The organism is Amycolatopsis sp. NPDC005232, from assembly GCF_040607795.1.
Taxonomy (GTDB): Bacteria; Actinomycetota; Actinomycetes; order Mycobacteriales; family Pseudonocardiaceae; genus Amycolatopsis.
On the sequence record NZ_JBEXHL010000021.1, the window covers coordinates 112,713 to 154,831 of the forward strand.

The 42,119-nt window shown below is 71.1% G+C and carries 40 protein-coding genes (1 of these 40 only partly in view); 29 read left to right on the forward strand and 11 right to left on the reverse strand.

Features of this window, described 5'->3' with window-relative positions; genetic code table 11:
* Both ABZU76_RS33360 and ABZU76_RS33365 read left to right on the forward strand, forming a co-directional pair.
* Positions 1-304: the 3' portion of a DUF6292 family protein gene (locus ABZU76_RS33360; RefSeq protein ID WP_354876489.1), read on the forward strand. The gene continues 155 nt to the left of window position 1, outside the view; the window shows 304 of its 459 coding nt (coding positions 156-459); its start codon lies off the left edge, out of view; its stop codon occupies positions 302-304.
* A 158-nt stretch (positions 305-462) separates the two neighbouring features.
* Positions 463-2,172: a GAF domain-containing protein gene (locus ABZU76_RS33365; RefSeq protein WP_354876491.1), complete on the forward strand. Its 1,710-nt coding sequence runs from the start codon at positions 463-465 to the stop codon at positions 2,170-2,172.
* A gap of 20 nt (positions 2,173-2,192) precedes the next feature.
* Here ABZU76_RS33365 and ABZU76_RS33370 read toward each other — a convergent pair whose 3' ends face one another.
* Positions 2,193-3,188 (reverse strand): nitroreductase family protein, encoded by a 996-nt coding sequence (locus tag ABZU76_RS33370; protein WP_354876494.1) that lies wholly within the window; start codon positions 3,186-3,188, stop codon positions 2,193-2,195.
* 138 nt (positions 3,189-3,326) lie between these two features.
* Here ABZU76_RS33370 and ABZU76_RS33375 point away from each other — a divergent pair, with 138 nt between their 5' ends.
* Positions 3,327-5,060: a GAF domain-containing sensor histidine kinase gene (locus ABZU76_RS33375; protein ID WP_354876497.1), complete on the forward strand. Its 1,734-nt coding sequence runs from the start codon at positions 3,327-3,329 to the stop codon at positions 5,058-5,060.
* A 116-nt stretch (positions 5,061-5,176) separates the two neighbouring features.
* Positions 5,177-6,163 (forward strand): hypothetical protein, encoded by a 987-nt coding sequence (locus ABZU76_RS33380; RefSeq protein ID WP_354876500.1) that lies wholly within the window; start codon positions 5,177-5,179, stop codon positions 6,161-6,163.
* Between the two features lie 197 nt (positions 6,164-6,360).
* Here ABZU76_RS33380 and ABZU76_RS33385 read toward each other — a convergent pair whose 3' ends face one another.
* Positions 6,361-7,086 (reverse strand): PIG-L deacetylase family protein, encoded by a 726-nt coding sequence (locus ABZU76_RS33385; protein ID WP_354876503.1) that lies wholly within the window; start codon positions 7,084-7,086, stop codon positions 6,361-6,363.
* A gap of 401 nt (positions 7,087-7,487) precedes the next feature.
* Between ABZU76_RS33385 and wrbA the strand changes: the two genes are divergently transcribed.
* Positions 7,488-8,099, forward strand: a complete 612-nt coding sequence (wrbA, locus tag ABZU76_RS33390) for an NAD(P)H:quinone oxidoreductase (protein WP_220242379.1) — start codon at positions 7,488-7,490, stop codon at positions 8,097-8,099.
* A 60-nt stretch (positions 8,100-8,159) separates the two neighbouring features.
* A complete protein-coding gene (locus tag ABZU76_RS33395; protein WP_354876506.1) occupies positions 8,160-8,930 on the forward strand; it encodes an IclR family transcriptional regulator in 771 nt (256 codons plus the stop codon).
* A 105-nt stretch (positions 8,931-9,035) separates the two neighbouring features.
* Here ABZU76_RS33395 and ABZU76_RS33400 read toward each other — a convergent pair whose 3' ends face one another.
* From ABZU76_RS33400 to ABZU76_RS33410, 3 genes are all read right to left on the reverse strand, one after another.
* The gene (locus tag ABZU76_RS33400; protein ID WP_354876508.1) at positions 9,036-10,367 is read right to left on the reverse strand and encodes an MFS transporter; all 1,332 of its coding nucleotides are present in this window, start codon (positions 10,365-10,367) and stop codon (positions 9,036-9,038) included.
* Between the two features lie 217 nt (positions 10,368-10,584).
* Complete coding sequence (locus ABZU76_RS33405; protein ID WP_354876511.1) at positions 10,585-11,331, reverse strand: nitroreductase; 747 nt, start codon at positions 11,329-11,331, stop codon at positions 10,585-10,587.
* An 18-nt stretch (positions 11,332-11,349) separates the two neighbouring features.
* On the reverse strand, positions 11,350-11,913 hold the full coding sequence (locus ABZU76_RS33410) for a DUF4863 family protein (RefSeq protein ID WP_354876514.1): 564 nt from the start codon (positions 11,911-11,913) through the stop codon (positions 11,350-11,352).
* A 139-nt stretch (positions 11,914-12,052) separates the two neighbouring features.
* Here ABZU76_RS33410 and ABZU76_RS33415 point away from each other — a divergent pair, with 139 nt between their 5' ends.
* Positions 12,053-12,694 carry a TetR/AcrR family transcriptional regulator gene (locus tag ABZU76_RS33415; RefSeq protein WP_220246916.1) on the forward strand — a complete coding sequence of 214 codons (642 nt, stop codon included), beginning with the start codon at positions 12,053-12,055 and terminating at the stop codon, positions 12,692-12,694.
* On the opposite strand, the gene ABZU76_RS33420 is transcribed toward ABZU76_RS33415, so the two are convergent.
* Positions 12,685-13,359 carry a TetR/AcrR family transcriptional regulator gene (locus tag ABZU76_RS33420; RefSeq protein ID WP_354876518.1) on the reverse strand — a complete coding sequence of 225 codons (675 nt, stop codon included), beginning with the start codon at positions 13,357-13,359 and terminating at the stop codon, positions 12,685-12,687. The two genes, ABZU76_RS33415 and ABZU76_RS33420, sit on opposite strands and share 10 nt — an antisense overlap.
* Before the next feature lie 107 nt (positions 13,360-13,466).
* On the opposite strand from ABZU76_RS33420, the gene ABZU76_RS33425 reads away from it, so the two are divergent.
* Both ABZU76_RS33425 and ABZU76_RS33430 read left to right on the forward strand, forming a co-directional pair.
* Positions 13,467-14,225 (forward strand): arylamine N-acetyltransferase, encoded by a 759-nt coding sequence (locus ABZU76_RS33425; protein ID WP_354876520.1) that lies wholly within the window; start codon positions 13,467-13,469, stop codon positions 14,223-14,225.
* 71 nt (positions 14,226-14,296) lie between these two features.
* Positions 14,297-14,953 (forward strand): nuclear transport factor 2 family protein, encoded by a 657-nt coding sequence (locus tag ABZU76_RS33430; RefSeq protein WP_354876523.1) that lies wholly within the window; start codon positions 14,297-14,299, stop codon positions 14,951-14,953.
* Between the two features lie 34 nt (positions 14,954-14,987).
* Here the strand turns inward: ABZU76_RS33430 and ABZU76_RS33435 are convergent, their stop codons facing one another.
* Both ABZU76_RS33435 and eboE read right to left on the reverse strand, forming a co-directional pair.
* Positions 14,988-15,680, reverse strand: a complete 693-nt coding sequence (locus tag ABZU76_RS33435) for an XRE family transcriptional regulator (protein ID WP_354876526.1) — start codon at positions 15,678-15,680, stop codon at positions 14,988-14,990.
* 68 nt (positions 15,681-15,748) lie between these two features.
* Positions 15,749-16,951, reverse strand: coding sequence for a metabolite traffic protein EboE (eboE, locus tag ABZU76_RS33440; RefSeq protein ID WP_354876529.1), 1,203 nt, complete (start codon positions 16,949-16,951; stop codon positions 15,749-15,751).
* 292 nt (positions 16,952-17,243) lie between these two features.
* On the opposite strand from eboE, the gene ABZU76_RS33445 reads away from it, so the two are divergent.
* From ABZU76_RS33445 to ABZU76_RS33465, 5 genes are all read left to right on the forward strand, one after another.
* Entirely contained in the window at positions 17,244-18,305 is a 1,062-nt protein-coding gene (locus tag ABZU76_RS33445) for a 2,3-butanediol dehydrogenase (RefSeq protein WP_354876532.1), read from the forward strand.
* A 107-nt stretch (positions 18,306-18,412) separates the two neighbouring features.
* The gene (locus ABZU76_RS33450) at positions 18,413-19,498 is read left to right on the forward strand and encodes an ABC transporter permease (protein WP_354876534.1); all 1,086 of its coding nucleotides are present in this window, start codon (positions 18,413-18,415) and stop codon (positions 19,496-19,498) included.
* A 12-nt stretch (positions 19,499-19,510) separates the two neighbouring features.
* A complete protein-coding gene (locus ABZU76_RS33455; protein ID WP_220242368.1) occupies positions 19,511-20,620 on the forward strand; it encodes a substrate-binding domain-containing protein in 1,110 nt (369 codons plus the stop codon).
* A 10-nt stretch (positions 20,621-20,630) separates the two neighbouring features.
* Entirely contained in the window at positions 20,631-23,144 is a 2,514-nt protein-coding gene (locus tag ABZU76_RS33460) for an ATP-binding cassette domain-containing protein (RefSeq protein WP_354876537.1), read from the forward strand.
* Between the two features lie 44 nt (positions 23,145-23,188).
* The gene (locus ABZU76_RS33465) at positions 23,189-24,283 is read left to right on the forward strand and encodes an SDR family oxidoreductase (protein WP_354876540.1); all 1,095 of its coding nucleotides are present in this window, start codon (positions 23,189-23,191) and stop codon (positions 24,281-24,283) included.
* Positions 24,284-24,327: 44 nt separating this feature from the next.
* Here the strand turns inward: ABZU76_RS33465 and ABZU76_RS33470 are convergent, their stop codons facing one another.
* The gene (locus tag ABZU76_RS33470; protein ID WP_354876543.1) at positions 24,328-25,026 is read right to left on the reverse strand and encodes a cupin domain-containing protein; all 699 of its coding nucleotides are present in this window, start codon (positions 25,024-25,026) and stop codon (positions 24,328-24,330) included.
* A 170-nt stretch (positions 25,027-25,196) separates the two neighbouring features.
* On the opposite strand from ABZU76_RS33470, the gene ABZU76_RS33475 reads away from it, so the two are divergent.
* Genes ABZU76_RS33475 through ABZU76_RS33495 form a run of 5 tightly spaced genes read left to right on the forward strand, consistent with a single transcriptional unit; the run spans position 25,197 to position 30,331 of the window.
* The gene (locus ABZU76_RS33475; RefSeq protein ID WP_354876546.1) at positions 25,197-25,976 is read left to right on the forward strand and encodes a glucose 1-dehydrogenase; all 780 of its coding nucleotides are present in this window, start codon (positions 25,197-25,199) and stop codon (positions 25,974-25,976) included.
* A 59-nt stretch (positions 25,977-26,035) separates the two neighbouring features.
* Positions 26,036-27,421, forward strand: coding sequence for a Xaa-Pro peptidase family protein (locus tag ABZU76_RS33480; protein WP_354876549.1), 1,386 nt, complete (start codon positions 26,036-26,038; stop codon positions 27,419-27,421).
* Between the two features lie 14 nt (positions 27,422-27,435).
* On the forward strand, positions 27,436-28,416 hold the full coding sequence (locus ABZU76_RS33485; protein WP_354876552.1) for a zinc-binding dehydrogenase: 981 nt from the start codon (positions 27,436-27,438) through the stop codon (positions 28,414-28,416).
* The gene (locus ABZU76_RS33490; protein WP_354876555.1) at positions 28,413-29,477 is read left to right on the forward strand and encodes an alcohol dehydrogenase catalytic domain-containing protein; all 1,065 of its coding nucleotides are present in this window, start codon (positions 28,413-28,415) and stop codon (positions 29,475-29,477) included. The genes ABZU76_RS33485 and ABZU76_RS33490 overlap by 4 nt, the downstream gene beginning before the upstream one ends.
* Positions 29,474-30,331: an NAD(P)-dependent oxidoreductase gene (locus tag ABZU76_RS33495; RefSeq protein ID WP_354876558.1), complete on the forward strand. Its 858-nt coding sequence runs from the start codon at positions 29,474-29,476 to the stop codon at positions 30,329-30,331. Before ABZU76_RS33490 ends, ABZU76_RS33495 begins: the two co-directional genes overlap by 4 nt.
* A 50-nt stretch (positions 30,332-30,381) precedes the next feature.
* On the opposite strand, the gene ABZU76_RS33500 is transcribed toward ABZU76_RS33495, so the two are convergent.
* A complete protein-coding gene (locus ABZU76_RS33500; protein WP_354876561.1) occupies positions 30,382-31,314 on the reverse strand; it encodes an LLM class F420-dependent oxidoreductase in 933 nt (310 codons plus the stop codon).
* Between the two features lie 88 nt (positions 31,315-31,402).
* On the opposite strand from ABZU76_RS33500, the gene ABZU76_RS33505 reads away from it, so the two are divergent.
* Positions 31,403-31,795, forward strand: coding sequence for a MerR family transcriptional regulator (locus ABZU76_RS33505; RefSeq protein ID WP_354876564.1), 393 nt, complete (start codon positions 31,403-31,405; stop codon positions 31,793-31,795).
* A gap of 212 nt (positions 31,796-32,007) precedes the next feature.
* Positions 32,008-32,337: a hypothetical protein gene (locus ABZU76_RS33510; RefSeq protein ID WP_354876566.1), complete on the forward strand. Its 330-nt coding sequence runs from the start codon at positions 32,008-32,010 to the stop codon at positions 32,335-32,337.
* Positions 32,338-32,352: 15 nt separating this feature from the next.
* Here the strand turns inward: ABZU76_RS33510 and ABZU76_RS33515 are convergent, their stop codons facing one another.
* The gene (locus ABZU76_RS33515; protein WP_354876569.1) at positions 32,353-33,150 is read right to left on the reverse strand and encodes a methyltransferase domain-containing protein; all 798 of its coding nucleotides are present in this window, start codon (positions 33,148-33,150) and stop codon (positions 32,353-32,355) included.
* Positions 33,151-33,278: 128 nt separating this feature from the next.
* Here ABZU76_RS33515 and ABZU76_RS33520 point away from each other — a divergent pair, with 128 nt between their 5' ends.
* From ABZU76_RS33520 to ABZU76_RS33555, 8 genes are all read left to right on the forward strand, one after another.
* Positions 33,279-34,457 carry an acyl-CoA dehydrogenase family protein gene (locus ABZU76_RS33520; protein WP_354876571.1) on the forward strand — a complete coding sequence of 393 codons (1,179 nt, stop codon included), beginning with the start codon at positions 33,279-33,281 and terminating at the stop codon, positions 34,455-34,457.
* Entirely contained in the window at positions 34,454-35,632 is a 1,179-nt protein-coding gene (locus ABZU76_RS33525; RefSeq protein WP_354876574.1) for a CaiB/BaiF CoA-transferase family protein, read from the forward strand. Before ABZU76_RS33520 ends, ABZU76_RS33525 begins: the two co-directional genes overlap by 4 nt.
* 198 nt (positions 35,633-35,830) lie before the next feature.
* The gene (locus ABZU76_RS33530) at positions 35,831-37,426 is read left to right on the forward strand and encodes an AMP-binding protein (RefSeq protein ID WP_354876577.1); all 1,596 of its coding nucleotides are present in this window, start codon (positions 35,831-35,833) and stop codon (positions 37,424-37,426) included.
* Positions 37,423-38,298 carry a cyclase family protein gene (locus ABZU76_RS33535; protein ID WP_220242354.1) on the forward strand — a complete coding sequence of 292 codons (876 nt, stop codon included), beginning with the start codon at positions 37,423-37,425 and terminating at the stop codon, positions 38,296-38,298. The genes ABZU76_RS33530 and ABZU76_RS33535 overlap by 4 nt, the downstream gene beginning before the upstream one ends.
* Positions 38,295-39,509 carry an acetyl-CoA hydrolase/transferase C-terminal domain-containing protein gene (locus ABZU76_RS33540; RefSeq protein WP_354876580.1) on the forward strand — a complete coding sequence of 405 codons (1,215 nt, stop codon included), beginning with the start codon at positions 38,295-38,297 and terminating at the stop codon, positions 39,507-39,509. The genes ABZU76_RS33535 and ABZU76_RS33540 overlap by 4 nt, the downstream gene beginning before the upstream one ends.
* Entirely contained in the window at positions 39,506-40,489 is a 984-nt protein-coding gene (locus ABZU76_RS33545) for a phosphotransferase family protein (protein ID WP_354876583.1), read from the forward strand. The genes ABZU76_RS33540 and ABZU76_RS33545 overlap by 4 nt, the downstream gene beginning before the upstream one ends.
* A 1-nt stretch (position 40,490) precedes the next feature.
* The gene (locus ABZU76_RS33550; protein WP_354876586.1) at positions 40,491-40,889 is read left to right on the forward strand and encodes a hypothetical protein; all 399 of its coding nucleotides are present in this window, start codon (positions 40,491-40,493) and stop codon (positions 40,887-40,889) included.
* A gap of 10 nt (positions 40,890-40,899) precedes the next feature.
* Positions 40,900-42,030 (forward strand): hypothetical protein, encoded by a 1,131-nt coding sequence (locus tag ABZU76_RS33555; RefSeq protein ID WP_354876589.1) that lies wholly within the window; start codon positions 40,900-40,902, stop codon positions 42,028-42,030.
* Positions 42,031-42,119: the final 89 nt, after the last annotated feature.

Genomic DNA, 42,119 nt, shown 5'->3' on the forward strand with positions numbered 1-42,119 from the left:
GCGCTTGCGCCGGCGACCGGGACGGGACACGGCCCTGGTGTGGGACGAGCGGTACGGCTGGTCGTTCGCCATGGAAACGCATTCCGGTGAGGATTTGCTGGTGCTCGCCTACTTCGGCGACGAGGTCGTGCCCGATCCGGTTGCCGTGCGCCGCTTCGTGGCCGGCGTCGGGTCCGCCGACACGGTCCCGGCACCGGTCCCGCCCGAGGTCGGTGGTGATCGGGGTGGGCTGGTCGCCCGGTTGCTGCGGTACCGCCTCGACAACTCTTCCGCCGGTGTCCTGATCTTGCGCTGGGCCGGTTGACCTTTTGTCCACAGTGGACACGTGGGTGAACACCGTGCAGCCCTGCACTGCCGGTCGGGTTTTCACCGGCTTGACGGTGCTCACGAGGATGGGAGACTGGATGTCCGGAGCGGCGACCTGCGCGGTGTGCGAGGACCGCGGCGAAGACAGGAACGGCTGTGAGCGGAGCCCAGGACGACCAGCCCGACCCGGGCAGGCTGACCTTCCCCGACCTGCCGAGGCTGGAGCTCGACCAGTTGCTCGCGCAGCTGGTCGAACGCGCCCAGGAGGTCATGGGAACCCAAGGCCGGCTGCGCGGCCTGCTGCGGGCGACCACGATGATCACGAGTGACCTCGCCTTGCCCGCGCTGCTCACGCGCATCGTCGAGGCGGCTCGCGAGCTGGTGGGGGCGCACTACGCGGCACTGGGCGTGATCGGCCCGGACGGACAGCTCGCCGAGTTCGTGCACGTGGGCATGGCCGCCGACACGGTGGCGAAACTCGGCCATCTGCCTGAGGGCAAAGGGCTGCTGGGCGCGCTGGTCGAGGATCCCCGGCCCATCCGGCTCGCCCGCCTGCAGGACGACCCGCGGTCCACCGGTTTCCCAGCCGCCCATCCACCGATGGCGAGCTTCCTGGGCGTCCCGATCCGGGTGCGGGACGCGGTGTTCGGCAACCTCTACCTCACCGACAGCGTCACCGGCGGGTTCAGCGCCGAGGACGAAGAGCTCGCGCTCGCCCTCGCCGCCGCCGCGGGCAGCGCGATCGACAACGCGCGCCTGTACCAGACGGCGAGGGTCCAGCAGGAGTGGCTGCGGGCGTCCGCCGCGATCACCCGCGAGCTTCTCTCGTCGGAGTCGGAGAACCCGCTCGCGCTCATCGCAGATCACACCCGGGAGCTCGCCGACGCCGAACTGGTGACGGTCGTCAGGCCGACCGGCGTCGAGGGCACCCTGCGCGTGGACCTGGCGGTCGGGGCCGGCGCGGAGAAGCTGGAGGGCCTCGTGCTGCCCGCAGGCTCGTCGGTCTCCGGTTCGGTCTTCCTCACCGGCGAGCCGATGATGGGCTCGTGGCTCGAACAGCGGGAGCGGCTGCCGGTCCGGCCGGCGATCGAGATGGAGGTGGACGCCGTTCTCGTCGTGCCCCTCATCGGCAGCGGGCAGGTCAACGGCGTGCTCACCGCGGCGCGCGCCGCGGGCCGCCCGCTGTTCACCGTGGACGACCTGGAGATGGCGGCGGGGTTCGCCAACCAGGCGTCCGTGGCGATCGAGCTGGCCGAGGCGCGGGCCGAACAGCAGCGCAACGCCCTGTACGACGAACGTGAGCGGATCGCCGCCGATCTGCACAGCCAAGTGGTCCGGCGGCTGTACTCCGCCGGCCTGGCGTTGCAGACGACGGCCGGTCTCGCCCGGTCGGCGATCGTCGCGCGCCGCGTCCGCGAGACGATCGCCGACCTCGACGACGTCATCGACCAGATCCAGGCCACCGTGTTCTCGGTCGACGACCCGGCCGACGCCGGCCCGTCACCTGAGCGCGACGAGATCCTGCGAGTGCTCTCCGAGGCCACCCCCGTGCTCGGGTTCGCCGTCTCGACCCAGTTCTCCGGCAAGCTGGACACGCTGGTGGCCGCCGACCTGGTGCCTTTCCTCGAGCGGGGCCTGCGGCTGGTCGCGCACCACGCGGCCGCGGCCTGGGTCCAGGTGGAGATCCGGTCCGAGCCGGGCCGGCTCACCGCGGTGATCCGGCACGACGGCACGGGCGAGCTCGAAGAATCGGCCGCCGCGGACCTCGCGGAGCTGGCGGAAGCCGCGCGGCTGCGCGGCGGGACCTGCGAGGTGGGCCACGGTGCCGACACCGGCTCCGTGCGCTGGACCGTGCCGACGAGCTAGGACAGGAGCCGGCGCGGTCGTCAGGCGGTGAGCAGGGTCGGAGCCACCACGACTTCCTCCAGCTCCCGTCTCGGCGTGGGCGAGGCCGGTGAACCGTGGCCCAGGCGCAGGATGATCTGGGGCCAGACGCCACCGCCGAGCAGCACGCGGAGCCGTTCGCGGACGTGCGCGACTTCGACCGGTTGCGAGATGAAGGACGCGTCGAGCCCCAGCGCCGTCGCGGTCAGCAGCACGCGTTGCATGGCCTGTCCGGTCCTCAGCCGGTCGACCGGGTCGTCGCCGAACGAGCCGATCACCACGACCAGCGGTTCGGGCGCCGTACCCAGGCGGAGCGCGCCGGTGGCCCTGGTTCCGAAATCACGGAGGACCCAGGCGTCGTCGGCCGGCAGGATCCCCCCGGCGGACATCGGCACGCCGTCGCGGCTGGACCCCTCGCGCGCGGTCCAGCGCTGCCACTCGGCGAGGAACGCGGGATCGGTCATCTGGGCCCGGTGGCTCGACCGCACCAGCTTCTTCAGCCCCGCCACCTGGCCGTGATCGAGGCGGGGCAGCCAGGCCTGTTCGAGCTCCGCGGCGTGGCGCAGCAGGCCGACGACCGACGGGGGCACGACCTCGGCGCTGAACGGCGATCGGTTCGTGTGGCGGCGGGGGATCTCCCGCGCGAGCCGGGCGAGCCGGTCGTCGATCGAGGCGGCGCCCACCGGCCGCACCACGGCCAGCAGGTCCGGCTCCTGGCGGCGCGGGAACAGGGACACGACCGGGTGCACGCCGCAGGCGTGGATCGCGGCGCGGAGGTTGAACACCGCCGCGCCGCAGGACAGCAGGAGCTCGCGCCGGTCCGGGTCGGCGACGGGCAGGATCCGGTCGGGGTCCGCGCGGACCTCGATTCCGCCCGGTCCGCTGGCGAACAGCCAGGGCTGGGTGTTGTGCGTCGACGGCGCGAGCGTCGCGGCGCGCAGAGCCGATCTCACCTGTTCGGAGGTGAGCCGCCCGGTCGCAGCCACTTGTAGGGTCATCGGTCTCCCGGCCGTGGAAAGCGATTGTGCTGGTCGGAGTCGAGCCTTGCCCTGCCAGGTTGGTCGACCGCCGCGGCGGTGGACAGAGGAGAAAGTCATCACGGGCGACACCGTGGGATGAGGGAGGCGAGCGGACCGATGCCGGCAACCGGGTCCGGGGAGAGCGCCCGCAGGCTTTCGGGCACCCTCGGACAGCTGCGCCTGCGGGAGACGCTGCGAGAGCTCCAAGAGCGCGTCGAGCAGCTGATCGGTACGCGCGACAAGATGGACGGCCTGCTCGACGCGGTGCTCGCGGTGGCGTCGGGACTGGAACTGGACGCGACGCTGCGCCGCATCGTCCAAGCCGCGATCGACCTCGGTGAGGCGCGGTACGGGGCGCTCGGGGTGCTCGCCGACGACGGTTCGCTCGCGGAGTTCGTGTACCTCGGCATCGATTCGGCGACGCGGGAGCGCATCGGTCACCTGCCCGAGGGGCACGGGCTGCTGGGCCTGGTCATCGACGAGGCTAAGCCACTGCGGCTGGAAAAGATCTCGGAGCATCCCGCGTCCGTCGGGTTTCCGAACCACCACCCGCCCATGCACTCCTTCCTCGGCGTTCCCGTCCGGGTGCGGGAGGAAGTCTTCGGCAACCTCTACCTCACCGAGAAGCAGGGCGGTGGCGCTTTCACCGACGACGACGAGGTGATCGTGCAAGCGCTCGCCGCCGCCGCGGGGATCGCGATCGAGAACTCGCACCTGTACGAGCAGGCGCAGCTGCGGCAGCGGTGGCTCGGTGCGACGAGTGAGGTCACGACCGAGCTGCTCGGCGGCACGGACCCGGCCGACGCGCTGAACCTGATCGCCGAACGGGCCCTGGAGCTGACCGGCTCGGACGTGACGATGCTGGCGCTGCCCAACTCCGGTCGGCTGGACGTCGACGAGGACTGGGACGACGAGGCCACCGACCTGACGGTCACCGTCTGCGCGAGCGTGAGCGCGGTCGAGCTCACCGGCCTGCGGATCGACACCGCCTCGACCGTTCCGGGCGCGGTCTACCGGGACCGGACCCCGCGCAGCATCGCGGCGCTGGATCTCGGCGGGGTCCGGCGGTTCGGCCCGACGCTCGTGGTGCCCCTGCGCACGGGAGACCGCACGTCGGGGGTCCTGATCGCGGTCCGCGAGCCGGGCGCCGCCGCGTTCGAGGCGACGCAGCTGCCGGTCCTCGCGTCGTTCGCCGACCAGGCCGCGCTCGCCCTGCAGCTGGCGGCCCAGCAACGCGCCGCCCGCGAGCTGGACGTGCTGTCCGACCGCGACCGGATCGCCCGCGACCTGCACGACCACGTGATCCAGCGGCTGTTCGCGGTCGGGCTGGCGATGCAGGGCACGCGCCGCCGGCTGAAGGAGCCGGAGCTGAAGCGGCGGCTCCAGGACAGCGTCGACCAGATGCACGAGATCGTCCACGAGATCCGCACCGCGATCTTCGACCTGCACGGCGGCGCGGCGGGCGCGACCGGGCTGACCCTGCGGCACCGGCTCTACGACGCGATCGCCGAGCTCACCGACGACGCGCCCGTGCATCCCACGGTCAGCATGTCCGGAACCGTCGACGCGGTGCCCGCGCAGCTGGGCGAACACGTGGAGGCCGTGGTCCGCGAGGCCGTCAGCAACGCCGTCCGGCACGCCGACGCCACGTCGGTGACCATCGCGGTGTCGGTCAAGGACGAAGTGCTGCGGGTGTCGGTCGCGGACGACGGCGCGGGGATGCCCGCAGAGGTCTCGCCGAGCGGGCTGGGCAACCTGCGCGACCGGGCCGAATCGGCGGGCGGGACCTTCACGATCGAGTCGCGCCCGGGCGGCGGCACGCGGGTCGAGTGGACCGTGCCCCTGCCTTGAGCCGGTGGTACAGGGGGTCTTAGGTCCCTCGACCTCGTGACCGCCGCCCGTACACCGGGCCGGCCGCGCGGACCAGGCTCGACGGTGACCCAAGGTGTCGTCCCCCGGAGACCACGATGAACGACCAGCTCCCCACCGCGTTCGACCAGGCCCTCGCGGCGGCGGTGCGAGCGCCGTCTCCGCACAACACCCAGCCGTGGCGGTTCGTCGTGGACGGGGCCGCGGTCGAGGTGTGGCTCGACCGCGAGCGGGTCCTCACGGTCGCGGATCCCGCGGCGCGCGAGGCGAGGCTGTCCTGTGGCGCCGCCGTGCTGAACCTCGTGATCACCCTGCGGCTCAACGGGCTCGGCGCGCGGGTGCGGATCCTGCCGGACCCCGCGTCGCCGGACCTGCTCGCCGTGATCGGTCTCGCCGGCACGCGGCGTTCGACGGACCAGGACCGCCGGCTCGCCGAGGCGGTGCACCGCAGGCACACGAACCGCCGCCCGTTCGTCGACCGCGCCGTGCTGGCGGCCGCCCGCGCGCGGCTGAAGTCGGCGGCACTGACCGAAGGCGGGCAGCTCGAGTTCCTGGACGCCTCGGGGCGCTACCCGAAGGTCGCCGCGCTCGTCCGGCGAGCGGAGTCGCTGCAGTCCGAGGATCCGGCGTTCCGGGCGGAGTCGGCGTTCTGGACCGGGCGCGCCGCGGAGAGCCCGGACGGGGTGCCGACGGCCGCTTTCGGGCCGCCGCACGAGATCCCCGGTGTCGTGTGCCACCGCGCCTCGCACACGAACCCGGCCGTTCCCTCGCGGGTGTTCGAGCAGGATCCGCTGCTGGCGGTCGTGCTGACGCGCGATCACGGCGCGGCCGCCGACGTCCGGGCCGGCATGGCGATGCAGCGCGTCCTGCTGACCGCCACGGCGGAGGGCCTGGCCACCTCGTTCCTCTCGCAGCCACTGGAGGTCCGCGGCACCCGGGGACAGTTCCTGGAACTGTTCCGCGGGCTGGGCCAGGTGCACGCGCTGCTGCGGATCGGGTACGGCCACCCGACCCGGATGACGTCGCGACGGACGGCCGCCGAGGTGACGACACAGCGGGCCGAACCCGACGTACCGGCCGTCTGACCGTCCGATCAGGACTGTTCCGAGACACTGGTGTGCGGCTGCGCCATCGCGTGGTGCAATTTCCCGCCCGATCGAGAAAAGGCTGCCGGTCGGTGCCGGGTCGTATCCGCCGCTTTTCACCGACGGCTGGTCAATATCAATGACCAAAGGGGCACCACTCGGCGGCCTTTCGGCCCTCGGGCATTGTTCGCGCGCGGTCAGAGCACGATGACCTCGGCGGGGACGGCGAACCGCACACCCAGCCGCAGACCCGTCTCGGCCCCGGAGGATTCCAGGAACTCCCGGGGTGACGCCAGGTCGCCGGGGCCGATCCCGCGCAGGTATTCGGCGTGGGCTTCGAGGGAGGCGACGCCCTTGTCGAGGAAGTCCGTCGTGTCGACGCCGTGGGTGGATTCGGGGCTGTGGGTGACGACGATCCGCCGCACCTGCCACGGGTCGAGGCCTTCGTCGAGCAGCTCCCGGAAGACCCAGCGGTTGCCCGCGTCCCGGGCGCCGTCCAGGACGGCGCGACCCAGTGCGATGTGGTCGGCCTGGTTGGGGGCGCCCGGGCCCCAGCGGTCGTGATAGTTGCCGGTCACGACGACGTCGGGGCGGTGCCGGCGGATGGCCCGGGCGATGTCCCGGCGCAGCGGGAGCCCGTATTCGAGGACGCCGTCCGGGTGACCGAGGAACTCCACGTGGTCGACGCCGACGGCGGCCGCGCCGGCGCGTTCTTCGGCTTCGCGCAGGGGCCCGGCGACCGCGGGGTCGATGGCGTCGATGCCGGCTTCACCGCTCGTCGCCAGGCAGTAGACGACTCGCTTGCCCTGCGAGGTCCAGCGGGCGACGGCCGAGGCCGTGCCGTACTCGAGGTCGTCCGGGTGCGCGGCGAACGCCAGCGCCGTCGACCACGATTCATCCAGCGGCACCAGTGGTTCGGTCACGCTCGGGTCAGCCTTTCTCGAAACCCCACAGCTTGAACTCGGGTCACCCTAGCCGAATGCGGGTGCGGCGTTTCCGAGCAACCTGGTCGCTCGGGCGGGATGAGCCGATCTCGATAAGAAGTGACCCGATCACGGCTATTACTGCCGTGTTCTCATCGGGTATTCACATCGCGGCCCAGGTGTATTCCCGAAACTGTCCTGGGGACGAGCGCCCTGCCGCCTGTCCCGAGCCCTCCCTCGCCGGGAGCCGGCGTCCTGGCCGCCCGGGGACGCGGCACTTGCGGTCGGCTTCTCCCGGCGGTGAGAGCAGTGCGTCTCGTCCGCCACATCGGGACCGCGAGCAGGCCAGGGCCTGATAAGTTACAGATCCTCACTGTAACGTTCGAACCGAGAGGATCTCCATGCCCGAGCCGACCAGGGTGACCGTCGTCTACTACTCGTCCACCGGCACCACGCACGAACTCGCCCGGGAGATCGTGATCGGGGCCGAGAAGGCCGGCGCCGAGGTTCGCCTGCGCAAGGTCGCCGAGCTCGCACCCGAGGCGGCGATCGCGTCGCGGCCGGCGTGGGCCGAGCACGTCGCCGCGACCCGCGACCTGCCGGTCGCCACGCCCGACGACCTGCTGTGGGCGGACGGCATCGTGATGGGGTCACCCACTCGCTTCGGCAACATCGCGAGCCAGCTCAAGCAGTTCCTCGACACGCTGGGTCCCCAGTGGGCGCAGGGGCAGCTCGCGGACAAGGTGTACTCCGGCTTCACGACGACCGACACCGACCACGGCGGCCAGGAATCGACGTTGCTCGCCCTGTACACCACGTTCCACCACTTCGGCGGCATCGTCGTCGCGCCGGGGTACACCGATCCCGTCAAGTTCGCCGACGGAAACCCTTACGGCAGCAGCCATGTCGGGCGGCGAGGCGAGGCGCCCGTCGACGAGACCGCCCGGGCGGCGGCCCGGCACCAGGGAGAGCGTGTCGCGCGGATCGCCACCGGCGTCAAAACCTGCGGCTGATCGGTTTCCGGCGGGTGCCGTCGAGCGCTGCCGCGGCCGCGGCGGGAAGGAGTACGTGTCGTGTCCGGTAACGCGCGTGAGCCCGGTCGGTCCACGATCGATCGGCTGCTGACCCTGCTCGACGTCTTCGACGGGGCCGAGCTGACCCTTGTCGAGATCGCCGGGCGATCCGGCCTGCCACTGTCCACGACCCATCGCATGCTGGGCGCACTCGAGCGGTGGGGCGGGATCGAACGCGCACCCAGCGGCCGGTATCGCGTGGGCCTGCGGCTCTGGGAGCTCGGCACCCGTGCGACGATCCCGTCGGGACTGCGCGAGACGGCCCTGCCGCTCATGCAGAACCTCTACGAGTCCACGCACGAGAACGTGCAGCTCGCCCTCCGCGCCGGGCACGACGCGCTGGTCATCGAGCGGCTCACCGGACCGCGGGCCGTCCGCACGGTCACGGAGGTCGGCGGGCGGCTGCCGTTGCACGCGACCGGCGTCGGAAAGGTGCTGCTGGCGTCGGCTCCCGCTCACGTCGTTTCCCAGGTGCAGCAGCGCGGTCTCGCACGCTGCACCCGCTACACGCTGACTGAACCCGGTCGGCTCGCCGCCGCGATCTCCGCGACGCGCGACACCGGAATCGGTACCGTGCACCAGGAGATGACGCTCGGTACGTCCTCGGTCGCGGCGGCGGTGACCGACGGCAGGGGAGAGGTGCGGGCGGCCGTGGGCATCGTCGCGCATTCCCACGTCGACGTGTCGCGCTACGCGGCGGCGATCCGTGACGTGGCGAGGGAGATCTCCCGCCGCGTCGAGCCTGATGCGCCAGTGAGCCGGCCATCCTGACTGGCCGACAACCGTCTACATGCGACGAACGTGTCCTGAATCCGGCCGCCGGGAACCGAACGAGCCGTGGCGCGGCCCGCTCGGTTCCCGGTCGGTCGACGGTCGTCAGTCGCCGGTGACCGCCACCGTTCGTGCCGCATCCGAGCCGGCCGCGGACGAGCCGGCGGAGTCAGCCCGCCGGGCGTCGGCCCGGACGGTGCGCGAAACCCTGGCCAGGGCCATGACCGCGCCGCTGGCCACCAGGAGAACCGCACCCATCACCACGAACACGGTTCGGGGAGCCGTCCCGCCGCCCAGGGCGAACCCGACGAGCAGCGGCCCCAGGATGCCGCCGATCCGGCCGATGCCCAGTGCCCAGCCGACGCCGGTCGGCCGGATCCGAGGCGGGTAGAGCACCGTGGCCAGCGCGACGACGCTCATCTGCCCACCGGTCACGCAGGTGCCGGCGAGGAACGCCGCGCCGAGCACCAGCCAGCTCTCCCCGGTGACGGCGAACGCGAGCATCGACACGAACACCGCGCCGAGGAGGTAGACCACACCGAGCGTGCCGAACGGCCCGCGCCGGTCCATCGAGGGTCCGATCACGAGCGCCGCGACGATCCCGCCGATCGTCGTGAGCGCCGTCGCGAGGACCGCCGTCGAGGGCGCGTGCCCGAGCCGGCCCAGGATCGTGGGCAACCAGCTCTGGACGGCGTAGAACACACCCAGGTTGAGCATGAACGCGATCCACAACAACGCCGTGCTCACCAGCCAGTGCCGCCGGAACAGCTCGATCAGCGGAGAACGGGTTCGCGCCGATGCCCCGGAGGCGCGCTCGGCGGGCAGCACGAGCGTCGTCGGATCCAGGTCAGGGTCGAGGCGGCGCAGGGTCGCCCGAGCTCGAGCGGCGTCGCGGGGCAGGAGGTAGCTCGGCGAATCGGGCAGCAACCTCAGCAGAACCAGCGCGAGGAGCAACGGCAGGATGCCGCCGAGCACGAACAGGGGCCGCCATCCCCAGGCCGGGATGACCGCTCCGGAGAGCAAGCTCGCCGCGACGAAGCCGAGAGCCAGCCAGCAGTAGATCAACATGACGAACGTCGAGCGGCGCCGGGCCGGCGCGAACTCGCTGGCCAGCGCGACGGCGCTCGGGATGGCCGCGCCGAGGCCCGCCCCGGTCAGCAGCCGCAGCGCGATCAGCTGCGTCTCGTTCCCGGCCACCGCGCACAGCACGGTGAACACCCCGAACAACGCCGTGGCGGCGATGACGAGCTTGCGGTGCCCGATCCGGTGGGCCAACGGCGAGAGCACCAGGTAACCGATCATCAGCCCGACGATCGAAGCCGAGAAGATCGGGCCCAGCGCGGCGACGGGCAGGGACCATTCGCGGGCGACCGCCGGGGCGACGAAGCTGATCGCTTGCGTGTCAAGGCCGTCGAGGAACATGACCAAGCCGGTCAAAGCCAGTACCAGGATGTGGAATCTGCCTACTGGTCGGCCGTCGATCAGGTCGTCCAGGCGCACGGTGCGGCCTGGTTCCGATATTCGAGAAGGCACGGCGATATCGCCTTTCGGGTGGGGGCACGATCCACCGAAGATTCGGTGTCGAGACAAGGGGAGGGAGAAAGCCCGGGGACCGGGGAAAATCATCGAGCGGCAGCGAATTCACCGTCGGAGATCAGACGGTTTCGCCGCTGTGGAAGGTCGTGAAGGTGCCGACCGGTTCTCGCGCTGTCCGGTGCCGGCTGAGGCGGTGGTCGGGATCGGCGTGGCCGAGCGCGAGCCCGCACACGATGATCTGGTCGTCCGGAATCTTCAGGTGCTGCCTCAGAACCGGGTAGAAGTCGATGAACGAGGCTTGCGGGCAGGTGTCGAGCCCCGCTTGCCGGGCCAGCAGCATCAACGCTTGCAGGAACAGTCCGGCGTCGATGAGCGCGCCGGCGAGCGGACTCCGGCTGACCGTGAGGACCAGGCCGACGGGGGCGCCGAAGAAGTCGTAGTTGCGACGGTGATGGGCCAGCCGTCCCTCGGCGTCGTGCGCCTCGATGCCGAGGGTTTCCCGGTAAAGACCTTCGCCGAACGTCTGTCGCCGGCTCCGGAACGGTTCTTCCCAATCCTGCGCGGCCGGCTGGTACGGGTACTCCTGTTCGGTGACGCGACCGTCGCCGTCCAGCGCCTGCCAAAGCGCCTCGGTCAGGCGTCGCTTCGGTTCGCCGGTCAGGACGTGGACGTGCCACGGCTGACCGTTGGAATTGCTGGCCGAGCGGGACGCGAGCGCCAGCAGGCGCTCCACCTCGGCTCTCGGGACGGGGGTGGGCAGGAACGCGCGCACGCTGCGCCGGGTCAGCAGCGCCTCGACGACGGTCGCCGCGCCCTTGGCCGGGCCGGCCGACGCGGCGAGTTTCGTGGTGGTGGTGTCGTTCATCAGCTGGTCGGCCTCGGGTCAGCGCCCGTCGGACGCGGCGATCTCATAGCCCTCGGGCACGGTGACCTCGTAGTCGTCGGGCACCGTGATGTCGTAGGAGATGCGCCCCGCGGGCAGGTAGAACAACGCGATCAGGCCGCCGCCCACGACCTCGGGGTAGTGGTGGCTGCCGGGCTCGGGCGAGGTCCATCCCGGTCCCTGCCACCCACGCGGCCCGCGCAGCAGGGCACCGGGATCCAGGGGGATGACCATGTTGATCTCGCCGTAGGGGTGCTGGTGGTATTCACCGCAGAACAGCGGGACGCTGTTGAGGTAGACCGCGGTGATGCTGAACCAGCTCAGTCGCTCGGACGGCTCGATGATCCTGCTGCGGCGGTAGTTGGGGCCGTCCACCTCGATGTTGGCGGCCCAGCCCTCGGCCACGCCTTCCTTGATCATCCGGGCGAGGTCGTCCCACAGTTCGGAGCCCGGTCCCCGGCTCTCGTTGAGCCAGGTTTCCAGCTCGACTCCGGCTGTGCGGTTCTTGATCTCGTTGACGAACGGGATGCTGCGCTCGATCAGATCTTCGGGTGTCGCGCTCATGCGCTGTTTTCTCCTGGCGTCGTTGCCGGAGCGGGGTGCCCCGCGCACGACGAAGGTAAGACACTCCGAACGTTACAGTCAATAGCTGTAACGTTCGAGGTCGGTGAAGGTCGCTCGCGGCGTGCCCGATAATCAGGCCATGACGGACTCACGCAAGGCGGATTCGGTTGCGGGCGAAGCGGTGGCCGTGTCGCGCGGTGGCCGGCCACTGGATCCCGGGCGCGACGAAGCGATCATCACGGCCGCGCGCCGGAGGCTGGTTCTCGACGGCTATTCGAAGATGACCATCGGGGACATCGCCTCCGACGCCGGTGTGTCCCGGCCGACGATCTACCGGCGCTGGCCGGGCAAGCTCGAGCTCACCATCGAGGCGATCGACTACGGACTACGGGCGCAACGAGACACCTATCCCGATCTGAGCCTGGAGGAACTCCCCGCGCTCGAGGCGCTGACCGAGGCCGTCCGGCGGCTGGATCCGTGTTACTTCAACCCGGACGCGATGGTGCTCATGGGAAACTTCATGAGCGAGACGATGCGGACGCCGGAGCTGCTCGCGATCGTTCTGGAGCACGCCGTCGAGCCCCGGTTGCGGCAGCTCGAAGGCGTGCTGGCCGAACTGCAGGAGCGCGGCGAGGTGCGGCCGGACATCGATCGGCACACGATCGCCACCTTGTGCTTCGGCAGCTACTTCGCCGCATTCCTTCGTGCGGAACCCGACCGCAAGGGGCTCGCCGAGCAGGTCGTCGCCGTCCTGTGGCCGGGGATCGCCGTTCAGCGCTGACGGTCCACTGTGGTGCGCCGTCGGGCGGGCTTTTTCCCGATGGCGGGCCACAGCACGGAGACGACCGCCTCGGCGACGTCCACGTCGGACTCGCCGCGGAAGAACGCGGCCAGATAACTGCCGAAGCACATCGTCGCGATCGTGTGCTTGTCGATGTCCTCGCGCGCGGCCCCGCGGTCCTGCAGCCGGGTCAGCACGCTTTCGACCAGGCGCACGCGGGGTTCGACCGCGTGCTCACGGAGGATTTCGAGCAGTTCGGGGGTGTGGACCGCCTCCCCGGCGAACGTGCCCATCAGGACCATCGCGTCCGGGTTGAAGTACGTGGGGTCGAGGCGCCGGACGACCTCGACGAGCGCTTCCCGCGGGGCGAGTTCGTCGAGGTCGATCTCGAACATGGCGTGCTGCTTGCGGAAGCCGTAGTCGAGGGCGTCGACGACGAGCTCGAACTTGGTGCTCCAGCGCCGGTACAACGTCGGGCGGCCGACCTCGGCGTCGGCCGCGATGTCGCGGATCGTCATGCGGGAGTAGCCGTCCAGGACGAGGCGTCGCCGGGTGGCGAGGATGATCGCCTCGTCGAGCGCGGCATCGCGGGGCCGGCCGACCGGACGCGGACCGTCTTCGGTGCCGGCGGGTACGACCGCCGTCGCTCGGCGTGCTCGCGCCACGGTTCCACCTCGCTGGGAAAGTCGATCCACGGTACGGATCCTCTGTTAATCTCGAAGTTACATACTATATCTGTAACGTAACCAGCCGCCACTGGAGGAACGTGATCGTGGACGTCGAGGACTACCTCCGCAGACTCGAAGCGGTTCATCCCGGAGCACCACGCCTCGAAACACTGTGCGAGCTGCAACGGCGGCACTTGGAGCGGGTGCCGTTCGAGAACCTCGGCTGCTACCTGGGCGAGCAGGTCGACCTCGACGAGAACGCGTTGCTCGACAAGGTGGTGCGGCGGCGTCGTGGAGGCCTTTGCTACGAGCTCAACGGGGCGTTCGGCCTGCTGCTGCGCGGCGTCGGGTTCGACGTGCGGCTGCTGGCCGGCCGCGTGATGCGGCGGGACGGCGGGTTCGGCCCGCCGCTCGACCATCTGGCGCTGCGGGTGGACCTGGACGAGCCGTGGCTGGTCGACGTCGGGTTCGGCCGGTTCAGCATCCGGCCGCTGCGGCTCGCGACCACCGAGGAGCAGCCGGATCCGGCGGGCGCGTTCACCGTGCTGCCCGCGCCGCACGGGGATGTCGACGTGCTGTGCGACGGAAACGTGGTCTACCGCCTCGAAGCGAGGCCGCGGGAGCTCGAAGACTTCCAGGCGATGGCCTGGTGGCACGCGAACTCGCCGGCTTCGCCCTTCGCGCACGGGCCGACGTGTTCGCTCGTGAGGCCCGGCGGCCGGGTGACGATCGCGGGCGCCCGGCTGATCGAGACCGAGGGGGAGACGCGCACCGAGCGCGTGCTCGAACACGACGACGAGGTCCTCGCGGCCTATCGCGAGCACTTCGGCGTCGTTCTCGATTCCGTGCCGACCGCGGGATGATTTCGCCACGGTTTCCGGTCGGTGGAAGCCGGCCGTCGACATTCCCCGCGGGGCAGGAAATGGTGGGGCGCATGCCTCTGCACAACGAGCACGACACCGACGGTTCGGCGAACGAGCAGATCCGGAAGGTCGTCGAGGACTGGGCCCTGTACCGCGACTCCGCGCAGTGGGAGAAGTTCGCGACGGTCTGGCACACCGACGGCTGGATGACCGCGACGTGGTTCCAGGGCCCGTTCACCGAGTTCATCGAGGTGAGTCGAGCGGCCTTCGACCGGGGCGGCCAGATCCTGCACTTCCTCGGCGGCTTCACGTGCGAGGTCGCCGGTGATCGTGCGATCGCCCAGACGAAGATGAAGATCGAGCAGCGGGCGCGCGTCCACGAGACGCTCGTCGATGTGACGTGCACCGGGCGGTTCTTCGACTTCCTCGAACGCCGTGACGGGCGCTGGGGAATCGTTCGCCGCCAGCCGATCTACGAGTCCGACCGGATGGACGTCGTCGACCCGGCCGCGACCCTCGAACTCGACGCGGCCGTGCTGGCGAGTTTCCCGGTCGGCTACCGCCACCTCGGCTACCTGCAGGAGGACAACGGCCACCAGGTCATGCGTGACCTCCCCGGGCTGCGCGGACCGGTGGTCGAGGTGCTCTACGCCGAGGGCCGGGGCTGGCTCGACGGCTCGGCAACCCCGGGTGTCGTCCGCAGCGACGACCGCGGCGGTGCTTCGTGACGCTGCCCGGGTCCGGCGCGATGGCCTGTGGGGTTCAGCGAGCCGGATTCCGGCCGTGGACGAACCAGATCGCCTCGGCCGGGCCGTCGCCGCGGTTGGTGAGGCGGTGGGGGGTCGTCGAGTCGAAGGCGATGGAGTCGCCGGCGTGGAGCTGGTAGGTGTCGAAGGCCAAGGCGACTTCCAGGGTGCCGCTGATGATGTAGCCGTATTCGACGCCCGAGTGGCGGGTGAGCTTGTCGTCGGGGACGGAGCTGCCGTCGACTTCGTAGCGGACGTGCAGGAAGTCCACCGTGCTGTCGTGGATGGACGACAGCTGCTCCCACGTGACGCCGGAGTCGAGGACGAGCTGGCGCCGTTCGCCGGGGCGGAGCAGGGGGCTCTGCTGCTCCTCGGGACTTTCGTTGAGCTTCGCCAGCGCGCCGTGGAAGCTGTGCTTCTCGACGCCCGCCGCCGGTGCGGGCGCGGGCGGTTCCTCTGTGCCCGCACCGGCGGCGCTGCTGAACAACTCATCGATGGAGACGTTGAGGGCGCTGCAGATCGCGTACAAGGTCGCGACCGAGGGCTGGGACTTGTTGTTCTCGATCTGCGACACGAACGCGGCCGAGTACCCGAGATCGCGCGCGAACTGGCGCAGCGACAGCCCGGACGCCTGCCGGCGCGCCCGCAGCTGCTCGCCGAGGTTCGCGGCCTCGGAGTGCTCCACCGCCGGCTCGTGCTTCGCTGCCACGTCTCGCTCCTCGCGCTGTCGTTCGGTCAGTGTTCACTATAGCTTGACGCCCTCGCCGCGAGGGCGGCTCAAGCGGTGAGCCGGTCGCGCACGAACTCCAGTTCCCGCACGACGTAGTCGGTGATGTCGCCGCTCTTGAGGTGCTCGGGAAGCACGTCCCAGGTGTAGGTCTCGATCTCCAGGTGCGACGACTGCGGCTGCGCGCGATGGCGGTCCAGGGCCTGTTCCAAGGCGAACCGGGTGGTGCGGAACGGGCCGAGGTCGTCGAGGAAGACCGGCACGTGGAAGTGCGTGCGCCATTCGCGCGCGCCGCCGGGATCGCGTCGCCAGGCGGCGATCGCGTCGGAGAGGTTGAGGTGGCGGGTGACGGTGCCCTCGCGCAGTTCGGAGGTCTGGCTCAGGTAGATGGTGCGGGTGAACCGCTCCAGCTCGCGCACCACCTCGTCGGTCACCTCGGGCACCCATAGCGCGGCGGCTTGCTGCAGCTTGAACACGGGCACGCCGGCGCCGGCGAGCAGGTCGAGCGAGGCGGGGATGTCGTCGAACTCCACGGCCTGGTGCCCGATGTCGAACACGATCCCGACGTGACGGCGCAGAGCGCCGAAGGCTTCCGCGAGCGGCAGGTCGGCGAGGCCGGAAAGAGTTTCGGCCGCGGCCCGGGAGTACAGCCGTGAGGTGAAGTAGCGGACGGTCTCCTCGATGGTTTCCAGGTAGCAGAACGGTTCCGGCTCGATCGCGAGCTTCACCCGCCGGCCGGTGCGGCGTTCGAGGGCGACGAGGTGGGCGACGACCCGCAGCACGTTGTGGGTGAACAGGTCCACGTACGCCTCGCCGGTGACCTTGGGCCGGTAGGCGAGCGGCACGGTCTGGATGGTCGGCTCGACCCCGTCCGCGGCGATGTCGGCGAGCACGTCGGCCACGCGCGCGGTGTACGCGACGCGCTCTTCGGTGCTCCAGTCCGGTTCGTACACGTTCTCCATCACCGAACGACCCTTGAACGGTCCGTGCGGGAACGCGTTGACGGTGTAGACGTAGAGATCGTGCTCCGCCAGGTACTTCTTCAGCCGGTCGCGCTCGGGGGCGTCGCCGGCGAGCCGGTCGGCGGACGCCCCCGAGAGCCGCAGCGACACCCCGAACGGCGCGTCGGGGGAGACGCGGCGCTTCACTTCGGGGACGTAGGTCTCGAGGCTGGCGTTCATCTCGTCCCAGGTGTCACCCGGGTGCACGAGGGTCGAGTAGGACAGGTGGCCCAGACGCGTGCCGAGGTCCATGAGGTTCCTCCGGGGAAGGTGGCAGAGAGGCTGCCGGAAGTGCTGCGGTGACGCGCTGCAGCAGACGTTTGCTCGAAGTGAACAGTCCGAAACCCAGTGCTGTCAAGGATTGCTGCCTTTGACCTGCGTATCTGTCAAAGTTGTTCGCTGACTCTTGACTCACCGGCTGGTTCATTGTTCACTACCGCTGTACAGCGTCGTCGAACGGGAGTGAACCCGGCGAGTACCGACGCCGTGTCCACGCCCGGATCCCGGCTGCGCGGGTTTCCGGAGAGACTACGAGGAGTTGAGCATGCGCGCCGCGGTCTTCCACGACAAGCACGACATCCGGGTCGAGAACATCCCGGAGCCGGCCGTGGTCGGTGCGCGCCAAGTGCGCGTCCGTCCCTACCTGTGCGGAATCTGCGGCACCGACCTGCACGAGTACGCGTCCGGGCCGATCGTCATCCCGACCAGCCCCCACCCCCTCTCGCACGCCGCGGCGCCGCAGGTGCTCGGGCACGAGTTCTCCGGGCAAGTGCTGGAAATCGGTGCCGAGGTCACCGGCGTCCGCGTCGGCGACCGGGTTTCGGTGATGCCGTTGATCTACTGTGGACACTGCTACTACTGCCGCCGCGGGCTCAACCACCTGTGCCCGCGGATGGCCTGCACGGGACTGAGCTGGGACGGCGGCGGGATCAGCGAGCAGGTGGTGGTTCCGGAGCACCAGATCTCGGTGCTGCCGGAATCGGTGTCGGACGTGCAAGGCGCGCTCGTCGAGCCGGCCGCGGTCGCCGCGTACGGCGTCGACCGCACCGGCTTCACCTCCGGCGACAGCGTCCTGATCACCGGCGCCGGGCCGATCGGCGCGCTCGCCGCGCTGTACGCCCACGCGTCCGGCGCGGCACAGATCTTCGTGAGCGAGCCGAACGCGCGCCGCCGGGCCCTGCTCGAAGCGCTCGGGGTCGCGACCGTGCTCGACCCGCTGGCCGAGGACGTTCCGGAGGCGGTCCGCGCGCTCACCGGCGGGATCGGGGCCGACGTCGCCGCGGAGTGCTCCGGCTCGGAGGCCGGCCTCGCCACGGCGCTGGGCAGCCTGCGCTCCCACGGCACCGCGACGCAGGTGGGCCTGCACGTCCGGCCCGCCACGATCGACCCGATGGCCCTGTCGCAGCGCGATCTGAGCCTGGTCGGCACGTGGTGCTACCCCGTGTTCGACTTCCCGCGCATCATCTCGCTCGTCGCGACCGGCGGCTTCCCGGTTGAGCGCGTGCTCACCGAGGTGATCGCGGTCGACGACGTCGTCACCGGCGGGTTCGACCGGCTGCTCGACCCCGAAGGCGACGCGCAGAAGCTGCTCGTCCAGGTCGGCTGACCCGAACCACCTTTACACCACAACCATTTCCCGCTGTCCGCAAGACCTTTGTGGACACACTTCGTCCTGCCCTGCGACCCGGTGCGCTGCACCCGAGGAGCGATCCGATGAGCGACACGAGAAGGGGTTCCGTGGTCGTCACACACTCGGCCCCGTCGCCCGCCCCGGCTTCGGGGACCGCCCGCCCGCCCGGCCGCCCGAGCCTCTGGCGGCAGACGACGGCGCAGCGTGCCTCGCGCGGACTCGTGACGATCCTCGTCGCGACCGCGCTGCTGTTCCTCGTGAGTCTGCTGCTGCAGCCCGAGAGCCTGGGTCGCAGCTCGCTGCAGGGGATGCTGCCCTTCGCCGCGGTGCTCGCCGTGGTCGCGCTCGGGCAGACGCTCGTCGTGCAGCAGGCGGGAATCGACCTGTCGGTGCCCGGCACCGTGTCACTGAGCGTGATCATCGTGACGCACTACCCCGCCGGTGACAACGGGAAGCTGCTCCCCGCGGTGCTGCTCGCCTACGTCGCGGCGCTGGCGGCGGGGCTGCTCAACGGCCTCGTCGTGAGCCGGCTGGGGATGTCGGCGATCGTCACGTCCCTGGGCACCAACGCGTTGCTGTACGCGGTGGTGCTCGGGGTCTCGGGCGGCTCGCCGGTGACGACCACGGACACGCTGCACTCGATCGTCACCGGCCGCTTCCTCGGCCTGCCCTACGCGGTCTACATCGCCGTCGTCCTCGTCGCGGTGACCGGCTTCGCGATGAAGCGCACCGTGCCGGGCCGCCGGTTCGAGGCCGTGGGCGACAACCCGGAGGCAGCGGGGCTGGCCGGCCTGCGCGTGCGACGCCACCAGCTCGCCGCCTACGTCTGGGCGTCGCTGCTCTACGGCACCGCGGGCATCCTCCTGGCCGGCATCGTCACCACGCCGGGCGCGTTCCAGGGCGACACGCTGCTGCTGCCGTCGGTCGCGGCCGTCGTGCTGGGCGGCACGTCCCTGCTCGGCGGCAAGGGCAGCCCGGTAGCCAGCGCCATCGCCGCCTTGTTCCTGTCCCAGCTCGACCAGTTCGTGCTGACGCTCGGCGTCAGCGCGGCGACGAACAACATCGTCCAGGCGCTCGCGCTCGCCGCGGGTGTCGCCGTCTACACCGTGAACTGGGCCGCCGTGCGCGGCTGGTTCCGCCGTGTCCCCGCTCCCCGGACCCAGCAGTAGGAAGGGTTTCCCATGTCTGTCCAGCCCCTTCGCCGGTCGTTGCTCGCCGGCTTGGCTTCCCTCGCCCTCGTCACCACCGCCTGCACGGTGGACGACGGCGGCTCGACCAGCGCCGAGGGCGGCAAACCCGCCAACGCGAACGCGCCGGCCTGGTGCGGTTCGAAGCAGGTCACCCTCGGCCTGGCCGACGGCTTCGGCGACAACAACTGGCGCAAGGTCACCACGGCCGAAGCCAAAGCCGAGGTCGCGAAGTGCCCCAGTGTCACGTCGTTCACCTACACCGACGGGCAAGGCAACACCCAGAAGGCCATTTCGGACATCCAGGGCCTCGTCGCCAAGGGTACGCAGGCGATCGTGGTCTTCCCGGACGCGGGCCAAGCGGTGCTGCCCGCCCTGCGCAGCGCGTTCAAGGCGGGCGTGGTCACCGTGCCGTACCGGGTCAACCCGGGCGGGACGCCCGGCCAGGACTACGACGCGTTCGTGAGCACGAACTTCGAGCAGGCCGGGGTGCTGTGGGGCCAGTGGCTCGTGAAGGCGCTCAACGGCAAGGGCAAGGTGCTCAACCTCGGCGGTCCGGCCGCGAACTCGCAGAGCCTCGACGAGTACAAGGGCATGCAGAGCGTGCTCAAGGACCACCCGGGGATCCAGTTCGTCGGCACCACGCCGTACGAGGTGACCAACTGGGACGCCGCGCAGACCCAGCGCGTGATCACCGCGGCGCTGGCCAAGAACCCGGAGATCGACGCGATCACCACGGACTTCGGTGCCGCGCTGGCGAGTTCGTTCTCCGCGTTCACCTCGGCCGGACGCAAGATCCCGGCGATCGCGACCGAGGACGCCAACCAGCTCGCCTGCAACTGGCAGCAGCAGAAGGACGCCGGCAGCCCGTTCCAGCTGTTCACCGTCTCCTCGCAGAACGCGATGTCCCGCCTGGCGATCGACGTCGCGGTGGCCAAGGCGACCGGCGGTGTGGTGCCGAAGGACCAGGTGTACCCGCAGACCGCGTTCGAGGACTCGATCTCCGGGCAGCCGCACCCCGTCACGTGCGACAAGGAGCTGCCGAGCGACGCGTTCGTGTCCAGCTCGCTGTCCAAAGCGGACCAGACCGCGGCCCTGAAGTAGGAGAGGAAACATGACCGAAGTTGCGGCTCTGAGCCTCTCCGGGGTGTCGAAGAGCTACGGGCCCGTGCGGGCATTGTCGGAGGTATCGCTCGATGTCTTCGGCGGCCGGGTGCACGCGCTGCTGGGCGAGAACGGCGCGGGCAAGTCCACACTGATGGGCGTCGCGTCGGGCTCCACCCGGCCCGACGAGGGCACGATCACGGTGGCCGGTGAGCCGATCGCGGCCCTGACCACCGACCGGGCGAGCCGGCTCGGCATCGCGATCGTGCACCAGCACCCCGCCGTGTTGGCCGACATGACGGTCGCGGAGAACATCCGCCTCGCCGTGCCCGCCGAGCGGATGCCGGCCGGCACCCCGCGCGTGTGGATGGTGGAACTGCTGCGCCGGGTCGGTTCGGACCTGCGGCTGCAGGACCGGGTGGCCGATCTCGGCGTCGCGCAGAAGCAGCTGCTGGAGCTGGCGAAGGCCATCGCGCTGGAGCCGAAGGTGCTGATCCTCGACGAGCCGACCGCGCCGCTGGGTGCCGAGCAGACCGAGATCCTGTTCGACCAGGTGCGCCAGGCCACCGCCCGCGGCACGGCGGTCGTCTACATCACGCATCGCCTGGCCGAGGTGCGCGAGATCGCCGACGAGGTCACGGTGCTGCGCGACGGCCGGGCGCGCGGGCACTCGGCCGTCGCCGACCTCACCGACGACGAGATGCTGCGGCTGATCGTCGGGCGTGAGCTCGCGTCGGCGTTCCCGGAGAAGTACTCGGACCCGGCCGGCGCGAAGGTCGCGCTGGAGGTCGAAGGCCTGTCCGGCGAGGGCTTCCACGACGCGCGGCTCGTCGCGCACCACGGGGAGATCGTCGGGCTGGCCGGCATCGTCGGCAACGGCCAGAGCGAGTTCCTGCGCGCACTGGCGGGACTTCGCCCGTCGACGGGACGGATCGTGCTCGACGGTGTGCCGCTGCGGGGCCGGGCCCTCGTCCGTTCGACCGCGTACATGCCGGCGGACCGCCATCGGGAAAGCCTGCTGCCGGCGATGTCGGTGCGGGAGAACGCCGCGGTCAGCGCGTTGCCCTCGTTCGCCGGCGGGGGAGTGGTCTCCGGCGAACGTGAACGATCCACTGTGGACGCCGAGCTCGCCAAGCTCTCGGTCAAGACCGCTTCGCGCGAGACGAACGTGATGGCGCTTTCGGGCGGCAACCAGCAGAAGGTGGTGATGGCGCGCGCCCTGCTCGCCGCGCCGCGACTGCTGCTGGCCGACGAGCCGACCCAGGGCGTCGACGTCGGCGCCCGGTCGGAGATCTACACGATCATGCGCGACGTGGCCGCGTCCGGTGTCCCGGTGGTCGTGGTGTCGTCCGACGCCAAGGAGCTGGAAGGACTCTGCGACCGGGTCGTGGTGTTCTCGCGCGGCCACGTCGTCGCCGAGCTCACCGGCGAGGACGTCACCGAGGAGAAGATCACCGGCTCGGTCGTCAACGCCACCACGCTGCGCGGCGACGCGCCATCGGCGAAGAAGGCCGTGCCGGCCAAGCCGGCTCCCTTGACCGGGCGGCCCGCACTGGCCGAGCGCCTGCGCGACCTGGCCAAGGGCGACTACGCGCCGAGCCTGGTGCTCGCGCTGGTCATCCTCGCGCTCGGCGGCTACACCTTCGCCCACAACGTGCGGTTCCTCGCGCCGTTCAACCTCACCTCCCTGCTGACGCTGCTCACGGCGCTCGCGTTCATCAGCCTTGGCCAGACGATCGTGATCATGACCGGCGGCATCGACCTGTCGGTCGGTCCACTCGCGGGACTCCTGGTGGTGATCGCGTCGTTCTTCGTCACCGACGGCCGCTCGCCGCTGCTCGTGGCGCTCGCGTTTGTGATCATGCTCGTGGTGGCCGTCGGGTCCGGGGTGCTCAACGGGGTGCTGATCCGCTTCGGCGGGTTCACGGCGGTGGCCGCGACCCTGACCCTCTACATCGGACTGCAGGGCGTCTCCCTGCTGCTGCGGCCGTTCCAGGGCGGGTTCATCAGCACGTCGGTCACCGACGCGATCACCGCGACGGTCGGGTTCGTGCCGATCGCGTTTCTCGTGGCGGTGGTGGTCGCCGTCGGGCTGGAGCTGGCACTGCGGTTCACCGCGTGGGGCCGCGGCCTGCGTGCGGCCGGGTCGAACGAGGGGTCCGCGCGGCGCCTGGGCGTGAAGGTGAACCGGGTCCACGTGCTGGCCTACCTCGGCTGCGCGGTCCTGACCTTCTTCGGCGCGCTGCTGCTGATGGCCCAGATCGGCGTCGGCGACCCGACCCAGGGCGTGAGCTACACGCTCTCCAGCATCACCGCGGTCGTGCTGGGCGGCGCGAGCCTCGCCGGCGGGCGCGGGTCGTTCATCGGGACCCTGCTGGGCGCCGCGTTGATCCAGGAAGTGCTCAACGCGACGACGTTCCTGAACCTGAGCCAGAGCTGGCAGTACTTCTTCCAGGGAATCCTGATCCTCGTCGCGGCGGCGATCTACACCCGGGTGCGCCGCCGGACCCCGGCCCTGGTCTGAGCTTTGCCGAACCCGGGCCCAGATCCCAGCAGAAAGAGGAGACAGTGACCGAAACAGCACTCGTCGTCGGGGTCACCGGCATCGCCGGGGCCGCGGTGGCCACCCGGCTGGTCGAACGCGGCTGGGCGGTGACCGGGGTGTCCCGCCGCAGCGAATGCGGCATCGCCGGAGTCCGCTCGGTCCGCGCCGACCTGGAGGACGCGGCCGCGCTGAGCGCCGCGCTCGCGGACACGAAACCGACGCACGTCTTCCTCACCGCGTGGTCGCGCCAGCCGACCGAAGCGGAGAACATCGACGTCAACGCCGGCATCGTGCGCAACGTGCTCGCGGCGGCCACCGCGGGCGGCGCCGTGCGCCACGTCGCCCTGATGACCGGGCTGAAGCACTACCTCGGGCCGTTCGAGGCCTACGCCGCCGGGGTCACGCCCGACACGCCGTTCCACGAGGACGAGGCGCGGCTCGACGTGCCGAACTTCTACTACGCGCAAGAGGACGAGCTCTTCGCGGCCGCCGAGCGCCACGGTTTCACCTGGAGCGTGCACCGGGCGCACACCGTCATCGGCCACGCCGTCGGCAACGCCATGAACATGGGGATGACGCTGGCGGTCTACGCGGCCGTCTGCCGCGAGACCGGGCGGGCGTTCCGCTTCCCCGGCTCGGAGGTCCAGTGGAACGGCGTCACCGACATGACCGACGCCGGGCTGCTGGCCGACCAGATGGTGTGGGCGGCCACCGACGAGAACGGTCGCGACGAGGCGTTCAACATCGCCAACGGCGACGTGTTCCGCTGGCGCTGGATGTGGCCGCGCCTCGCGAAGCTGCTCGGCGTCACCCCGGCCGGGTTCGACAGCAAGCCCGCGCCGCTGGAGGAGCAGATGGCCGACGCCGCCGGAGTCTGGCGCCGGATCGCCGAGCGCCACGGGCTGCGCGAGGCGGACCTCACCCGCGTCGCGTCGTGGTGGCACACCGACAGCGACCTCGGCCGGCCCATCGAGTGCCTCACCGACATGAGCAAGAGCCGCAAGGCCGGGTTCACGGGCTACACCAGCACGCTGGACTCCTTCGCCCGGCTCTTCGAGACCTTGCGCGCGGAGCGGATCATCCCGCCCGCCACGACCGAAGCAAGCACAGCGGAATGACCACAGTGGACGCAATGCGCAGGACACGCGCTCCGGGCGCTAGGTCAGCGCTCGTCGCTCGTCGCCGGGAGCGGGTGGCCGAGCAGTTCGATCAGTTCGGCCGGCGGCTCGGCGAGCCAGTCGAGCGCCCGGCCGGAGCCGGTGCGGCCGACGACGAACCACAGCCCCCGCGCGGGCGCGTCGGTGTGATTGACGTAGAGGTGCGGGCGCTCGGAGTGGAAGGAGAACGAGTCGCCGGCGCGCAGCACGTGCTCGTCGGACTCGAATCGCAGCGTGAGCTCACCGTCGAGGAGGTAGGCGTGCTCCCTGCCCGGGTGGCGCATCAGCCCGCCGTCGACGGAGCTGCTCGCGCCGGGCTCGTAGGCCACCAGCAGCGGCTCCACCGACCGCGAACCGTCGATCGCGAGGCGTTCCCAGCGCACGCCGTTGTCCATGTCCAGCACCGGGTTGTCGGCCGCGCGCTGGATGGTGGTGGCAGCCTCGTCGGGCTCGAGGACGACCGGGCGGCTACCGGGCTCGGCCTTCGCGCGGCGGCCGGCGACCTCGAGGCCGAGCACTTCGTCCAGCGACAGGCCCAGGTGGCTGACCAGCGTGTAGAGCGTGCTCACGGACGGTTGCGACTTGCCGGTCTCGACCTGCGACAGCAGGCTCGCCGAGAGCCCCGTGGCCAGCGCCACGCCGCGCAGGGTGCGCTTCTGCCTGATCCGCGCTTCGCGCAGGGCAGGGCCGATCCGGTCGTCCACGGTGCCGCTCCCGTTCCGTTCGCGGCGCCATCGCCGACTGTTCACTCGATCATACGTTCGTGCGTTGTGGCTGTACACACGCTCGGGTGCGACCTGCGCAACATCCCGGATCGGCGGCGTTTCGTTCAGCGGGAGCGAACGCCGAGCGTCTCGACGAGAGGAGCGTGGCCATGCCGGCTCGGCTGACCGACAGGACCGTGGTGGTGACCGGCGCGGGCCGGGGGATCGGAGCCGCCCTCGCCCGCGGGATGGCGGCAGAGGGTGCGGCGCTGGTCGTCACCGACCGCGACGAACCCGAAGCCGCCGCGGTGGCGCAGTCCATTCGCGACAGCGGCGGGCGCGCCGTGCACCGGCGCGTCGACGTCGTCGACCGCGAAGACGTCCGCGCCGCGATCGACCTCGCCGTGAGCGAGTTCGGCCGGCTCGACGCGTACTTCAACAACGCGGGGTTCAACGAGCCGGAGAAGTTCCTCGACATCACCGAAGCCGTGTGGGAACGGATCTTCCGCGTCAACGCGTTCGGGGTCGTGCTCGGCAGCCAGGAGGCCGCCCGCCAGTTCATCCGGCAGGGCGGTGGCGGCAAGATCGTGAACACGGCCTCGATCGCCGGCCGCCAGGGCTTCGCCAGCTTCGCGCCCTACTGTGCGAGCAAGGCCGCCGTGATCTCGCTGACGCAGTCCGGCGCGCGGGCACTGGCCGACCACGGCATCACCGTCAACGCTTTCGCTCCCGGCGTGGTGCGGACCCCGTTGTGGGACAAGCTCGACCGCGACCTCGAGCGCATCGGGGAGGGCGACTCGGGGTTCGCCGCGATGGCCGGGGACATCATCCTCGGCCGCCCGGCCGAACCCGAGGACCTCGTGCCCACGGCCGTGTTCCTCGCCGGCCCCGACTCCGACTACATCACCGGGCAGGTGATCCCGATCGAGGGCGGGATGGTCCTCGTCTGAGGCGGTCCCGCTCGTCACACGTTCCCGGCGGTCCACCGCCGCGGGGGAAAGGAAAACTCATGCCGATCGCCACGTTCGGGCCCAACGCCGTCGACTGGGAGACCAGGATCGACCACGAACGCCTGCGCACGCAACGCCTGCAGCGACTGCGCGAGCAGCTGGACAAGTCGAGCCTCGGCGCCGTCCTCGCGTTCGACTTCGCCAACATCCGCTACATGTCCGCCACCCACATCGGCACGTGGGCCATGGACAAGCTCATCCGGTTCTCCCTGCTGACCCGCGCCACCGACCCGATCGTGTGGGACTTCGGGTCCGCGGCCAAGCACCACGAGCTCTACAACCCGTGGCTCGCCACCACGACCGCCGAGGCCGACGCCGACCCGCACGCGCCGCACCACGGCGCGGTCCGGCCGCGCGCCGAGTCCGGGGCCCGCGCCGGGATCTCCACGCTGCGCGGCGCGTTCCACCCGGACGCGGGCATCGCCGACGAGGTCGCCGCGAAGATCAAGCGCGAGCTGGAGAAGTTCGGGCTGCTCGGCGAACCGCTCGGTGTCGACGTGATCGAGCTGCCGATCCTCGCCGCCCTGCAGCGCGCCGGCGTCACGGTCTCCGACGGGCAGCAGGTCTTCATGGAGGCCCGGCGCGTGAAGACCGCCGACGAGATCTCGCTGCTGACCCAGGCGGCCTCGATGGTCGACGCGGCCTACGACGACCTCTACCGGTTCCTGCGCCCGGGCGTGCGGGAGAACGAGTGCGTGGGGCTGGTCTCGAAGTCGCTCTACGACCTCGGTTCGGAGTACGTGGAGGGTGTCAACGCGATCTCCGGCGAGCGCTGTTCGCCGCACCCGCACGTGTTCTCCGACCGGCTGATCCGGCCCGGTGACCCGGCGTTCTTCGACATCCTGCACAGCCACCAGGGCTACCGGACCTGCTACTACCGCACGTTCGCGGTCGGTTCGGCCAGCCGCGCGCAGCGTGACGCCTACGTGCAGGCCCGTGAGTACATGGACCACGCCATCGCGCTGGTGCGCCCGGGTGCCACCACCGCGGACATCGTCTCGGTGTGGCCCACCGCGCAGGAGTTCGGGTTCGCCGACGAGGAAGCCGCGTTCGCCCTGCAGTACGGGCACGGCGTCGGGCTGTCCATCTGGGAGAAGCCGATCTTCTCGCGCCTGGTCTCGCTGGAGCACCCCGAGGTGCTGGAGGTCGGGAACGTGTTCGCGCTCGAGACGTACTGGCCCTCGGCCGACGGCATCGGCGCGGCCCGGATCGAGGAGGAGCTCGTGGTGACCCCCGAGGGCTGCGAGGTGATCACCAAGTTCCCGGCTGAGGACCTGCTGGTCGCCGGTCCCCGCTACATCGCCGTGAACGGCGCGCTCTCCACCGCGCGTGAGTCCCAGTCGCACCTCAACACGCCGGCCGGCCGCGGCGAAGCCACCGCCTGAGAAGGAGCCAGACGATGAAAGCCCTGAGGTTCACCGAGGCGGACACGGTGTCCGTCGACGAGCTGGAGGTGCCGCGGATCGCCGCCGACGAGGTGCTCGTCGCGGCCCGCTCGGTCGGCATCTGCCACTCCGACATCGACCTGCTCGAAGGCCGTTACATCATCCCGTTCTCCTATCCGATCATCCCAGGGCACGAGTGGTCCGGCCAGATCGTCGAGACCGGTGCCGACGTCACGGAGTTCGCACCCGGCGACCGCGTGGTGGGCGAGTGCGTGATCGGCGACGACCACTTCGGCTTCTCGGTCAGCGGCGCGGCGGCGGAGTTCTTCGTCGCCAAACCCGCGTGGCTGCACCGGCTGCCCGATTCGCTGTCGTTCACCGACGGCGCGCTCGTCGAGCCGTTCAGCTGCGGGTACCACGCGCTGATGAAGGCGGGCAACGTCAACGCCAGCGACACGGTGGTGGTGTTCGGCGCCGGCCCGATCGGTCTCGGTGTCACCGCCGGTGCCGCGGCGCTGGGCGCGCGCACCATCACCGTCGAGCCGGCGGCCGGGCGCGCGGAGGCGGCGCGCAAGCTCGGCGCCGAGGTGGTGCTCGACCCGACAGCCGGGCCGATCGCGGAACAGGTGGCCGAGGCGACCGGCGGCGCCGGTGGCACCGTGGTGATCGAGGCGACGGGGCGGCCGTCGGTGATGGCCGACGTGCTGGAGGTCGCCGCGCACGGCGCGCGGGTCGTCTACGTCGGCATCGACGTGGGCGGCAGCGCGCCGGCCGCGCTGGGTCTCATCCAGTCGAAGGAGCTGAGCATCCGCGGCATCATCGGTTCGCCGGGGGTGTGGCCGGAGACGCTGCGGTTCCTCGCCCGCGCCGGACTCGACCTGTCCGACCTGGTGACCGGCCGGTTCCCCGTGGAGCGGGCCGCGGAGGCGATCACCGCCTCGCGCGACACGGCGAAGAACATCAAGGTGCACCTCGAGTTCGGGGCCGCGCGGTGACCCCGACCATGCGGGCGGCCGTCTACCACGGCAACCAGGACGTCCGGATCGAAGAGGTGCCGGTGCCCCGGCTTCGCGACGGCGAGGTGCTCGTCGCCGTGCGGCGCAGCGGAATCTGCGGCTCGGACGCCACGGAGTGGGCGGCCGGCCCGAAGATGGTGCCGCTCACCCGGCGCCACCCCGGCAGCGGGCACCTCGGTCCGATGATCATCGGCCACGAGTTCGTCGGCGAGGTCGTCGACGCCGGCGAGGGATTCGCCGCGGGCGATCTGGTCGCCGCCGGCGCCGGCGTCTCCTGTGGACAATGCGATCGCTGCGGTGAGGGCCGCACCAACCTGTGCCGCCGGTACTACACGCTCGGGCTCAACGCCCCCGGCGGGCTCGCGGAGTACGTCGCCGCACCCGCCGGCATGCTCCGCCCGATCCCGGCGGGAGTTCCCCTCGACCACGCCGGGCTGGCGCAGCCGCTGGCCGTCGGCCTGCACGCCGCGCGACGGGCGGGCGTCCGGCCTGGTGATGCCGTGGTGGTCATCGGCGCCGGTGCCATCGGTTCCTTCGTCCTGGCCGGGCTGCGGCACCTGGACGACGCCGACGTCACCGTGGTCGACTTCGCCGGCGAAAAGCTGGACCGGGCCGCCCGGCTCGGTGCCACGCGGACCGTGGACGCGGCGGGCGACGTCGTCGAGGCGGTGCGGGAGCTGACCGGTGGGCGTGGCGCCGACGTGGTGATCGAGGCCAGCGGTGCGCCGGGGCAGTTCGAGAACGCGCTGCGGATGGTCACCGACGGCGGACGGATCCTCGCCGTCGGCCTGCCCAAGAAGGCGCCCGCGGTGGACCTGTTCGGCCTGGTGCTGCGCGAGATCACCGTCGAGTCGACGGTGGCGCACGTGTGCGGGGCGGATCTGGTGCCGGCGTTGGAGATCCTTTCCGCCGGTGTGCTCGGTGCCGAACTGCTCGACTCGGTGATCGGGCTCGATGAGCTCACCGACCGCGGCCTCGCGCGGCTGGCCGCCGGGGGAGTGGACGGCAAGGTCCTCATCGACCCGGGGAGGCGCTCGTGAAGGTCGCGGTGCTGGGACTGGGCGCGATGGGTTCGCAACTGCTCCTGCGGCTGGTCGACAGCGGCGTCGACGTCGTCGGCTGGAACCGCGATCCCGAACGGGCGCGGCGAGCCGGAATTCCACCGGACCGGGTCGCGGCCTCGGCGGCCGACGCCGTGACCGGGGCCGACGTGGTGATCGCGATGCTCGCCGACGGGCCGGCCTTGCGGGCCGTGCTGACCGGGGTCGTCGACGCGCTCGCCGACGACACGCTGGTGCTCGACATGGGCACCTCCGGGCCGACGGTCGCGCGCGAAGTGGCGGAAACCCTGGCCGAGCACGGGATCCGGTTCGCCGAGGCCCCGGTGTCCGGGTCGGTCGGCGCGGCCCGCTCCGGGTCGTTGACGATCATGTTCGGCGGTGCGGCCGAGGACCTGTCCGCGGCGGACCCGGTCCTGCGGTTCCTGGGCGGGCGGACCATCCACATCGGACCGGTCGGCACCGCCTCGACGCTGAAGTTGTGCGTCAACGCCCTACTGCACACCTTCAACGCCACCCTCGGCGAGGTCCTCGGCACCGCGACGCGCGCGGGCATCGACCTGCGCACGGCCTACGACACGATCGGTGAGTCCGCCATCGCCGCCCCGTTCGTGCGCTACAAGCGCGACGCCTTCCTGTCCGAGACCAACCCCCCGGTGGCTTTCGCGGTGGACCTGGTGCGCAAGGACCTCGAACTGTTCCTCGACGCGGTTCCCGACCCGGCGCGGCAGAGCCCGACGGTGCGGACCGCCGTCGACGTCGTGCACCGGGCCCAGTCGGCCGGACTCGGACAGGAGGACATGGCGACGCTCGCGCGGCTGTACAACGGGAGCTGAGCGCTCCTGCGCTGGTCAGGCGGTGGCAGCGGAACCGGTTGCGGCGCCGGTCAGACGTCGGCCCGGTCGCGGATTTCCACGGCGGTCTCGAGCATCTGCCGGGTGCTGGTGAACCAGTCCTGCAGGTTCAGGTCCACGATGAGCTCGTCCGCGCCCGCCTCGGCGGCCGTGTGGACGTCTTCCAGGATCTGGTCGAGGGTGCCGACGAACGCGGTGCGATCGGGGCCGGCCGGGCGGTCGGTGAAGGTGACGTTGCCGACCACGACCATCTCCATCCGGCTCGCGTCGCGGCCGTAGTCGGTGGCCAGCTCCCGGATGCGGTCCCAGCCGGTGCGCAGTTCGGCGGCGCCGGCCGGGCCGGGGGTGGTGAGCAGCGGCAGCCAGCCGTCGGCGCGCTCGGCGATGCGCCGCAGGGCGCGGGAGCCGCCACCGCCGCCCAGCATGACGGGGATCTTCGACACGGGCTTGGGCAAGACCGCCGCGTTGTCGATGACCGTGCGGGTGCCGTGGAACGTCACCGGGTCCGGGCCCCACGCGGCGTCGAACACGTCGAGGGTCTCGTCGAGGATGCGGCCGCGGTCGGCGCGCGTGGTGCCGGCGGCCTGGAGCTCGTCGGTCGACCAGCCGGTGCTCAGGCCCGCGATCACACGGCCGCCGCTGAGCTGGTCGACCGTGGCCAGCTCCTTCGCCAGCTGGATGGGCAGGTGCAGCGGGGCGACCAGGACGGACGTGCCGAGGCGCACGGTGCTGGTCACCACCGCGGCGGCGGTGAGCACGGCCAGGGGATCGGCGGCCTGCCGCTGCGTGGCGGGCCACGGCGTGTTCGGCGTCCCGTACGGTTCGAGGGGCTTCTCCGGGAAGAGCAGCCGTTCGTAGGTCCACAAGCCGGCGTAACCGGCCGCTTCCGCCGTGCGGGCCGCTTCGACCACGTCGTGCCGCAGGTCCACACCCAGTCGTTGGGGCAGGCGGAGTCCGAGCTTCATGGCAGTTCTCCGAGCGAGTCGTGATTGTCCTGACAGGACCGAGTCTGAACATTCACATTGGTGTGAAGGTCAATGTAGTCTCGGACACATGAGAATCGGGGAGCTCGCGGAGCGCACGGGCGTCTCCACCCGGCTGCTGCGCTACTACGAGGAACAGGGCCTGCTCGCGCCCAGCCGCGGCGGCAACGGGTACCGGGAGTACACCGAGTCGCACGTGGATGTCGTCCGGCAGATCAAGGGACTGCTCGACGCGGGGCTGCCGACCCGCATCATCGAGCAGCTCCTGCCGTGCCTGGACAAGCCGCAGACCATCTACGTGCCCGACGTGACCCCCGAGATGATCACCACCCTGCACCGCGAGCAAGACCGGCTGACCGAACGCATCGAGTTCCTGACCCGCAACCGGGACGCGATCGCCGATTACCTCGACGCGGTCGTCAACGTCAAGGCGGCGAACGCCGGGAGCAAGGCCATGTCCTGAGTCCTCCCCGTCGCCGGCAGCGAAGCGGTCCCGAGTTCTGCGTGGTGTGCCGGGCCGTCGCGCGGACGTGTCCGGTGGGTGCCCAAGTCGGCTCCAATGGAGCAGCGCTGTGACGTTCCGCTGGCTTTCGCTCACTCGCCCGATGAATTGCCGGTAATTCTCCCGCGCTTCTACGCTGGAAAAGGTCGAGATCCTCGTGCCTGGGAGGAATTGTGCGTCGGAAGCTGCTTGTTCTTGCCGCGGTGTTGTTTTCTTTGCTGGGTCTGTCCGCCGTTCCCGCCGCCGCGAGCGGTGACCAGTTCGCGCCGGCGGGTTGTTTCGGGGAGCGCTACAGCATCTTTTTCGGACAGGGCATCAGTGTCTCGTGCCTGCCCGGCGAAGGTCACGGCTACCGCGTGATCGCCCACTGTGCGAGCGGAAACGCGTTCTGGTTCGCGGCGGGTGATTTCGTCCCGTACGGATTCGGCCCGGCGACTGCGGAATGCAACGGTGCGTTGCTCGTGCCCGCGAGTGTGGTCGCCTATCAGGTCGACGAAATCTGATTTCTCGCGCTGACTTTACGCGACGGCCACGATTTCGCCGTGCAGCACGGAAAACCAGCCGTCGGGGTCGTCGACCCAGCGGCGCCACGCGGTGGAGATCTCCTCGAGCTCGGCCGACTTCGCGAGGCCGTCGCGGAGGATCTGGGTGGTGGTGTCGGAGTTCAGGACTCGGTCGGCCCACATGCCACCCCAGTAGGCGCGGTCTTCGGGCGTGGCGAAGCACCACGTGGCGGACGACGGGACGACGTCGGTGAAGCCCGCGGCGTGGGCCCAGGTGAGCAGCCGCCGGCCGGCGTCGGGTTCGCTGCCGTTGGCGCGGAAGGCCTGGCGGTAGAGCTCGAGCCAGCGGTCGAGCGCCGGGTCCGCGGGGTGCCAGGTGAAGGCCTGGTAGTCGGCGTCGCGCGCGGCGACGAGACCGCCGGGGCGGCACACATGGCGCATTTCGCGCAGGGCCAGCACCGGGTCGGCGACGTGCTGCAGCACCTGGTGGGCGTGGACGACGTCGAAGCTGTCGTCGGGGAAGTCGAGCGCGTGGACGTCGCCGACCACGAACTCGACGTTGCCCAAGCCGCGCCGGGCGGCCTCCGCTTCGCCGAGCCGGCGGGCCGCGTCGGTGATCTCGACGCCGGTGACCCGGCCCGGAGCGACCAGCGCGGCGAGGTCGGCGGTGATCGTCCCGGGCCCGCTGCCGATGTCGAGCAGCGCCTGCCCGGGCGCGAGCCGGGGCAGGAGGTACGCGCACGAGTTTTCGGCGGTCCGCCAGCGGTGTGAGCGGAGCACGGATTCCTGGTGACCATGGGTGTAGGACGTCACATCGTGAGCGTAGCTCAGCTTCTCAGTGATCGGGACACCGTTCTCGTCATCTGGACGAGCGGCGAAACGGAATCGTGCGGCTGAGCGGGGCTGGGCGAGGTGCGGCCGCTCGGCGGATACTGATCGCCATGTACCTGGGCAACCCCGACGTCCCCGACGACGTGTTCGCGGCCGTCCTCGGTCAGATCAACGACTTCGTGCGCACCCGTGTGATGCCCCGTGAGGTCGAGATCATGACCACGGACGCCATTCCTGCCGATCTCCGGGCCCAAGCCGCCGAGATGGGGTTGTTCGGGTACGCGATCCCGCAGGAGTGGGGCGGTCTCGGCCTCGATCTCGTGCAGGACGTCGAGGTCGCCATGGCGCTGGGGTACACGTCGCTGTCCCTGCGCTCGATGTTCGGGACGAACAACGGCATCGCGGGCCAGGTCCTGGTCGGGTTCGGCACCGAGGAGCAGCGCGCGCGGTGGTTGCCGGGCATCGCGTCGGGCGAGATCGTCGCCTCGTTCGCGCTCACCGAGCCCGGCGCCGGGTCGAACCCGGCGGGCCTGCGCACCACCGCCAAACCGGACGGCGACGGCTGGGTCATCGACGGCGGCAAGCAGTTCATCACCAACGCGACCGAGGCCGGCCTGTTCGTCGTGTTCGCCCGCACGCGGCCGGAGTCGGATTCCGGCACGGGCATCGCGGTGTTCCTCGTGCCGGCCGACGCGCCGGGAATCACGGTCGGCCCGAAGGACGCCAAGATGGGGCAGGAGGGCTCGCGCACCGCGGAAGTCACCTTCACCGGGGTCCGCGTCGGCCCCGAGGCCCTGGTCGGCGGAGACGGCGAGGTCGGGTACAGGGCCGCGATGACGTCGCTGGCCCGCGGCCGCGTCCACATGGCCGGGCTGGCCGTCGGTGCCGCGCAACGGGCGCTCGACGAGTCGGTCTCCTACGCCGCCACCGCGACCCAGGGCGGCACGGTGATCGGGGACTTCCAGCTGGTGCAGGCGATGATCGCCGACCAGCAGACGGGCGTGCTCGCCGGTCGGGCGCTCGCCCGCGAGGCCGCGCGGCTGTACGTGACGGGGGAGGACCGCCGGATCGCGCCGTCGGCGGCGAAGCTGTTCTGCACCGAGATGGCCGGCAAGACCGCCGACCTGGCGGTGCAGATCCACGGAGGCAGCGGTTACCTGCGCGAGGTCCCGGTCGAGCGCATCTACCGCGACGTGCGGCTGATGCGGCTGTATGAGGGCACCAGCGAAATCCAGCGGCTCATCGTCGGCGGCGGGCTCGTGCGCGCCGAGAAGAAGAAGCAGTCGTGACGCGCCCGCTCGAAGGGGTCACCGTCGTCGCCGTCGAGCAGGCCGTCGCCGCTCCTCTGGCCACCCGCAACCTCGCCGACCTCGGTGCCCGTGTGATCAAGATCGAGCGCATCGACGGCGGCGACTTCGCGCGCGGCTACGACCACGTCGTCCACGGCACCGGGGCGCATTTCGTGTGGCTCAACCGGGGCAAGGAGTCGATCGCGCTCGACCTGAAAGTGCCGGAGGGCCGCGACATCGCGCGCCGGCTCGTCGCCGGCGCGGACGTGTTCGTGCAGAACCTCGCCCCCGGTGCCGCCGACCGACTCGGGTTCGATGATCTGCGCGCCGAGCACCCGGAACTGGTCGTGGTGAACGTGTCCGGCTTCGGCGCCGGCGGGCCGATGGAGCAGCGCAAGGCCTACGACATGCTCATCCAGGCCGAGGCCGGGCTCATCGCCATCACCGGCACGCCCGAGACGCCGGCGAAGACCGGCATCCCGACCGCCGATATCGCGTCGGGCATGTACTGCTCGCAGGCCGTGCTGGCCGCGCTGCTGCGCCGCTGGCGCACCGGCGAGGGCGCCACCATCGAGGTCTCGATGCTGGAGGCCACCGTCGAGTGGATGGGCTACGCCCTCTACACGCAGATGTACGCCGGCACCCAGCCCGCCCGCATGGGGCTGAGCCACAGCTCGATCGCCCCGTACGACGCTTTCCCGACCCGCGACGGCCAGATGCTGATCGGCGTCCAGAACGACAGCGGCTGGCGCACCCTGGTCACCGCGGTGCTCGACGCGCCCGAACTCGCCGACGACCCGCGGTTCACCACCAACGTCGACCGCGTTGCCCACCGCGCCGCCTGCGACGCCGCGGTCGCCGCCCACACCGCCCGCCGGACCAACGCCGAGCTCGACGCGCGCCTCGCCGCGGCCGGCGTTCCCGCCGCCCAGCTCAAGGAAGTCGGCCAGGTAGTCGACCACCCCCAGCTGCGCGCCCGCGACCGCTGGCGCAAGGTCGGCACCGAGTTCGCCGAGATCGACGCCCTGCTGCCACCCGCGACCTTCGCCGACGTCGAAGCCCGCATGGGCGACGTTCCCGCGCTGGGCCAGCACACGCGCGCCCTGCTCGCGGAGTCCGGTGTGGACGCCGACGACGTCATCGCCCGCGGAATCGCAGGCCCGCCCCCGGCGTGAGATACCGGCTGTCGCCGGACTTCGACGCGGCCCTGCGAACCCGTTGGTACCCAGCGGTGGTTCCGGGGCCGGCGTTGTCGTGCCCGCGGCAGGCTCTCGCCGCAGCTGCCGATCGTCTTGACTCCCTCGGCGCGCGGCCGGTAGCTTACGGATATACGAATTTCGATTCGAAATTACGAAAGTGACGATGATGTCGCGATGACCACGACGCTTGCTGCCGAAACCCTGCCCGACCTGCTGCGCGCGGGTGCCGCGGCCGTGCCGGGGCGGGAGGCCCTCGTGGTCGGCGGCGTGCGGCTGACGTACGCGCAGCTGAACGAGCGGATGGACGACGCGCGCAGGGCGTTGCAGGGGATCGGCGTCGGCGAAGGGGACGTCGTCGCGCTGCTGGCGCCGAACGATGCCGCGTGGGTGCCGGTGGCGTTCGGGGCGATGGCGGCCGGGGCGCGGGTCGACGCGTTCAACACGTGGGTCAAGGCCTACGACATCGAGTACCTGCTGACCAGCTCGAAAGCGTCGGTGCTGGTGATGGTGGACCGGGTACGGGGCAACGACCTCGTCGGCGAGCTGCGGAAACTGGTACCGGACCTGGGGAAGCCGGGGGAGGTGTTCCCGGAGCTGAGGCACGTCGTCGTGCTCGGCGACGAGGTGCCGGACGGGGCGCTGGCGTGGGCCGATCTGCCGAAGCCGCCGGCCACCCCGGCGAAACCCGATCCCGGTGAACCCGCGTTCGTGCTCTACACCTCGGGCTCGACGAAGAACCCCAAGGCCGTCCCGCTGTGCCACCGCGACCTGATCCTCAACGGCTTCCACATCGGCGAGCGCATGGGCCTGTCCGCCGACGACCGCGTGTGGTTCGGCTCCCCGCTGTTCTGGAGTTTCGGCTGCGCCAACGCGCTCATGGCCACGATGACGCACCAGGCGTGCTTCGTGCTGCAGGAGCAGTTCGAACCCCGAACCGCGGCCGAGCTGATGGCGGCGGAGCGCGTGACGGCCGCGTATCTGTTGCCCGCCATGGTCGACGCGCTCGCCAACGGGCCGGCGGAGCGCGTGCGGGCGGTGGCGTCGCTGCGCACCGGGCTGACCATCGGCCGCCCCGAAGAAGTCGAGCGCGCGATCACGCAGCTGGGCATCAGCGAGATGTGCAACGTCTACGGCTCGACCGAGACCTACGGCAACTGCTGCGTCACCGACCACCGCATGCCGCTCGAGACGCGCCTGAGCACGCAGGGCGAGCCGCTGACCGGCGTCGAGATCCGGGTGGCCGACCAGGAAACCGGCGCACTGCTGCCCGCGGGCGAGCCGGGGGAGCTGCAGGTGCGCGGCCGCCTGACGCCGGGCTACCTCAACGACGACGAGGCCAACGCGGACGCCTTCACCGGCGACGGCTGGTTCCGCACCGGCGACCGCGGAGTGGTCAACGCCGACGGCACCGTCTCGTTCGTCGGCCGGATCACCGACATGATCAAGACCTCCGGCATCAACGTCTCCCCGGCCGAGGTCGAGAGCTTCCTGTCGGGCCACCCGGACGTGGCCGAGGCCGTGGTGCTCGGCGCGCCGCACCCGAGCCGCGACGAGGTCGTGGTGGCGTTCGTCGTGGCGCGCGGCGGGAAGCTCACCGCGCAGGACGTGATCGCCCACTGCAAGGAGCGCATCGCGGGGTACAAGGTGCCGTGGGCGGTGGCGATCGTCGAACAGCTGCCGAAGACCGGCACCGGCAAGCTCGTCCGCCGGACGTTGCGCGACGAGGCGGAGAAACTCGTGCAGGACAAGCTGAAAGCAGGCACGCCATGACGGGCAACTGGGGCCGCTGGGGCACCGGCGACGAGGCCGGCGCCCTCAACCTCGTCACCCCCGACGTCACGCGCCGCGCCGCCGGGCTCGTGCGTTCCGGCCGGACGCTCAGCCTCGCCCAGCCGCTCGGCCCCGCCACGGCGTCGCCGCGCCACCGGCCGGGGCCGATGCGGTTCATGAACCGCGACGCCGGCGACTACGCCCTGGGTGCGCGTTCTCCGGGCGGCTTCCGGTTCGCCGAGGACACCGTGCAGTTCCCGACGCACAGCGGCACCCACGTCGACTCGCTGTCCCACGCGTGGACGGGCGAGGAGATCTACAATGGACACTCGCAGGCTTCGACGCGCACCACGCGCGGCGCCCAGCGCTGCGGCGCCGAAAAGCTGCTCCCGGTCGTGACGCGCGGGGTGCTCGTGGACCTGGTGGCCGCGACCGGCGGCCCGCTGGAGCCGAGTGCCCCCGTCGGCGTCGACGAGCTGCGCCGGGGCATCGCGGAAACCGGTGTCACGCCCGAAATCGGCGACGCCGTGCTGATCCGCACCGGCTGGCTGGAAACGCAGGGCCGCGGCGGTGACTACTTCGCGGACGAGCCCGGGATCACCGAGGAAGCCGCGCGCTGGCTGGCCGACCGCGACGTCGCCCTCGTCGGTGCCGACAACTACGCCGTGGAGCAGCAGTCGGCGACCAGCGGGTTCCCCGCGCACCTGCTCCTCCTGCACCAGCACGGCGTGCCGCTGCTGGAGAACCTCGAGCTGGCCGGGCTCGGTGACGCGCTGGCGGCCGAATCGCGGTCGACGTTCCTGTTCGTCTTCGCCCCGATCCCGCTCGTCGGCTCGACGGCCACCCCGGTCACGCCGGTGGTCGTCCTGTGACCGCGGACGACAGCTGGCTCACCGGCGTCCTGAAACCCGGCGACCTCGTCGTGGTCGCGCAGGGCACCGGCGAGCCGACGCCCCTGCTCGAACAGCTGGTGCGGGCGGCCCCGCCCGACGTCGAGGTGTTCGTCGGGCTCAGCCACAGCACCGCGCTCACCGGCCCGGCCGCTCGTGAGCTGCCGCTGGTGTCGTTCGGCGCGCTGGGCCCGCTCGGCCGGCTCGCCGCGAACGGCACCGTCTCCGTGATCCCGTGTCACTTCCGCGACGTCCCGCGCGCACTCGCGAGCCGCAACCCCGAGCAGATCGTGGTGGCGCTGCAGGTGTCGAGCGCCGACGAGACCGGTCACCACAGCCTCGGTCTGTCCGTCGATTACACCTACGACCTGCTCGGCCGCGCCCGCGCCGTCGTCGCCGAGGTCAACGACCGCCTGCCGCACACGAGCGCGCCCCGCGTGCACTCCTCGCAGCTGACGGCGACCGTGCCCAGTTCCCGGCCGATGCCGACGATCACGGCCGGCACGACCGGGCCGGTGCACGAAACGATCGCGCGGCACGTCGCCGGCCTGGTGCCCGACGGCGCGACGATCCAGCTCGGCGTCGGCACGCTGCCGTCGGCGATCGGCCGGGCGTTGGAGTCCCGACGCGACCTGCGCGTGCACTCGACGCTCGCCGGCTCCTGGCTGCTCGACCTCGCCCGCTCCGGCGCGCTGAGCGGCGAGCCGGGCGCCGTGACGATCTGCGAGGCCGCCGGCTCCCCGGAGCTCTACGACTGGGTGGTCGAATCCGGGGTGCTCGTGCGGCCCGTCTCGGACCTGTCGCGGCCGGGCGCGTTCGCCGACGTCGACCACTTCGTGGCGATGAACTCCGCGCTGCAGGTGGATCTCACCGGCCAGGTCAACGCGGAGGAGCTCGGCTCCGGCTACGTCGGCGGGATCGGCGGCCAGCCCGACTACCTGCGCGCGGCCCAGCAGTCGCGGGACGGCTGTTCGGTCGTGATGCTCCCCGCCACGACGGGCGACGGTACCCGGTCCCGCATCGTGCGCGGCTTGCACGCCGGCGCCGTCACCACACCACGGTCCCATGTGGACGTCGTCGTCACCGAACACGGGATCGCCGACCTGCGCGGCAAAAGCCTCACCGAGCGTGCCGACGCCCTCATCGCCATCGCGGCCCCCGGCCACCGTTCCTCACTGCGGGAGACGCCATGACCAGCACGCTCGACGAGCAGCTGCACGAGTTCCTCTCGGCGCAGCTCGGCTCGGTCCCGAAGATCGTCGACCTGGCCCGCGTCGGCGTCGGCCGCTCGCGGGAGAACTGGGTGTTCGACCTCGTCGATCCCGCCACGGACGAACGCGAGCCGCTGATCCTGCGCCGCGACCCCGAAGGCGGCCTGGTCGACACCGACCGCGGCACGGAGTTCGCCGTCCTGCGCGCCCTGGAACCGAGTGGGCTCCCGGCGCCGCAGGCCCGCTGGCTGGACTCGGACGGCCGGTGGCTCGGCAAACCGTCGCTGATCATGCGCCGCGAACCCGGCGACTGCGACTACCGCGTGGTCAACGGCGACCGCCCGCCGGCCGAACGCGCCGACCTGGCCCGGCGGTTCTGCGAACTGCTGGCCCAAGTCCACTCCGTCGACTGGCGCTCGACCGGCCTCGGCGCCGTGCTCGAAGATCCGGGGGAACAGGCGTCGCTGGCCGAGCTGAACCGCTGGGAGACCGTGCTGCGCCAGGACCAGCTTGAAGCACTGCCCGAAGTGGACCTTGCTGTCGCGTGGCTGCGCGAGCACGCCCCCGCGTCGCCACGCACCGTGCTCGTGCACGCGGATTTCAAGCCCGGCAACATCCTGCTGCAAGGCAACCACATTTCCGCGCTGCTCGACTGGGAGCTCGCGCACCTCGGCGACCCGCTGGAAGACCTCGGCTGGGTCGTGCAGCCGCTGCGCCGCCGCGAGCACCTCATCGAGGGCGTGTGGGAACGCGCCGATCTCGTCAGCCACTATCGCGAGGCCACCGGCCTCGACGTCGACGAGACGGCGCTGGAGTGGTGGGTGGTTTTCTCGACCTTCAAAACCGTGGTCATGCAGGTCAGCGGGCTCCGGGCGTTCCTCGACGAGCGCAGCGACGAACCGTACCGCCCGACCCGACGCGTGCTGCGGACCCTGCTGACCGCGATCGCCGAAAGGAGCTGACGTGCGCCCGACCATCGAGGACCAGCTGCACGGTGCGCAGCGCCTGCTGGACCACGTCGCAGGCGACCCCGAACTGAGCCGGGACTCCCACGAGAACCTGGCCAACGTGCGGCGGCTGCTGAAGCAGATCGGCCGTTCGTGGTCCGAGCTGCTTCCCTTCTACGTCAACGACAACGCCACCATGGCGCAGTTGCTGACCCGCCACGCGCACTACATCGGGATCCCCGCGGCGGCCGAACCCGCCGGCTACGACGTCGCTCAAGCCGCCCAGCGCAACGCCGAGCTGCGAGCCCTGCTGTCCCGCGTGATCACGAACCTGCCCGACACCGCGGACGGAACCGTCGCCCGGCGGGAGATCACCGAGTACCTGGTCCGTCGGATCGAAGCCGACCCGAGCTGAGGAGGTGGCGATGAGCGACCTGATCGTCGGCGACGAGCATTTCGCGGAGCAGTTCCCCCTGTCCCCGTTGGACGATTACCTCATCCATCAGACGCCGGACCCGATCCGCGTGATGGCGACCGGCGACCCGCGCGCCTACGAGCGGTACTGGATGATCTGCCACGACCCGACCGGCGAGGTCATGGTCGCGACCGGCGGCAGCTTCTACCCGAACCTCGACCGCGCCGAGGCCTACGCCATCGTCAACTTTCGCGGCCGGCACACCTCCGTGCGCAGCTTCCGCGCGCTCGGCGTGGACCGGGCCGACCTGCGCATCGGCCCGATCGCCCCGGAGATCATCCGCGGCCTGCGGGAATGGCGCTACGTGCTCGAACCCAACGAGCAGGGCATCAGCTACGACCTGACCTTCCGCGACACCACCCGGCAGGTGTTCCGCGAGCCCCTGTCCGACTCGGCCCACGGCACGCCGCCGGGCCGGCGCAACGATGTCACCGCCGGGTTCGAGGGCTTCGGCACGGTCGAGGGCTGGGTCGAGGTCGACGGCACCCGCGTCGAGCTCGGCCCCGGCTCCGCGGGCACCCGCGACCGGCACTGGGGCACGGGCCGCGGCGTGGGCGGGCCGGCGATGTCGCTCGGCGGTCGGCTTCACGTGGGCGTGTCCGGCAACGCGTTCGTGCCGTTCTCCGACTGGACGCTGTGGGGCGACCGCGTGTACTACCCGTTCGGCGACAGCCGGCCCGGCGCGACGCGCGTGGCCAAGCCGACGCGGCGGCTGCGCTTCGACCCCGACACCGACATCTTCGCCGAGGGCATCGTCGACTACCGGCTCGGCACCGGCGAGGTCAAGCAGCTGCACTACGAGCACCTCGGCCTGCAGACGGCGTTCCTGCGCTGCGGTATGTACGGCGGCACCCCGGAAAGCGGCATCCACCAGGGCTCCTACGACGGCCCGGAGCTGACCGAGGGCGAGACCTACGACCTCACGAACCCCCGCACCCGCATCAGCCTGCGTGGTCTGGACGAACACTTGTGCCGCGTCACCTGCGACGGCGAGACGGTGATCGGCATCTACCAGACCATCGACCCGGTGGCCTACGAAACCTGCAAGTCGGGCCGCCCGGGCTGGGAATTTTTGGACTGAACCCGGCTGGGGGTTTTGTACTGAACACCGCGCGAGATCGCGCCGGTGTTGGGATCGAGCGGTGCGATCGGCCGCCAGGCCGATCCGAC

Excerpts from the sequence above, each read along its gene's own strand:
- ABZU76_RS33380 (WP_354876500.1), top strand. The coding sequence starts at position 5,177 with ATGAACGACCAGCTCCCCACCGCGTTCGACCAGGCCCTCGCGGCGGCG.
- ABZU76_RS33415 (WP_220246916.1), top strand. The coding sequence starts at position 12,053 with ATGACGGACTCACGCAAGGCGGATTCGGTTGCGGGCGAAGCGGTGGCC.
- ABZU76_RS33480 (WP_354876549.1), top strand. The coding sequence starts at position 26,036 with ATGCCGATCGCCACGTTCGGGCCCAACGCCGTCGACTGGGAGACCAGG.
- ABZU76_RS33505 (WP_354876564.1), top strand. The coding sequence starts at position 31,403 with ATGAGAATCGGGGAGCTCGCGGAGCGCACGGGCGTCTCCACCCGGCTG.
- ABZU76_RS33555 (WP_354876589.1), top strand. The coding sequence starts at position 40,900 with ATGAGCGACCTGATCGTCGGCGACGAGCATTTCGCGGAGCAGTTCCCC.
- ABZU76_RS33405 (WP_354876511.1), bottom strand. The coding sequence starts at position 11,331 with ATGAACGACACCACCACCACGAAACTCGCCGCGTCGGCCGGCCCGGCC.
- ABZU76_RS33475 (WP_354876546.1), top strand. The coding sequence starts at position 25,197 with ATGCCGGCTCGGCTGACCGACAGGACCGTGGTGGTGACCGGCGCGGGC.
- ABZU76_RS33535 (WP_220242354.1), top strand. The coding sequence starts at position 37,423 with ATGACGGGCAACTGGGGCCGCTGGGGCACCGGCGACGAGGCCGGCGCC.
- ABZU76_RS33370 (WP_354876494.1), bottom strand. The coding sequence starts at position 3,188 with ATGACCCTACAAGTGGCTGCGACCGGGCGGCTCACCTCCGAACAGGTG.
- ABZU76_RS33445 (WP_354876532.1), top strand. The coding sequence starts at position 17,244 with ATGCGCGCCGCGGTCTTCCACGACAAGCACGACATCCGGGTCGAGAAC.
- ABZU76_RS33545 (WP_354876583.1), top strand. The coding sequence starts at position 39,506 with ATGACCAGCACGCTCGACGAGCAGCTGCACGAGTTCCTCTCGGCGCAG.
- ABZU76_RS33530 (WP_354876577.1), top strand. The coding sequence starts at position 35,831 with ATGACCACGACGCTTGCTGCCGAAACCCTGCCCGACCTGCTGCGCGCG.
- ABZU76_RS33410 (WP_354876514.1), bottom strand. The coding sequence starts at position 11,913 with ATGAGCGCGACACCCGAAGATCTGATCGAGCGCAGCATCCCGTTCGTC.
- ABZU76_RS33450 (WP_354876534.1), top strand. The coding sequence starts at position 18,413 with ATGAGCGACACGAGAAGGGGTTCCGTGGTCGTCACACACTCGGCCCCG.
- ABZU76_RS33375 (WP_354876497.1), top strand. The coding sequence starts at position 3,327 with ATGCCGGCAACCGGGTCCGGGGAGAGCGCCCGCAGGCTTTCGGGCACC.
- ABZU76_RS33455 (WP_220242368.1), top strand. The coding sequence starts at position 19,511 with ATGTCTGTCCAGCCCCTTCGCCGGTCGTTGCTCGCCGGCTTGGCTTCC.
- eboE (WP_354876529.1), bottom strand. The coding sequence starts at position 16,951 with ATGGACCTCGGCACGCGTCTGGGCCACCTGTCCTACTCGACCCTCGTG.
- ABZU76_RS33460 (WP_354876537.1), top strand. The coding sequence starts at position 20,631 with ATGACCGAAGTTGCGGCTCTGAGCCTCTCCGGGGTGTCGAAGAGCTAC.
- wrbA (WP_220242379.1), top strand. The coding sequence starts at position 7,488 with ATGCCCGAGCCGACCAGGGTGACCGTCGTCTACTACTCGTCCACCGGC.
- ABZU76_RS33485 (WP_354876552.1), top strand. The coding sequence starts at position 27,436 with ATGAAAGCCCTGAGGTTCACCGAGGCGGACACGGTGTCCGTCGACGAG.
- ABZU76_RS33520 (WP_354876571.1), top strand. The coding sequence starts at position 33,279 with ATGTACCTGGGCAACCCCGACGTCCCCGACGACGTGTTCGCGGCCGTC.
- ABZU76_RS33500 (WP_354876561.1), bottom strand. The coding sequence starts at position 31,314 with ATGAAGCTCGGACTCCGCCTGCCCCAACGACTGGGTGTGGACCTGCGG.
- ABZU76_RS33430 (WP_354876523.1), top strand. The coding sequence starts at position 14,297 with ATGCCTCTGCACAACGAGCACGACACCGACGGTTCGGCGAACGAGCAG.